Origin of the sequence: Paenibacillus sp. 79R4 (assembly GCF_013393165.1) — a bacterium.
Lineage (GTDB): Bacteria > Bacillota > Bacilli > Paenibacillales > Paenibacillaceae > Fontibacillus.
Genome location: NZ_QJOT01000026.1, coordinates 1 through 54839, shown reverse-complemented (window position 1 = coordinate 54839; position 54839 = coordinate 1). Strand labels below are relative to the sequence as shown.

Sequence of the window (54839 nt, the reverse complement as noted above, 5' to 3'; positions counted from 1 at the left end):
TCAATTGGACAGGATGTAGTATATTCCATTGCAAACCCGATGCTCACACTCGGCACTGAACCCAAGCCATTCCAACCGCGCGAAGACTCTATGCTTGCCATGCAGACAGAGTTACACGCTAACCCGGATACGGGGGCTGAGCCTGACGTATTGTTTGAGTGTGAGGGGCAGTATTTTAAGCTGGAGAAGTGGAAGAAGGTTGTGCTGGGTGGGTCGTTGGATTGGACTCTCCATTCCAATCTAACCGGATATAAGGTTGTTAAGGTGAATAATGGGCGGATTTCTGGATTTGTTAATAATGCACCAGGTAATAAGTATGTAACAAAATATAACGGAAACTCGATACCTTGGGTGACTACAAGTGATGCGGCGGAGGATGCGTTTTGGAACGATACAAACTATGAGGGCGGAACTTTTTTAATTAAGATTGCCAACACCGATAGTGGATGGGGAGACGCATACACACCGACATCAGACGAGATTAAGGCGTATTTTATGGGCTGGCGAATGATGAACGCAGATAACTGGACGGCTCCATACAATGGCACCGGAACAAAAGGGTGGTATAAATTCGATAAAAACGGGGCTTTGGTTTCTGGATCAGGCACTAGGACACTGCCGACGACAATAAACGAAGAAACAGGTCAGTATAATCTCCTATATCGTCTAGCCAAAGAAACAGTCGAACCCGTAGTATCCGAAGGCTGCCTGACGCTTTCCGAAGGCGATAACGTGGTAGAAGTAGGTACGGGGATTGTGTTACGGGAACGGGCAAATGTTGTTTACGATGCGACTTATCAAAACTACCTAATTAACGATCCGGGCGCTCATGGCTCGATGCTGAAATACAAAACAAATCAATTAATCGCGGTCAATAAAGAACGTAAAGACTTTAACTGGCGATTCATGGATAACGGCAGTGGTGGACAACGTGCAGTTTGCCCAATGCCTAATTTCGACCAGTCCGCATCCTACAGCGTCACCTATCTCAAGCTCGACAAATCGCCCGTTGTCCCGATACTTGGCGTTGTAGCCGCGAATGAAAAGGCGCAGCTATCCGACTTAACGTCAGGCGTGGCCGAAGCGTTACACGGTGTATCGGTGCTGACGCAGAAGAAAGCGGAGAAGGATGCGCCGGGGTGGATTACGCCGACGCTGTTGAATGGTTGGGTTGTTTATAGTGGGTATCCAACGTTAAGTATTCGTAAAGACTCTAATAATCTATATTTTGATGGGTTAATTAAGGGCGGAGTTTATTCACCGAATACACTCATTGCCCAGCTTCCGGCTGGATATCGTCCGAGATTGGCAAAAGTAGTCGATGTCCCTTGTTTAACTGGCGCAGGAGAGTACAGTATTGCGCATCTGCTTATACACGGTGACGGTAAGATATTAATTTTTTCATCCCCTGGCAATGAGTATTTGTCTTTTGCGGAACTATTGATACCGCTAAATTAAGGAGGGACCGCATTGAAATTAGTACCTAAAGTAAATACAGACGGCCTCTATATAGAGGATACATTAGTGGACGATGCCTTTTACGGTGTCGTCCCTTTTTATGCTGATCCGCCCGTGCTGGAACCGGAGTTGCCGCCTGAAACCGATTCCGAGGCGGAAGACGAGCAGCCAGAGGAAGAGACTGAACCGGAGATTGCCGGGTATATCGTTGGTGTTCCGATACAGCCGGGGCTTTATCTGCCGCGTTTTGATTTGGCGGCGTGGGAGGCGAGGGAAGAGGACGAGCTGTCCGATCCATCCGATTATTGGGTGGAAGGGCTGAGCGCGGAAGAGATCGAGGAGCTGACCAAGCCGCAGGAGTCTGAACTTGATCAACTGAAGCAAGACGTTACAGGGTTAAAACAAGACACTGCTGATTTAGCGTCCGGACTAGATCAGGTTGCACGAAAGGCTGATGATCGCCTTGAGGACGTCAGCACAATTGGCTCTGAACAGGTCAAGCAAGACTTGGCTACGCTTGACCTAAAACGACAGAGTACTGTTATCGGTGGCGAGTTGGTTAAAAAGGATATAGCTATCCTTGACTTATATCAACAAAATCAGGCACTTGGTCAGATGTTGGCAGCCCTGGAGTTAAAAATTTTAGCAGGAGGCGAATCAAATGTTTAATAGTGATTTCGAGAGACTTTCATATTATTACGAAAAGAAATGGGTATCTGATGTTCAACTTCGGCTTTATGTATCCTTTAACGTCATTACGGCAGCGGAGTTTAAGGTTATTACGGGTAAGGATTATAAAGCTTAATAGATTACGCCCCTGGAGCTGATCCGGGGGCTATTTACATGGAGAGGATGTGCACACATGGATGGAGTGCAAACCGAAGTCCTTCAGCGGCTGACGCGGGTGGAGACAAAGGTGGACAATATGGACGAGAAGCTGGATCGAGCGATTACAGCCAATGAAACGGCAGTGGAGGCTCTTACTTCGGCGAAGTCAGCTCACCATCGATTGGACAAGATCGAGGATGCCCAGAAGTGGCTATGGCGCACTATTGGAGCGTCGATAATTACGATTGTCGTAGGGGCTATTTTAACGGTAATTAAATTGCAGGGAGGGGCTTAAAAATGCGAAAAATATCTGAAGCAGGCATTAAGCTGATCAAAAACTTTGAAGGCTGCCGCTTATCGGCGTACAAGCCCGTTTCCACCGAAACATATTGGACGATTGGCTGGGGCCATTACGGTCCTGATGTTAAGCAAGGCGTGACGATCACACAAGCACAGGCCGATAAGATGCTGCTTGCTGACCTACCTAAGTACGAGGCATACGTTAATAACCCGGCTTATGTGCCGGTAACCGCACAGCTCAATCAACATCAGTTCGATGCATTGGTCAGCTTCTGTTATAACTGCGGAGCTGGGAACTTGCAGACTCTTTGCAGGGGCCGCAGCATTGCACAGATTGCGGACAGTCTGACCAAGTACAACAAGGCTGGTGGTAACGTGCTGGCGGGACTGGTCAGGCGGCGTAAAGCTGAACAGGAGTTATTTAAAACAGCAGTTAAGGAGGAACCGAAAATGGCAGAGCGGGACATTAACCAAGTAAGTTCATGGGCGGCAGCGGCTTGGGACGAAGCTACGGCAAACGGATATTTTGATGGGACAAGACCAGGAGCACCGATCACACGGGAAGAGGCGGCAATCGTAATCAATCGGGTAGTTAAAAATATCAAGGAGGCAATCGGCAATGAATAAAAAAAGATGGCGTAACTATGCGTTGTGGGTCAGCATCGTATCCCAGGTGCTGCTCTTGCTTCAACTTCTGGGACACCTGACAGGACTATTCGACTTAACCGAGGTAATGAAGAATGATATCTTGGCTGTAACGGATGTGCTGCTTGGATTGCTTGCTACATTGGGTATTATTAGTAATCCGACAAAGCCCGGCGGTCAGGGGTATAATTTGTAAAGCAACCACAGTTAATAAATAATAAGGGCTATTTCTAAATGAAATAGCCCTGAAATATTAACTTGTCTTTGTAAAAGTGATTGTGTACGGTTCATCGTAATTATTTTGACCATCGGACATCACTCTAAAGTAAACTCTTTCACCAGGTTTTACACCCATGCTGATTAATTCTGGGTATCCTTTACCGTTATAGTTATTATAATCGATATAGAGAATATCATCATTTGCATTCATTTTAATTACAGCAAGAACAATATCAAAATTAGACGGCGGTGTTGCAACAACAGAAAAACTAAAAGTATAAGAACCATACGTATTATCAACGACATAAAAATCACTATCACTTGGACCATCTAAACGAATTGTTGAACTAAAAGAAGAATTGTTAGATGTAGGGTTGTACATTACTTGTGCTGTTTCCATCGTGTCTGCCCATCCGTAAGCCGCGAATGCTGAAGAAGCACCTAATGATAATAAAAACACTGTGAGTAAGGTCATGATTGAGAGTTTAAATCTCTTTGTTTTCTTCATTCCTATTTCCTCCCAATATTTTACTGGGCTGGCCAACCTATAATAAACCATAGCATACATATTTACCCTTGTATATAGATTAATTGGAGTAATTTGGTAGTTTATGACGAATTTGTGGAATATATTGTTAGTGAATGACAAATGTGATATATTGAAAATACATATACGGATTTCCGTTATGCAATCCGAAAGCATCGGTGAAGAAGCCCTGTCAGCGTCAAAACTGATAGGGCTTCTTTCTTTAAGCTTATAAATGAACGACTCATTTTTAGGCGTTGTATACTACTAAAGTTGCTAATAATATAACTACACAAATGGTCCCGATTAATGAAAAAATATTAAGGAATTTATTTACTTTAAAATCTGCTTTGAATAGTCTACAAAGAATAAGATGAATTGCAATTCCAATAACTCCTCCAAGAGTATTTCCTATGAGGTCAGTTATATCAGATGCACCTATTGCAAATATAAACTGCGATACCTCAAAGAGTAAACTTACAGTTGCTATCGGAGCAACTTTTTTCCAGAAAGGCCAATTACTTTTCAACATACTAACGTAAAGCCCAAAAGGAACAAATATAATGATATTATTATATATTTCTGAAAAATTAACCCCATTATTTGTTATTGTCGATCCATGGAATGGAATTAAGTTAAGATTGCGATAATGGTCAAAGTCTCGAATTGAAAATTGCATTTTAAATAAAATAATCCAAGTTAGCACGATTAAATAGACTACAAGTAAGCAAGTTGTTAATAGTTTTTGTTTTGATTCTTTCTTTTCCATTTGTAACTCCTTATGCGTTTTTTGTGAGGTACTATGAAGCGCGACACTGTAGAATCCGCCATGAGCTACACACATCTTAGCATAATCGAGCACAGCAAGCTATTTCAGAAAAGGGAAGCTTGGAGACAAATCCAAGCAACCCTTTGCTTACAAACAGAGTAGCAGATATACCTGTTATTGAATATAATGTAGGGCAGTCAGCTCCTCCCGTCTGGCGATCACCGCAAACGGCTTCCTTTGACCTTAGGGAGGTTCAATCCCACTTTGCCTTAATCGGCAAGTGGGATTTTTTTTTTTTTTTGCAGGTTTAAATACCTGCAGTCATAATTTGGAGATTTGCTACAGTACTCGCTTATTGTATATAATTATATTGGACAAACTAATCCCTAGTTGTGTCCGTATAGCTTCCTAAAAGACTCCCTTGAACCCGGGGAGCCGCAAAAATCCCACTCTGCCTTAACCGGTAGGTGGGATTTTTTTTGAATCTAAACAGAAGATTTATGTCCTTTATCTGTCCTCTGAATGTCCTCTAAGTAATTAGATGCAATGATATATTTTATACATAAGAACACATGTTCGTATTATACTAATGTTATCGTTTACATTAAATTATTTTAATCCGCATTTATCGACAGTAATCGACATTAAAAAGTGTTAATGTTATCCATAAACGCTGTGCAGGAGGGGGATTTATGACATACATAAATATCCAAAACTTAAATGATTGTTAAGTCCTGCCGGGGGAGAGGGCTCGCCTCTGCCGCTCCTGACTCATGATTCGTGCAATTCTTCCATTGTACAATTTAAAACCCTGGACGCCCTCCAAGCCAGTACATACGACAGGTAGCTTCTTCCGCTTATAACCTGAGATATATGGGCTTCGGTACAGCCTATGCGATTGGATAGTTGTCTAGCGGTCATTTTGTTCAGTGCAAGCAGTTCAGGTAAACGGCTTCTCCCCGGTTCAGGAAGATCCATTTTTAACACCTTTCTAGATTATATAAGGTAAATTGTACCATGTACTAAGACTGTAAGTAAAACACACAAGATAGGGGCTGGACAGAAATGGCGAAAATTCACAAAATTGAAGTCCCATGGGACATTGAAGAGGAAAATGCAATAATCTATATTAGAGCGATTCTAACAGTAAAAAATATAGAACTGCCTGCTTGTGTTTATGCCGTTTCTCCGACTTGGGCACAAACCTTTCACTTTGATCCTTTAAATGATGGTGATTATTTAAAGGGGGGGGGGGAGACTGGGGACGGACTGGGGACAAAAGTCACTTGGATGTCCATAATTTGACTCGGATTCACTCGGTGTTAAAAAGGGAAAACCCTTGATATACAAGGGTTTTTTACGCGCCACGGCGGGATTCGAACCCGCGACGCACAGTTTAGGAAACTGTCGCTCTATCCTGCTGAGCTACGGGCGCCTATGAAATTGTACTTTCAAGATGTCATGAAAAATCGACATAAAGATATTATAAAATAATAATCGTAAAAAGGGAATCCGAAAATACAATTAAGCGGCAAAGGAGACGGTCTTATGAGTAAAATCGCAATTACCGGTGCTACAGGACAGCTCGGAGAAATGACGATCCTCCATTTGTTGGAGCGTAACGTGTCTGCTGGAGATATGATTGCTGTGGTTCGCAATCCCGAGAAAGCCAAACCGCTGGCTGATCTGGGCCTTCAGATTCGCTATGGAGATTATGAAGATGAAGCCTCCATGCTTGCGGCCTTTGAAAATGTGGATAAGCTGCTCTTCATCTCCAGCCCATCCTTGGATAACACCCATCGTATTGCCCAGCATGCCCGGGTCGTTGAAGCGGCGAGAGATGCAAAGGTAGGCTTTATCGCTTATACCAGCCTTGCATTTCCAGAAAAGTCCGCGTTGGGACTGGAAAATCTTCATCTCGCGACAGAATATGCGATTCGAACGACGGGGATTCCTTATACTTTTCTGCGCAACGGATTTTATATGGATATTCTCGTAAATCCTGGCCTGCATGGAGTGATCGAATCGGGTGAGCTCGTATCTGCCTCAGCAGGAGCCAAAGTGAACTATGTGACCCGTAATGACCTGGCACTGGCTGCGGCCAACGTATTAACCGGCTCAGGACATGAATGCCAAACCTATGAACTGGCGCATCCGCATCCTTTTACGTATGATGAGTTTGTGCAAATTTTGTCCGAGGTATCTGGTACACTGGTCAAGCATGCGGATTTAAGCTCTGAACAGGCCTATGAACGCCTCGTGGCAACCGGGACGCCGGGAGCAGCAGCGGCGTTTATGACCCAGGCTATTTATCCCGCTATTGCTGCGGGGCAATTCAGTTTCGCATCCGAGGATTTGGTCAAGCTGATCGGGAATCGGTTCACCACGGTGAAGGCAGCACTGGAGCAGTTTATGGGGAAATAGGGATATGCAGCAAATATAACTTGTATATAGTGAAAAGGCACAGAAGTGATCGGGATTGCCCGGTACCTCGGTGCCTTTTTAATCAATTCTTACAGATCATCAAATCCGTTGTCGTCGCCGACTTTGCCGTAGTTGCGGGATTTAGCTTCGAAGAAGTCCGTCTTTGTTGCATTGAGCGCTTCATCGGAGAATGGCTTGATCCAAGGCATGCAGTTGACGTCAACGCCTTCGTATGCTTTGTCCAGCCCCATCAATTTAAGGCGTTTATTGGCGATGTATTTGATGTAATCGGACAATTCGTTCAGGTCGATGCCTCGTACCTGCTTGAGCGTATAATGCGCCCAGTTGGTCTCGAGCTCAACCGCACGGTTAATTGTGCGATAGACATAATCCATATTTTCCGGAGTATGCAGTTCCGGATAATCGGTGAGCAGCTGCTTGAATACTTCGGCGAAGAAGTAGCAGTGCTGGTTCTCATCGCGTTGGATATAGGAGATCATCTGACTGGTCCCCATCATCTTCTGATCGCGAGCCAGGTTATAGAAGAAGGCAAAGGTACTGTAGAAGAAAATGCCTTCCAAAATCAAGTCGGCTACCAGCGCCTCAAAGAAGGTTTGAGGTGTCTGTTCGTTGCGGAAGTTCTGATAGATCTCGGAGATGAACGTATTGCGGTCCAGCAGTACCGGATCATGCTTCCAATATTCAAAAATCTCCTTCTGCTCCTGATCGGATACGAGAGAGGACAATACATAGGAATAGGATTGGTTATGCACAACCTCCTGCTGGGCGATGACTGCCGCGATCGCTTCCAGGGAAGAATCGGTTAAATAGCGCTTCACATCGCCGACGAACATCGTCTGCATCGAATCAAGCACGGCTAAGAGGCCGATGTTGATCTTGAAGGTGCGCTGTTCCTCAGGCTCAAGCAGCGGGAACTGCTGGGCATCTTTACTCATCGGGATTTCATCGGCAATCCAGTAATTGAGCAGCAGCACCTTGTACAGCTTATACATATGCGGCATACGGATGTCGTCCCAGTTCACAATACCGGAGCATTCGCCATTAATGATACGGGTTGATTTGTTGGGAGCCTTAGTGTTAAAGATCTCCTGTAATTGCAGTGTCATTTAGTCCATCTCCTAATATTAATAATCTTGCAAATCTATCAGTATCAAAAATAGGATTATGATGCGCAGGATTCGCACTCTTCAATAGTCAATGCACGGCTGCGGACATAATAAGTTGTCTTGATGCCAGCCTTCCAGGCATGCAGATGCAGCTCCAGGAATTCGGTTGCTTTGATGTCCGGGCGTACATAAAGGTTGAAACTTTGCGCTTGGTCGATATGGCGTTGACGGGCGCTGGCCATATTGATGGACCAGTGCTGATCGATCATGAACGCGGTCTTGTAATACCAGATCGTCTTCTCGGACAGGTCTGGAGCCGGGTTCGCGACTTTATAGGTTGTTTTCTCTTCATAGGAAAGAAGTTCATAAAGCGGATCGATGCTGGCGGTAGAGCCGGCAATGATTGAGGTCGATCCGTTAGGCGCGATAGCGAACATCCAGGCGTTGCGTACGCCGTTCTCATGGACTTGTCCCATCAGCTCTTTCCATTGCTCTGTTGTTACGAATTTGCCTTCACGCGAACCGTCAACATAACCACGGGAAGTAAAGTAATGTCCGTTATCCCAGTCCGAGCCTGTAAACTTCGGATAGCGGCCTTTTTCAATCGCCAGTTCCATACTTGATCTGATCAGCAGGTAGTTGATCTTCTCATATAGAGCATCGTTATATTGTACAGCCTCCTCGGATTCCCAGCGGATGCCCTCAAGTGCGAGCAGATGGTGCAAACCGAAGGTACCCAGCCCGATAGCACGGTATTGGCTGTTGGTATATTGTGCTTGAAGCACCTCAATATTATTAATGTCAATGACGTTATCCAGCATACGTGTCTGAATCGGTACGAGACGATCCAGGACTCCGGCAGGTACAGCACGTGCCAGGTGGATCGAGTTCAGGTTGCAGACAACGAAATCGCCAGGAATTTTAGAGATGACGATCCGGGTCTGGCCATCTTTGGTTACGAGTTCCTCTTGCTCAACGACTGTTGGCGATTGGTTCTGCATAATCTCCGTACATAGATTGGAGGAGTAGACCATACCGTGGTTCCGGTTCGGATTCGCACGGTTGACAGTATCGCGATAGAACATGTAAGGTGTTCCCGTCTCCAGCTGCGACTTCATAATTCGCTTCATAATGTCAATGGCCGGCATTGTGATCCGGGACAGGGTGGGGTGATCCACTGCTTCTTGATATTTCTCGCGGAATTCGCCCTTGCCGACTTCCTCATCATAGAAATCCTCCAAGCCCAGCGGACGTCCGTTTGCGTCCTTCCAGCCCATCGTCTTCTTCACTTCATGCGGGCAGAACAGATTCCACTCACCCCGGTTCTCTACAGCCTCCATGAACAAGTCAGGCAGACATACGCCATGGAAAATATCATGCGCGCGCATCCGCTCATCCCCGTTGTTAAGCTTCAGGTCGAGGAAGGAGAGAATATCTTTATGAAATACGTCAAGGTAGACGGCGATTGCGCCTTTGCGCGTGCCAAGCTGGTCTACGCTGACCGCGGTGTTGTTAAGCTGGCGAATCCAGGGGATGACGCCAGAGCTTGTGTTCTTGTGGCCGCGGATATCTGATCCACGGGCCCGGACTTTGCCGAGATAGACACCGATTCCGCCGCCCATCTTGCTGAGGCGAGCCACATCGGTATTGGAGTCGAAGATCCCTTCGAGGGAATCGTCAACGGTATCGATGAAGCAGCTGGAGAGCTGCCCGGCTACCTTCTTGCCGGCATTGGACATCGTTGGCGTTGCCGCGGTCATGTAAATATGGCTCATCGCCCAGTAGGCTTCTTTGACAAGCTCCATCCGTCTCTCTGCCGGTTCTTTATGCATCAAGTACATGGCAATGACCATGTAGCGTTCTTGCGGCAGCTCCATGGTGCGACCTTCAAAGTCAGCAGCCAGATAACGCTCGGATAGCGTAAGCAGCCCGATATAGTCGAACAGTAAATCACAGGATGGGTCAATTACCTCTCCAAGCTCGTCGATTTGTTCTTTAGTATAGTACTCTAGCAATTCTTCACGATAGATACCGCTCTTGCATAGGTCGGAGATCAGATGGTAGAACGAACCGTAAGGCTGATCCGGATAAGATTTATAGCGGCGGTTCACGGCGGCCTTCTTATACAGGGATGTCAGCAGGGCGCGGGCAGCGGCGAATTTCCACTCCGGCTCTTCCTTGGTCACGAGCTCAAGCGCAGACATCGTAAATGCACTGCTGATCTCCTCTCCGGTAACGACATCGCGTCTCAATTTGGATTGCACACCGCGCAGCAGGCGCTCCTTATCGATTTTGTTCAAGCCCTCCAGAATACGGTCGGCGTAGATGCCCAGACGCTCGCTGTCGAACGCCAGTTGGCGGTTATTAGGTTTGGTTACAAATGATGGCATGGAATATCCTCGCTTTCGTGATATAAGATCAGGCAGCAGCCAAAGCTGTGCGAAACTACAAAACTTGTTATTTAAAATTGCAAATAAACAGCGAAAAAAAGGGGCGCTGAGAGAGTATGTCGCGCCGGTTGGTATATATTTCACCATATTCACTGTGAGAAACATCACAGATTATCAATTATACAAGAAACGAGGTAGGCTAGAAAGAGTACAAGGGTTCCCAATCTATAACTTTTTGGGCTGCCAAGCTCTCTGGAATCCTTATAATACGCTGGTTAGAGCTGCCTCGATAGAGCAGAGAGGGGTCCCTTAAATTTTTTATAAATCTTCCATCGACAAGAACATCACAGCGTTCCAGCAGGCCAAATTCCGGGGTACCCGGCATCGCCAGCAGTTCTTCAAATGTATATCCTGTATATATCCAGATCGGAACCGGGCCAGCTTCCTGGCGCAATCGATCGATGAAATCATTGACCTCTTCAGCAGAGAAAAAGGGATCGCCGCCAAGAATAGAGACCCCGCTTAATAGAGGGTTATTTTTAATATCCGAGATAATCTCTGCCTGCCGTTCTTCTGTAAATGGTTCTCCATAATTGAAGTTCCACGTAGCCGGGCTGAAGCAGCCCGGACAACGGTGGCGGCATCCGCTGATGAAGATGGAGGCGCGCAGGCCTTCGCCTTCATTTATTGATTCCGGGTAATAACCGCAGATGTTCATATCCCGTGTTTCACCCGATCCCGAACCTCTGCCTGTTTAGCGGCGTTGAAGCGGGTCTGATAGTCTCCGGTCAAGTAGCCTGTTACCCGGCGCAGGCGACGGATATGCACATCATTCTCATGCTGACCGCAGGAAGGGCAGGTAGCTCCGATAATCCCCTCATAGCCGCAGGATGTGCAGCGGTCAATCGGATGGTTAATGCTGAAATAGCTGACTTGCTTGGATAACGCAAATTTTACAATGTTGATGAATGCAGCCGGATTATTGCGAGCATTCCCATCCAGCTCGATATAAGAGATAGCGCCGGCGTTGCAAAGATCATGGAACGGGGCTTCCAACTCAATTTTCTTCGCTGCACTTATGGTATAGTACACCGGGATGTGGAACGAATTGGTATAGTATTCACGGTCTACAATTTCAGCCACCTTGCCGTACACAGCCCGGTCACGCTTGGTAAACTTGCCGGACAGCCCTTCGGCAGGCGTTGCGAACAGCGTAATATTCAGATTGTGGCGCTCACTCTGCTCGTCGCAATATTTGCGCATATAAGAGATCAGGTCATAAGCTTTGCGATATACTTCCTCATCTTCGCCATGGTGCTTGCCGTACAATGCCTTCATGCATTCCGCGAGCCCGATGAATCCGATCGACAGGCTGCCGTGCTTGAGCAGGTCTCCAACCTGATCGTCAGGGGCGAGCTGCTCGCCACCTTCCCAGACGCCTTCGCGCATCATGAAATCGGAAGCTTTGGCCTTTTGGCGAGACTGAATCTCGAAGCGGTGCAGCAAGCCATCCGTTGCGATATCCATATAATGCTTCAGCTCGCGGTAGAAGCCGCGCTCATCGGCCTTTTTGCGCCGTCCCAGCGCGATACCGTGCTCCAGTCCAAGCTTGACGAGATTAATTGTATTAAAGGACAGATTGCCTTTGCCGGACAGATGGTTGCGTCCCAAGCGGTCGCTTAATACGCGAGTGCGGCATCCCATGGTTGCAAATTCCGTATCCGGATTGGTGGGGTCATAGTATTGCAGGTTGAGCGGCGCATCCAGGTTAGCGAAGTTGGGATACAGTCGTTTGGCCGAGCATTCTGCGGCCATCAGGAATAGATGATAGTTCGGATCTTCTTTATCCTGATTGATCCCTTGTTTGCATTTGAAAATTTGGATCGGGAAGACCGGTGTCTCACCGCTGCCCAGACCGCGCATCGTCGCCTTCAGCAGGGATTGGATGACCAATTGTCCCTCCGGAGAGGTGCAGGTCCCATAGTTGATGCTGGTGAACGGGATTTGTCCGCCCGCCCGGCTCGACATCGTATTCAAGTTATGAATCAGGCTCTCCGCAGCCTGTAAAGTTTCTGATTCGGTCTCCTTGGAGGCATATTTGAAAGTTCTCGGATATTGCTCCTGAAGGTCGCTGCGACTCATGGAGATTTCACCCAGGTCCGCCGCCTCGTCTCCTTCTTCAAAGTAGCCAAGCCCTTTGCGGAAATACTTCGCGAACGACTTCCTTACATAAGGGGCCAGATCGTGATCCAGTTTATTGGAGGAGACGCCGCCATACTGGGCATTTTGCTGGGATTGGAAAATGATCGCCACCAGCGCCATAGCTGTCATGATCGAATTAGGCGGACGAACGCTGCCATTTCCGGTGTTAAAGCCTTGAGCGAGCAGTTTATCAAATGGAATGAAGATGCAGTTCGTCGTGCCGATGGCATATTGATCCAGGTCATGCACATAGACGATATTGTCTTGAATAGCTTGTACCAGATGGTTAGGCATCACAAAGTGATTTGCATACCATTTGGCGTACTCACTGCCAAATTTGCTCATTTTGCCGGAGAAGCTCTCACCGTTCAGGTTTGCATTCTCGCGCAGTGCATCCAGGTTGGAGCTGGCAACAATTTCTTCCCCTAAATGAATCACCTCATCCAGCATTTGCTCCTGATCCGTATAAATTCGATTTAATAAAGCCATAACTAAGTGCTCCCCTCTAATTACTAGACATTCTAGACATATAAAAAGCATTTCCAACCTGCTTGAAGGTCGAAAATGCCCGATTGCGCTCCATCAAACACAGTACTCCTGTGCTCGGATAGTGTATAGCTGAAATAGTATGTAGCAGCTGCAAGCGGACACCTGCCTGATTCCTCGCAGGTCATTAGCGGTGTCATTGAAACAGGCAGGTCTCCTGGCTTCCGGGTTATTCAGTGGCGCCTTCCCACAGGCTTGCCTACCCGCAGTGGCATATTGCCGCCGAATCGCTTGTATCGCTTGTAGAGTGTGTTCAAAAAGTTCACTTTTTGATCAGCCATCGGTATCAAATCTTGAATTCAGCCGGGCTTTCCGGTGCTTGCGCAGGTATTGCCCGCGCCGCGCTCCTATTGCCTTTGGCTTCATCTAACCTTCTCGGTGTTGAAAACTGACCTTTTTGAACACTCACTTATAGAGGCTGTGAAGCCTCCCAAGCTTCCGGTCACAGTGGCGGGACCGCAGCGGATTTGCACCGCGCTTCCCTTTTAAGATCCGGTAGTATAAAATGCACCGAACCACCTGTTCATACTATATTTGGTTGTCTGGAATTGATCATAGCCCAATATGTTGTGTTTGTAAACAGGTCATAAGAAGGATTGACGAGTGAAAATTAACTGAAAAACAGGAGAAAGCAGATGTGATGCGGCGAGTCGGGGTCGAAAAAAATTGTGAACTTTTATGGACTGCACAGATGCTTGAATGAGTGATTATTGGAGAGAAGGGAGGGGATTCGACTGGCATCTACGAAACCGTCTCTAACGAAACTGGATAACGTTATTTGGACGAAAAAGCGGGACTGAAAAATGTAACGAAACTGGGTATCGCTATTTGGCCCAAAATAGTCGGTTTCAGCAGGTACAAGCCCAAATAACGATATGTAGTTTCGTTAAATTGAATTTGTGCTTTTTTTCGCGGCAATAGCGTTCAGTAGTTTCGTTAGAAGATCTGAGCAGAAATCCAGCGAATCGGAGTTTGAATTTCACCCGGGGTTGTGGTTAGAATAGAATTAATATGGAATAGAAAGGAAGTCTTGAAGATGGCGATAGCAGAAGTAACAGTTATTCCCGTTGGTACAGGAAGCACCAGTCTCAGTTCATATGTAGCCGAGCTGCAGCGCGTGTTGGAGAAGCAAACCGGCATTCAATATACACTGACCTCCATGAGCACGATTATTGAGGGGCAGCTTGAGGATATCTTTACCGCGATCCGGGCCCTTCATGAAGCACCATTCCAATCTGGGGCGATGCGCGTATCCACCTCGATCAAGATCGATGACCGCCGAGATAAAGTGAGCTCCTCTGAGCAGAAGCTGCGCTCCGTACGCGAGAAGCTTTAATCATTTTCCAGTCTTTGTGGTTGCATTTTTCCAAAAAAGCGGTATAATATTTTTTGTTTCTGAAATTCGAAGAGATTATGCTGATGTAGCTCAGCAGGTAGAGCAACGCACTCGTAATGCGTAGGTCGGTGGTTCGAATCCTCTCATCAGCATCCTTACTTTTTCAAGCGTGGCACGGTATCCGAAGTTCTCTGGGGCCGTGCCTTTTTGCGTAAAAAGCTTATGATCTACCGTTTTTCCACCCTTTACTCAAGTGAAGTGGTGTTTTACCATTGCGGGCTCTATCATAACTTGCACCAAAACGAGCGATAATTAAAAGTAAGAAGTAATTTTCCAGGAGGTTTGAAATGAAGAAGTTTATAGCCGGGGTCGTTGTGGGAGTACTGCTCTTCGGGATTGCATCCGTTCTCTCCAGCTCCATCAGGTCTCGAATGAATGTGCAAAAGGGGATTTATACCATTAAAAAAACAGACGGTACCTTGATATCGGAGGGCGCCGTGTTAGGTGGGATTGTTTATGCACCTGTTAGAGCGATGGCTGCAACATTCGGAGTTCCTTTAACCGTGGAGGGGAAGACGGTCTTAGTAGGCGAACCGACCGATTCACAAAGTCCAATGGAAGACAATGTATTAGTCGATGAGACTTTAGAATGGACTAATCGGATTAATCATTTACGTGGTGTAATTAGCAGCTGTGAAGTAAATATAGCGTTGAGAAAGGATAAGATAACAACCTTAGTTGCAGAAATTGAGAAGGAGAAATCAAAACAAAACTCAACGGGTCGACTGAAGCAGCTCGAAGAGGAGCTCAAGGAGAACAAGGATACCTTAAAGGAGCTCCGGGGAGGAATCACCGCCGCAGAGCGGGAAATATCGGAGCTGCAAAAGAAGATAGATGCCAAGAAATAGATTATCAATAATGATGAGAAAATATTTTCTATAATATAGCTTGTGTATGAGTACGGCTTAAAAGAGTGGTCGGTTAATCTCCCGGAAGGGAGGTGATGCCCGTGGGGTTAAAGACGCTTTGATACCTCCAGACAGGAGTAACTTTAACGGGCTGGCTGACGTTAGAGGTATAAGTATATCGCTTTGCCTGGGAGGTCTTATGATTAGATTTCTTAAACTGAACGGTATAAGCGCTTTATATGGACTTCATTTTGCCATACAAATTGAACTGATGGCGGAGCCGTATCGGCTTGCAAGAGTGGCTGGCGTTGATTTGGCGCAGATGAATAGGATCATCGGTTGGGCGATGATCGTGATCCTGCTTGCTGCTTCATTTCTGATGTACTATCTGACGAACCGCTTATTAGAAAGTGGGGGAGCAAGGTTCTGGACTGCCGTACTCTGGCTGCCGTATGCAGTGATGTTTATGTATGGGATTAGCCGTCTATTCCCTATCACGGATCGGGCTGATTCTCCACCGCCTGTATTGGGATTGTTAGTAATAGCGGCCGCGCTGCTCTATCCTCTATATATCCTATTTCTTAATTTTATGACCTACATACGCCGTGAAACGAATGCCAAGAGGCGGATAATAAATGCATGCGATAAAATAAAATCTGCTAACCCTAGGGCAGATAACAATAAGGATCAAGGTCGGTAATCCGATGCGCAGCCCCTTCAAATTTTTGAAGGGGCTAATGAATTGCTAATTTACCAACAGCTTCTACAGCAGTTCTTATGATGGTGATGATGGTTGTGGTGATGACGGCGACGGCGAGGACTAACGACTCCGTGATCCACAGTAACGTGGCAGTGTTTGCTTACTTTTGGTACAAACTTGATCGTAGTTACCTGAGTTTTAACAATTCTCTTGAAGCGAACTTTGGGTCTTGGTTCACGATGGCAGCAATGTTGTGAATACATGCTTGAATTCCTCCCTTCAGTGGTAATGCATTGTATGATGGAGTGATTTGCATGGAAACGTACAGATGACCTCAAGGCAATCGGTCTAGAGAGGGGCGATTAAATATAAAATTCCCGGCAGTGTAGAAGAACCGCCGGGATAGTGTATAATCAGATAGTGGCTTAAAGTAAGCCCATTTGTTTTAGTTGGCATAGGTGTAGCTATCATTTGTCTTGTTCAACAGCTTTTTAAATCCGGGTGAAGCATACAGCTTCTTGTCTTTGGTAATGAACAGAACCTCGGTGTTGGGAATGCTCTCGGCAAACTTCAGTCCTTTTTCTACACCCATAAGAACGAGGGCGGTATCCATCGTATCAGCATCGGTCGAACGGTCGGTAATGATCGTTACGCTACTGATGTTGTTATCGACGGGATAGCCTGTCTTGGGGTCAAGGATATGTGGGTACATTTTGCCGTCTTCCATGAAGTAACGCTCGTATATCCCCGCGGTAACAACCGTCTTATCATTCACGGGAACGAAGCCGATCGGTTTGCCGCGCTCTTGATCAGGATCCTGGATGCCGATGTTCCAATCCTTGCCTCCGGGCTTCTGTCCCATGGCAAAAACGTTGCCGCCAAGGTCGATAATCGCGCTATGGAAGCCTTGATCCGCTAAATAGTCATATACGCGGTCAGCGGCGTAGCCTTTGCCGTAGGAACCCAGGTCGATATCCATGCCCTTTTCCGTCAGGTACAGCTCGTGTTTGGCTTCATTCAGCTCCAGCTTATGATAGTCGCACAGCTTTTGCATGGCGGCGATATCCTCGGGAGCGGGGACATGGGCGCCTTCATGGCCGATATTCCACAGGGCGACAAGCCTGCCGATCGTTGGGTCCAGCAATCCTTCCGAACGCTTGGCATAATCGACAGCGTAGGCGACAAGATCGAAAGTCTCCTTGGACACTTGTACTGGAGCAATACCAGCATTCGCATTCACCTTGTATATTTCGCTGTTCTCGTTATTTCTGCTGATCTGGCCGTCGATCTCTTTGAGCAATTCTCCGATTTCATCGAGATTTTTCTTGGTAGCCCGATGATCATAAATCTTGATATTAACTACCGTATCAAAGATAAAGTAGGTTTCTTTCATAGGTTCAACGGTTTGATCCTGCGTCTCGCTGCTGGAACCGGGAGCTGAGCTATTTCCCGAATTGCCGCAGCCTGCTAACAGGGAACCGGCGAGAGACATCGTTACCAGTAAAATAGCGGCTTTCTTCATATTCATCGGATTAACCTCTTTTCTGCCTGTCTTTTATCGTCCTTGATTGTAGCAGAAATGGCACGGTACTAAAAGTACAAATTTTCACAATTAAAAATCTCTTCAATTTTAAATGATTTTTTTGTGAAAAGGCAAGGGATGAGACAATTATCACACTTCTGTGATGAAAGTTACATGTATAATGAGTTCATCTAAGATTTATATTATCAAAAAATAAGGAAATAAGGAGTTGCACATGAAACGCGGAGATCTTCTGCTGATCGGATTAGTTGTAGTTATTGCTTTGGCCTTTATTATTCCACGATGGTTCGATCGAGATGCAAGTGAAAAAAATCACAACGAACTTCGGACTGCTAAAATTACGGTGGATGGGAAATTATTTAAAGAGGTAACTCTTACTCAAGAAGAGCAAACCATTGAAGTGAAAAATGAACATGGGCTTAATATTTTGAAAGTTCATGATTACGGTATTGAAATGATCGATGCGGATTGCCCCGATAAAGTATGTCTTTCCTTCGGATTTGTGGATCGGACGGGAGGTACGATTATCTGTCTTCCGCATAAACTGATGGTCGAGATCGAAGGCCCGTCAGAGGAGGATGGTATCGATGCAACGGTTAAATGAACAATCTAATATCGCGCTTAAAAGAACAGTGATCGTAGCAATCTTTGCTGCGGTGGCTGTTGTTCTAAGCCTGGTTGAATCCTTGATTCCCCTCAATATGGGTGTACCCGGCGCTAAGCTGGGACTTGCAAATATTATGGTGTTAACCTGTCTCTATTTCTTGCGGGCTCGGGATGCCATGATGATGGTGCTGCTTAAGACTTTGCTGACCGCCTTTATTCTCGGCACCTTCTCAAGCTTCTTATTTAGCATCATGGGGGCTTTGTTCAGCTTTGTGGCGATGTGGTTCCTATTGCTAATCGGGCGCGATAAGCTGAGCTTCATCGGAATTAGCATCGTCGGCGGGATCGCTCATAACATCGGGCAGCTGACCGCTGCTTGTATTTACTTCAATACGACGAAAATATTCTACTATTTGCCGATGCTGCTGATTATGGGGGTACTTACAGGGATTGCAGTAGGTATTGCCGTTAGATATCTGGTTCCTTCCTTATCGAAATTGTCCTTGTTCGAAGGATTTCTAGCATAGCAGCTGTGGTCGGTCAGGTGCTTGGCGCTGATTGCTATGAGAAGGCTGAAAAGGAGAGAGAGAAATGAGAGACACAATACTGGCTTATGAATTACAGCAAGTGTCCTTTGCCTATCATCCGCAGCAGCAAATTCTGAGTGATATCGATCTGCGAATTGCAGCTGGGAGCTGGGTGACTCTGGTTGGAGCTAATGGCAGCGGGAAATCGACTCTGGCGAAATTGCTTGGAGGGCTGCTGGCCGCAAACACAGGCAAGATTTATGTAGAAGGAACTGAGCTGAACCAGGACACGATTGCCCAAATCAGGCCGAAAATCGGGATGGTATTTCAGAACCCGGATAATCAGTTTATCGGTGCGACGGTGGAAGAGGATATTGCCTTCGGCTTGGAGGGCCGTTGCTTGCTTCGAGAAGAAATGGTGGAACGAGTAAAACATTACGCCGAGAAGTTAGAAATCGGTCATCTGTTGTCCAAGCACCCGGCGGAATTGTCCGGAGGCCAGAAGCAACGGGTGGCCGTTGCTGCGATATTGGCCATGGAGCCGAATATCGTTATCTTTGACGAGGCCTCTTCGATGTTGGATGAAAAGGCGCGTGGAGAGCTGCAGTCTATCATGAGAGAAATGAGCACAAGCGGCGAATATACAATTATCTCAATAACACATGACGCAGAAGAGATACTGGCCTCTGATAGAGCGATCGTGCTGAAGGATGGGGGAGTCGCAGCGGATCTAAGCCCGATGGAACTGTTTGAAGCCGAGGAACTATTAGCTTCCTGTCGGCTGATTGCCCCGTTTCGAGTTCGACTGTTCCAGGAATTGAGCAGACGGGGCATTGCACTGGGGCCTGGCAATGACATCGAGGAGGTGAGCGAGCAGCTATGGCAATTCATTTCGAGCAAGTAAGCTTTGCTTATGATGATCGCAGTCTATGGAGACATGGCGCATTAGAGGATGTCAGCATCTCGATTGCTTCTGGCAGCTTTGTAGGCATTGCCGGCATGACGGGATCTGGCAAATCTACGCTGCTCCAGCACCTCAATGGAATCTTGAAGCCTACCGCTGGAAGAGTGCAAGTGCTAGATTTCACAATTGGGCCTGGAGATAAAGGACCATTAAGTAAGCTGCGGAGGCGCGTAGGACTTGTATTTCAATTCCCCGAGCAGCAGCTGTTTGAGGACACCGTCGAGAAGGACCTTTGCTTTGGACCGTTGAACTTCGGGGTTCCGCTGGAGGAAGCGAAGGTACGGGCCAGCCGGGCGTTAGCTCTATTAGGACTGGATGATTCGTTCCTGCCTCGTAATCCATTCCACCTAAGCGGCGGACAGATGCGCAAGGTGGCGATCGCCTCGATTCTCACGATGGAGCCCGATATCATCGCTCTGGATGAGCCGACGGCCACGCTTGACCCGCAGAGCCGGGCAGAGCTTGCGCAGCTTCTCGCTAAGCTGCAGCGTGAAGAGGGGAAGACGGTCATCGTCGTTACCCATCGCATTGAAGAAATGCTGCCCTACGCGGATACCTGGATCGTGATGAAGGACGGACGAACCATATTCCAGGGATCGCCGTCAGAGCTGGCTTGCGAGGAGCATCGCCTATCTGAGGCGGGACTCGCTCTTCCGGAGTGTATCCGCATCTGGAGCCAGCTTGCGGCAAGGTTTGGTCTGGAGCATGAAAAGCCGTGCTTTAGCGCTGAAGCGCTCGCCGAACGGCTAGCTGGATTATATAAGGCTCATCCGCCGGAAGGAGGAGGGGCTGACGATGCGGGATAAGCTATTATTCGGGCGCTGTATCGATACCGGATCTTCAATTCACCAGCTTGATCCACGGGCCAAGATTACAGGGATGATTCTCTATCTGATCGCAGTTATCGCTGTTCATTCATGGTGGATGCTGCTGCTGACAGCGGTGTTCTCGCTGGTGTATATGCTGGCGACGCAGATTCCATTGAAGTATTTTGTGAAAGCTGCCAAGCCGCTATGGGTACTTATGGTTTTTATCTTTATCGTCCAGAGCTTAACGATCGAGGGGGGAGAGGCCGTTCTGCGAATTGGCGGATGGGTGCTCTATACCGAAGGTCTGAAGAGCGGATTCATCGCTGCCGCCAGAATGGCGCTGCTGGTGTCCTTTACGGCGATTCTTACGTTTACGACGACGCCGGGCTTGCTTAATCAAGGATTGGACGGTGTATTGAAGCCGCTGCAGAAGCTTGGCATCAAGACGCAACGCCTAACGCTGATGATGAGCATCTCGCTGCGTTTCATCCCGACCATTCTTGATGAGACGCACAAAATACTTAAAGCACAAGCTGCACGCGGCGCAGATATTAAAGAACTGCCGTGGAAGGAAAAGGGGAAGCTGCTGTTATCCCTGCTCGTGCCGGTAACGGTGAGCGCCTTCCGCCGGGCGGAGGAATTAGTACTGTCGATGGAATCACGAGGTTATATCGTCGGGGCACCGCGATCGGAATATCATTTGCTTACTTGGCGGGCCCAGGATACCTGGTTTGTCCTGAGCTATGTACTTCTGGTTGTGGTTGTGCTGACATACCGATTCATATAAGAGGTTGCTCTCTATAAACATATTTAGGCTGGAGGGGAAACATCATGGCACGTTATTTTAATGGAAAAGAAGTTGAACTACTCGCGCCGGTGGGGACATTCGAGGTTTTCAAGGAAGTGATTCAAGCCAACTGCGATGCGGTATATTTCGGTGGACCCAGCTTGAACATGCGCCTGATGCGCAAAGGTTATAATTTCACGCGGGAAGAGATTGTAGAGGCTGCCCAAATCGCACATTCACTAGGTAAAAAAGTATATGTTACGGTGAACAACCTGCTGAATGAAAATGAGCTCGACGAGGCTCGCGATTACTTGAAATTCCTCGATAGTGCAGGTCCGGACGCCTTGATTGTTCAGGATTTTGCTATTCTGGAATTAATCAAGGAGATGAATCTGTCGCTGACAGTCCATTCCTCAGTGATGATGAATGTGCACAATATCGAGATGGTTAAGGCGCTGCAAGACATGGGAGTAACAAGAGTGGTTGCTTCAAGGGAAATGGACCTGCAGAACACTCGTTATTTGCAAGCTGCAACGGGGGTTGAGATCGAATATTTCGTTCATGGCGATATGTGTTCGGTGCATGGGGCTAACTGTTATTTCAGCTCCATGGTGTTCGGGATGAGCAGTAACCGGGGGAAATGCATGAAGCCATGCCGCTGGGATTATCGCATCAAAAAGGATGGATACGTCTATCCTGCCGAATACCCTCTGGCGGTTAAAGATATGTATATGTATGAGCACATACCTGAGCTGATTCATGGCGGAATCACCTCTTTCAAAATCGAAGGCCGCATGCGTGATACCGAATTTGTACTGATGCTGGTCAATGCTTACGGAGACGCGATTGATCGCTATATAGCCGATCCGATTGGGTTCGAACGGACACGGGACTCGAAGCTGCTCTTCGAGAATCGCAAGCGGGATTTCTCAACGGCTTATGCCTTTGGCAGACCCGGATTATCGAATATTAACAAGCGTTATGAAGGAACAGGCAAGTTCTACAGTACGGGCAAAGTATTCAGTACTCCAACTGCCGAGAGAGAACTCAGCGAGAAGCGAGTGGCCGATATCCGCGGTAAATTGGCAGAGGTGCGCAAACCCTCGAAGGCGGCAGCCGAAGTATCGGTTCATGTGAACAATATGGCTCAAGCTAAGGCGGCGCTTACAGCAGGTGCGGATCATATTTACTTGTCGGGAGATGTATTTGAACCGGATCATGCCTTTACTAAAGCGGAAATCCATGAATTGGCCGAGAGCAAAGGCAAGGCGAAGATCTATCTCTGCTTGCCGCGTATGATGGATGAACTGCAATTCGAAATGTATGCAGGATTAATTGCTGGCGACCGGTTGCCTATCGATGGCATTATGGTCACAAATCTCGGTGCTATCCATAAATTTGCGAACGCGGGTTACCCATTGATTGGGGACTTCAATCTGAATGTCTATAACCGTATTTCGGCCGAGTTCTACCATCGGCTTGGAGTAGAGCGGCTGACGGCATCGTTGGAGCTGCCGTTGAACGATCTGGCCGCATTGCTGGATCATACGGAACTTCCAATCGAGGCGATCGTGCATGGTTCTCCAGCGATGATGTATATGGAACATGATCTGTACGAGAACACTGAGATATTCCAGCCAATCGGCGAGGAAGAGAACCATTTTGTGAGCAACAATATTCTCGTGATGAAGACGGATAAGGGCGAGAATCCGGTATATCGTGATGTGTACGGCCGTTGCCATCTGATGATGGCTAAAGAGCTGAACCTGATGCCGGTTGTTCGTGAGCTGATTGAAGCAGGGCTTTCTGTATTCCGGATTGAAGGAGCCACCTACAGGCCAGAGCAATTGCAGCGGATTGTCAGCGCATATAAAGCTGCCATTGCCAATCCGGATACATCAGAAACGCGCTTCGCCGAAATGAGTCCGGTATATGCCGGTTACACATTGGGAGCTCTGCAATTTGATGGTGGGGATATTGGCAAGAGTCGCGGAATGGAAGATACGAACGCGACAGCGCAGCAGGAGCCAGCCTCGGTCTAGGAAATCCGACGGAATTTATGAGAAAATTTTCACAATTTATTCAAAGTTTTGAGAGGCGTGACCCAATGTGACTTTCTGAACGCCTCATATAGAAGTGAGAGATCAAATCGGAAGGGGTATGAAAGTATGCATCAATATATCGGACCAGAGGGTGTTCTGGACAAACGCAGACAATATTTCTATCCTTGCACGGGCTATTTCTATCGCAATCCGCCGCAGATTGTCAAAGGCGAGATGCAATATTTATACGGGCATGATGGCAAACGATATACCGATTTTTTTGCCGGTGTATCGGTCTGTGCCAGTGGACACTGCAACCCTGAGATTGCTGCACGTACTGCTGAACAAATGAAGACACTGCAGCATACATGTACGCTGTATTTGACCCAGCCGAACGTCGATCTTGCGGAGCGTCTGTCCGAAGTGCTTCCTGGCCAGCTGCGCAGAACCTTCTTCGTGAACAGCGGCTCGGAAGCGAATGAAGGCGCGATGCTGCTGGCCCGTCTCCATACCGGACGGAAGGGCTTCATCGCACTGGAGCAGAGCCTGCACGGTCGTACGTATTTGACGATGAGCGTAACCGGACTGAGCATGTGGCGGGCTGACCCGCAATTAGCGCAGCCGGGCGCAGAGGAGGTAACCTTCATTCCTCGTCCTTATGAATATGGAATTAGTCTTGATGAGGCGGCCCGTCGTTCAATCGACGCTTTGAAGACTGTTCTGGCCGAGAAAGGTGATACGATCGCGGCCATGCTCGTAGAACCGATTCAAGGCAATGGCGGGATCATCGTGCCCCCAGACTGGTATTTCCCTGAAGTGAAGACGCTGCTGGAGCAATATGGCGTGTTGATGATTGATGATGAAATTCAGACCGGGTTTGGCCGAACGGGTGAAATGTTCGCGATGAGCCGCTGGGGCGTTGTTCCGGACATTATCACCATGGCCAAAGCGCTGGGCAGCGGCATCCCGATCGCAGCGTTTGCTTCTACAGATGAGATTGCTGCAAGCTTTACACGTCCGTCGGCTTCTACATTTGGCGGCAACCCGGTATCGTCTGTAACCGGTCTGGCTGTGCTCGACTATATTGAAGCCAATCATATGGCAGAGCATTCGCTGAAGCTTGGAGAACAGCTTCTGACAGGACTGAAGCAGCTTGCTGAGCAGTATGCAGACCTATCGGATGTGCGCGGAGCCGGCCTCATGATCGGGGCTGAGTTATGTGCTGACGAGCCGGCACGAGGTGCTGTTCTCGTTGATGAGGTGCTTGAGGAAATGAAGGACCGCGGCTTCATTATCGGCAAGAATGGGGTGCACCGCAACGTTTTGGCCTTCCAGCCACCGCTTGTGATTACAGCGCAGGATGTTGAAGAAATGCTTAACGCATTGCGTTCTTCACTGCGGGTTGCATTGAGCTAGAGTCAGGAAATATTCCATTTCGTATCATGGCGCTCTTGTTGGCGCACGTTATGGAATATGAGGGGGAGTGAACATTATGGAGTACGCCAGAAAAATCGGCTCAAAGATTAAACTGTATGGGGAACTGGTGATGTTCTCGCATACCCTGTTCTCGCTGCCGTTTGCCATCATCTCCATGATATGGGCCGCTGAGGGGCTTCCTTCCAGCCGTATCATACTTTGGGGACTGATTGCATTAATAGCTGCCAGAAACGGGGCAAATGCCTTCAATCGCGTCGTAGACCGTGTCTTTGATGAGCAGAATCCGAGAACAGCGCATCGCCATTTGCCAAGAAGGCTGCTTGATGCCAAGGAAGTTCTGGTGTTTGTCGTCGTCAATTACGCTATTTTTATATTTGCTGCCGCAATGCTGAATACGCTCTGCTTTATTTTATCGCCGGTAGCTATCTTTCTGATCTCATCGTATTCATATACGAAGCGATTTACATTTCTCAGCCATCTGTACCTTGGCTTCTCTATCGCTTCAGCGCCAATCGGAGCCTGGTTTGCCGTGACCGGGAAGTTCGCCTTTACCCCGTTCATTCTCGGGACAGTCGTGATGTTATGGATCGCCGGGTTCGATATTATTTACGGCTCGCAGGATATCGACTTTGACCGCAGCCATGGGCTATGGTCGATTCCGAGCTTCTTCGGTCTGAAAAATGGGTTGCGAATTGCCGCCGGTCTCCATGCCATTATGGTGCTGCTGCTCATTGCCTTGATCCCGATCCGCCATTTAAGCTGGCTATATATACTCGGGATCGTCATCGCGATCGCGCTGCTCATGGTAGAGCATAAGATCATTAAGCCGTCGAACCGGAAGCGGATGAACATCGCGTCTTATAACCTGAATCAGGTCATCAGCATGGTTATTTTGTTCTGTACGATGGGGGACTTTTTCTTGCTGTAGATACGATGCAGTGAAAACCAAAAAGCGGATTTCCTTATGTATTACATGAAGGAAATCCGCTTTTTAATTTTAGAAACTTGATGAATGGGACACTTACCTAGTATTAGTGATCTCGACCGCCGAAGTAGCGAAGAAGGACTTGCAGATCCTTGTGAGCCGGATATTCGCTTAATTGATCGATTATGTCAGCGGCCTCGTCGAGGTAGCGATTGCTCAGCTGCTCCGTCTTAGCCAGCGCATCGGACTGCTGAATGGCAGTGATGACGGGATCGATCAAGTGAGGCGAAGTATCGGCAGACACGGCTCTTATCATCGGGGCGAGAACCTCATTCTGAAGAGCGAACAACACCGGCAGTGTAACCTGACCATGCCGCAGATCGCTTCCGGCAGGCTTGCCAAGCTTTTCGGAAGATTGAGTAAAGTCAAGAATATCATCGCGAATCTGGAATGAGATGCCGAGCTTCTCTCCGAAGCTGTAAAGCAAATCAGCCGTAACATCATCCGCACCGGCGGCGAGAGCACCGATCCGAAGGCAGGCAGCCATAAGCTGCGCTGTCTTATTCTTTGATTTCTCGATGTATTCTTCGATGGTAACCCCATAATCGTATAAATGAGTCAATTGCTGATATTCACCTATGCATAGCTGAGTCGTAACTAAGGAGGACAGATCGTAAGCATATCGCTCACGTTCTGCGGAATATGTAGAGATTAACTCTACGACTCGCGCCGACATATAATTGCCAACATGCAGCGCCTCATTGACGCCAAGTGTAACGTGAAGTGCTGGTTGGCCGCGCCTTAGCGGTGAATTATCGATGATATCATCGTGGATTAATGAAGCGGCATGAATAAATTCGGCTGCTGCTGCCAGCTGCCAGATCTTACGCTTATCCTGAGGTTTGCCGAATCGGCTACCGACAATGACCATTAAAGGGCGAACTCGCTTGCCACCGGAGCGCAGTTGGCCGATAATGCTCTGCGCCAGCATCGAGGAGCGTGGAACGTCACTGTCGTATTTGACGATGTTCTGGATCTCACGGTCTACCGCCCGCAGCGAGATACCTAATGCCTCATCAAGCTTCATGATGATCCTCTCCTCTGAGTGAAAATACATCTTGCCGCAGCAAGGAGGGCAACCAAGATTAGATCGCTTGGATCGCTCTGGCACAATTCCCTTCGAGCTGCAGGAACCATTCCCAGCCTTCGATCAGCAGCATATCTTTGGGAGTCCCTTCTACATGTTTGATTTGGATCCGCTTAACAATGGGGGCCAAATGGGTGAGAAGGTCGAACTCCTCCCACTTCAGGCATAATTGGACATACAGACTATATAGATAGTCGCCGTTCAGTACTTTGCGCGTTAGCATCTCGCCGGTACAGCCGTCAGAGGCTGCATGGCTCTGAAGAGCGAACTTGATTGCGATGTAAATAGACAAGTGACGCTGCTTGCGGACAGGAGTGAGTTCGTACTGATCCAGAACTCTGACCATAGGCAGAATGTCTTCTTGTCGTAATTCGAGGCGAATGCCAGATTCGGGCGAAATTTCACCCTGCAACAAAAGACAAGCATCTTGAACGAGCTTCGTTTCCATAGGGCACACTCCTTAAAGAGGTTGTTCAAAAAGTCCACTTTTAATAAGAAAACCAGATCGAAGTCAGTTCAAGAAAAAGCGACCGCGATATATAAGATAGGCTTTCTTGCGATATAGAATTCCATCAGCACAGCTGGATGACTTATAAAGTCTATATCTAATACGAAGCAAAGCGGGAAGCGTTACCGGCATCGAATCTTGAATTTCGCTGGGCCTAAGCATATGCTTACGAAGTTGTTATGTTTCCTCTGGAAACATTTCAGGTGCTTACGTACAAACTACGCAGGCTCTGCTCCTCAGTCCCTAGCATCATCCAACCTTCTCGGTGCTGATAATGGGCCTCTTTGAACACTCGCTTAAATAGCAGGTAAGATTGCAGGGAGCTTGACACCGACTTGGCATACTCCAGCTTGGAGTATATATAACAGCAACATCGTTATCATGTAAGTAAGCTAGACACTTAGATAGGAAATTATGCAGGGAAATGCCATGATCAGTTAGGTGAATCCATTGGATAAAGCGATGTTAAAAATTAGAGTAATGTACGGCAGGCGCACATTACTCTAATACGAACTATTGCTTGCTATTGCTGATTAAGGAAGATCAGTCCGTATATAGATACCATCTACGAACGAGCGGGATCTTCTTCCATTGTTTCTTAAGCCATGGGAGAACATAGTAGTCGAGACCGAACATGCTGCCGGAACCACCAATCAGAGCAACGCCTGCAGTCATGTACCACAGCATTTCTGTCGAAGCCATGCTGGAGGACCAGATCATAACGCCCAGGCCAACCGTGACTGCCGACGATACAGCGGTGAACAGGCCGAGGATGAGGCAAATGCCGATCCCAATTTCTGCAAACACCATGAAGAATTGGAATACGGTAGCTAATGCAGTATAACCGCCATCCGAAGTGTAGAAGAAAATATCCATGAACCAGTTCACAATAGATTTGATGAAATCCGGTACCGGCAGAGCCGTGACTGCAGTCGAAGCACTTTCTACAGCGGATGCTGCGGATTGGGCATCTACGGTTTGGGTTACTGCGCCTGCGGCTTCACTTGCGGCAGATACTGCGTCGCCAGCCTTGGTGGAAGCAGGGATCAGGAAGATGTTGTTCGGATCCTTGAGGATCTTAGGCAGCTTATCAATACCTTCTTCCAGCCATTTGTAGCCTACGAAGATGCGCAGCGGCAAGAGCCAGAAGTTCGGCGACCGCTTGGAGAAGTGTCCGCCCACAAAGCTTCTGCGATTATTCACATGGAAGAACTCGTGCATCATATAAGTCCATACTTTGTTAAAACCGCATACGGTGAACAAATAGTACATATTGATCATGTGCTTGAAAAACATAGCCAGGAATCCGCTAACCATGAACATCTTGTTCGGCATGCCGACATTCGCTACGCCGTAACGGCTGCCGATACATACCATCGTACCGTGGAAGCCAGGTTTGTAGGATTTCTTCGGTTTGTTATGCACATCAGCATGAATGTTGTGAGCAATTACCGGTGCTGCTTGCTCGGCGTTCTCAACCATCTGTGGTACAGGGCGAGTCTCGCCTTCCGGAATATAGAAGATATTGTCCCCTACGATGTAGACATTTTCATGATCTACGCTTTGAAGCTTGTCGTTCGTAACGATCCGTTTACGGCCTTCTTGCTTCACATCAAGCTTGCCAACGAGCTCAGAACCTTCAACACCAGCGGTCCATACGATGGTGTCCGCTTCAAGTTCTTTATCGCCCAGAACAACACTGGATGGTTTAACGCCTGTGATCTTAGCGCTTGTAACGATATCAACGTTCATCTTCTGCAGACGTTTAGCTGCTTTTTCGATCAGCTTATCCGGAAGGATAGGCAGGATCTTTGGAGCCATATCGGCAACAGTAAGCTTAACCTCGCTAGGATCAATGAAGAATTCCTTGCAGAGCTCATCGCGGAACTCCGCCAATTCACCGATCAGTTCCACACCGGTAAACCCGGCACCCACAACGATGAAGGAGAGCATTTTTTTCCGTTTGGCAGCATTCGTCTCTTTAGCAGCTTCGCTGAACATGCGGCGAACTTGATCTTTCAGACGAACGGCATCCTCATAGGACCACAATGTGAGGGAATGCTCTTCAGCGCCTGGAATGCCGAAGAAGGTAGGCTTACAACCAGTACCGATGACGAGATAATCGTATTTGTAGGTGTTGTTAGCCGAGTGAAGCTGTTTGGCATTGAAATCGATTCTGTCGATGGAATCGAGCACGACATCTACTTTTTGGCCTTGGAAGATTTTCTTCAGCTCAATTTTTACCGAATCTTCTGGAGCCCGGTTTGCTGCAACTTCATGCAATTCAGTTAGCAGAGTGTGGTAAGGATTGCGATCGATCAGTTGGATCTCAACATCTTTATCTTTCTTGAACAGTTTCGCAAGATGTTTGGATGTCGTAACGCCGCCGTAACCGCCGCCAAGAACGACAATTTTCTTCAAAAGGGTCACCTTCTTATATAGTAATTAATCGCACAAGGCGAATTGTTGCATTGCCTTATTTTGCTTGTTCAAGCGCTTTGTTAGCCAAGTCGTAGTACGATTGTACAGAGATCGATACACCGGAGATTGCATCGGTCTTGCCTTCTTCGTTGAATGCCAGAGCAGAAGAGTCTTGATTTTCAACGAGGTATTGCTCAGCTTTTGCTGCTTCTTCATGCCAGTCAGCTTGACCGCCAGCAGATTTGATGTCGTATTTGCCATCCATGGAAGCTTGTTTCTTGTCTTCGCCAGCTTCGTTTACACCGCTGAAGTTAGCTTTTACAATTTTACCCGCAGCTACAACGATATCCACTGTATCTTTCCAGCCAGTCTTTCCAAAAGCGTCGCCTTCAGCATGGTAAGTTCCGTCTTTGTAAGGACCTACTTCAACCGGACCCGCATCAAGAGCAGCTTTTGCCAGGTTAACGAAATCTCCCACATGGATAGATACGCCGGATACAGCATCCGTTTTGCCTTCATCAGTCAAAGTGATCGCTGCCGGGTCTTGTTTTTCAATCAGGAATTTATCGAGTGCTTCAGCTTGTTCGTGCCATTCGGAAGAAGCACCGCCAGCCTTCATGCCATATTTGCCGTCTTTAGAATAAGTGATCTTGTCTACAGGAGCCTTCTCGCTGATTCCATTCCATTTCACATCGGTAATTTTACCGCCGGATACAGTCAGGGTCATGATGGATTGCCAACCAGAGCTTTCGTCAACCTCACCTTTGGCGAAGTATACACCATCTTTATAAGTGCCTGCTTCTGCATTAGTACCTGCATTGTTACTGCTGTTGTTCGTAGTTGTGTTACCTGCTGCTGCATTGCCGCCATCGTTCTTGTTGCTAGAGCCGCAGCCTGCAAGGAGACCGAGCAACAATACGCTGCTAAGCAAGATAATAGAAGCTTTTTTCATGATAATGACCTCCAGTTTGTATTTAAGATTTATATTAAAATGTTTTGGACATTTTAATAATGAAGCATTGGGATGTAGTATCCCAGGCTTAGTGAATGTAATCACAAAAGCTTTGTTCGATGGAATTTTAGCATATAAACATACGTTGCAATGTGAAAAATGTCACTGAGTATGTGACATAAAACAACCCCCCATATGCGGACAAAATCAGACATACCGCACTATTCAGGGGTTGGAAACGATTACTTTGATTTTAAATAATTTTTTAATTTATTTTTTAAATATTTTTAGGACGAAGATTTTTTCTCCATTTAATAGAAGCTTTCCGAATTATAGGCTAATTCTTCATGTTAAGCGATGATCGTTTTTATATAAAAATCTTTTTGATCTTCTCTCGAAGCGCCTTCGGTCCAAGTACATAAAGTGTATCACCGGCACAAATCGTTGTATTGCCGCGTGGGGTCACAATCTGTTCACCGCGAATGACTGCCGTGACAAGCGCCTCCTCCGGCAGATCGAGTTCTTGCAATTCTTTGCCGACGACACTCATTTCCGGAAGAACATATAAATGGTTGATCTCGGCTTTTGTCTTGCCCAGTGCGACAAGTTCAAGCAGGGAGTAATTCGGGCGCTTCGTTGCGTCGGTTAGACCAAGTCTCTCGGCCAAGGGAGAGATCGTTGCCCCTTGAATGACCGCGGAGGTAAGTACGACGAAAAAGACGACATTGAAGTATAACGCACCATGAGGCAGTCCGCTCATCAGCGGATATGTAGCCAATACAATCGGAACAGCCCCGCGCAGTCCCGACCAGGATAGCAGTATTTTCTCTTTGAAAGGGAGTTTGGAGAAGAGCGTGCTGAGAAATACCCCGATCGGACGGGCGACGAACATGAGCAGCATAGAGAGGGCAAGGCCCGGAAGCATTATTGTCGGCAGCTGGCTTGGGAAGACGAGCAGTCCGAGCAGGGTGAACATCGTAATTTGCATGATCCAGCCAAAGCCTTCGTTAAATTGCAGAATCGACTGCTGATGGGTCAGATCGCTATTCCCCAGCACGAGGGCCATGACATATACAGCGAGCAGTCCGCTGCCATGAAGTAAGGCGGTAACGCCGTAGGTCAGAATCGAGAAGGCAATAGCCATCACCGGATAGAGGCCGGCAGAATTGAAGTTCATATTGTTGATGGTCTTTACAGCGATCCAGCCGAGGAGAAGACCTAATACTAGCCCCAGTCCCATATCGCGGATAAAGTTGAAGATTAGCGGCAGGATCGCGTGATCGGGCCGATCGATCCATTCAATGAGCGTAACGGTAAGAAAGACAGCCATAGGGTCGTTGCTGCCGGACTCCGCTTCCAGCGTCGAAGAGATGCGTTCTTTAATATTTTTGCCGCTAAGTACAGAGAATACCGCAGCCGCATCCGTTGATCCAACAATAGCGCCGAACAGCAGCGCCTCCGCCAGGGAAAGATCAAGAATATACATCGCGCAGATGCCGATAACAACCGTGGTGATAATGACTCCGAACGTGGCCAGTGACAACGCGGTAGGGATAACGGGTTTGATCGTTTGGAATTTCGTCTGCATCCCGCCCCCCAGCAAGATGACAATCAAGGCGAAGGTTCCGACCAGTTGAGCCAAGAATGCGTTATCGAAATAGATGAATCGATTGAGAACCATTCCTGCAGCAATAAAGAATACGAGTGCGGGCAAGCCAAAGCGGGATGAAAATTTGGTTGCGAAGACACCGATAAGCAACAGGCTGGCCAGTAGGATTACGATGGAATTTGTCATAGTTGTGAGATCCATAGCCTGCCTCCATGATTTTATTAGTCCTTACCGTATTATTATACAAACGATTTTTTTTATTTGCATACAGTTATGAAAAGTTGGCCCTCATTTGCCGATAAATAAAGGAAGAAGATGGCAAGTAAACATGGAAGGAATGAACATTCCCTTGACGATATATAAGACATTCGTCTCTCGTCTTCTGTTTATGTATGCAATAGGTACTGTGTTAGCCATCGCAACCGCTGGTGGGTTAATGATATTTATGCCATTCAGTCTGGAACGTCAGGAAAGTCAGATTATTATAGGCATCCTGGTGGTATCCACATGCAGCATGCTGGTCCTGGAATGGCTTGTCTTCAGGCTTCAGCTAAGACCCATCAAAATGGCCTTTCATGAAGAAATAGAGAGCTATCAAACCTATCAGAACGTCTATTATCGTACACATCGCTTCCCGGAGCTTTCCGTCAAACGGATCATTGGCCCTCATTTATTCGGCTTGATGCTGCCTATGGTCGGTTTAACCGTACTATTCATCCGCTTGGGGAAACTGTCGATTCCTTATTATTACATCGTGCTGGTCTTTGTTACTGGGGTATTGATTGTCGGTATGCACACGTTAATCGAATTTTACTCGACCTATTATTTTATTCGTCCGGTTCTGCTGGAACTGTCCGCACGGTCTTATGCACAGTTCGGCAAGGAACTATCGCTCGGTGGGCGAGTATTCTTTCCGTTGAAGCGCAAGTTAAGATGGAGCTTCTTCCTGATGGGGGCATTCCCGCTGCTGCTCTATAGCCTGTCCGTTCAATTCGGGATAGAGGGCTGGGAGTTAGGCAAAGTGACCTCCTGGTCCTGGGCGATCGGGGTGCTGACCCTAGGACTGGGCTTCTCATTCATCGGTTCCCGATTGCTGACTCGCGAGATTGTCATGCCGATCCAGCATTTATATGAACGGATGTCCGATGTGCAAATCGGCTATACGCATACGAGTGCCAGCGACCTCTTCTCCGATGAGTTCTCTCGTCTCATATGGGGATTTAATCATATGTTGCGCGGAATCAATGTACAGCATGCCCGGAACAACCAGCTGGTGGAGAGTTATTTCGCCACCTTAGCTGCTGCGCTGGATGCAAGGGACCTGTATACCGCAGGACACTCCTTGCGTGTAGCGGATTATGCAGTGCTGATCGGCAGGCTGGCCAAACTGAGTGAAGAAGAAATCAATGAACTGCGCAAATCAGCCCTGCTGCATGATATCGGAAAGATCGGAATCCGTGATTCTGTACTGTTAAAAGAAGGCAAGCTGACCGACGAGGAATGGGAGCAGGTCAAGGATCATCCGGTGCTTGGAGAGACGATATTGAGACAGGTTGAGCCTGCAAGCTTTATGGCTCTGATTTTGCCAGGGGTAAGATCGCACCATGAACGATACGACGGCAGGGGCTATCCCGATGCCCTTAAGGGAGAGGATATCCCTCTGTTCGGAAGGATCATCGCAGTTGCAGACGCTTTTGACGCCATGACCTCGGATCGTCCGTATCGCGCTGGATTGGATAGAGAGATGGCCTTAAATATCCTGGAGGAAGGCCGGGGGACGCAGTGGGACCCTTATTTTGTCACACTGTTCGTCGAGAAAATGCGAAAAGACGGTTTCGATGAACATTCGCCTGATATAAGAAAAACAAGTCCTTAGCACATAAGGACTTGTTTTTCTTATATCTACGCTTCATAAATTAATGTCTCGCTCAGGGCGGGGCGGCTTGTTAAGCGAAGCCTGCAGGAGCGATTGTCGTGAACGAGAATAAGAGTTCCATACTTTCGTAACGAGGATAAATGCAATCTCTCCAAGCAGCATGGAGCCCAATGCATCGTAGATGACATGCTGTTTGACCAAAAGCGTTGATGCGATGATTGTCATCGCCCCGATGACGAAGGCGGCTTTAACGGATTTGCGCATCGTTTTCGCAGCCAAGGCTCCCCTCATTATAACGTAGGAGTGCAGGGCATGAATGCTTGGGAAGCAGTTGTACGGGTTGTCCACGCCATAGACAAAGTCGACCAGCAGCTTCCGGTCCCAGCGGTCCGGAATTACCTCGGGACGTATGACCGTCGTCTGGTAAAAGAAATAGATCAGATAGCAGACGATCAGCCCGATATTCATAACAATCAGGGTACGGTAGTAGGCCGATCTGTCCTTAAGACAGAGATATAAGAGGCCGATGATGATATAGGGATACCAGCCTATATAGGGAATAGCCATAGCCGGTATAAGCGGCAGGCGATCATCAATGGGTGAGGAGAGGACATGAACAGGGTGTCCTCCATGATTAAGCAAGCCGTAGAATAAACCCATCACGCCAACAGAAGCCGAGAATAATAAAGCTCGCAAATAGGATTTGGATAGAAACTGCCGCAAGAATACACCACCTTATAGAGATTGTTCAAAAGTTTTTTGGATAAGAAAACCTGATCTGAGTTGTTTTCTTGGAAAACATATAGCTTCGCCAACTCAGGCCAAGGCTTCATTCAATAGTTAAAACGCACATCATGGAAGCCTAAGTCCCGGTGCTGAAACCGACCTTTTTGAACTTTGAATTATACTGATAAAATAAAGTCGATAGCACTATAATAACAAGTTTGCAGCCGAGAAGGAAATGTAGGGTTGCCATAGACACCAGTTAGTGGATACAATAATTGAAAATTAATGAAAAGGCGGGGTTGAAATGGCAAAACAGACGATAGCAACAGCATCGGCGCCCGGGGCGATCGGCCCTTATTCTCAAGCTGTACAAGTTGGTGACTACCTATTTACCTCAGGGCAGCTTGGATTGATTCCGGAGACAGGACAGCTGGCGGAGGGCATTGAGGCACAGACAACCCAGTCGCTTCGGAATGTGAGCGCGATTTTGGAAGCGGCAGGCTCCGGTCTGGACCAGGTTGTGAAGACCACCGTATTCCTTAAGGACATGAATGATTTTGGCAAGGTTAATGAAATTTATGGTTCATTTTTCGCCGAGCCTTATCCGGCAAGAAGCGCTGTTGAAGTAGCCCGGTTACCAAAGGACGGACTGGTTGAGATCGAAGTCATCGCTATGAAATAACAGATTTGAAATGAGAGCCGGGATGTAAAGGGGGCCGAAGCTGGGCCGCCTTCTCATCCCGGATTTTTTTATTATTTTATTTTTAGCACGAAGCAATACTGCCAGCCAACTTCATCCATCCAAAGCATTTTGTAAATAACGCGCATTGGAAGCCTAAGCTTCGAGGGCTGAGAGTCAGAATTTTAACACGCACAAAATGGATTTATAAGTTTGAATCAAGTTTATATTAGCCTGTTTTTCGTATAAGATAGTAAGGATGGGGAATGTTTGGTACTAAGAAATGGCGGGAGATCAGCATGAATCAACGTCTTTTTGGAATATGGCTTGGTGAGGTTATGTTCTGTTTCTCCGGGGAGATCTCGGAGGCCAGAGTAGATGCCTGGACAGCCGCTATACGACGGCTCACGCTGGAGCCGGGGATCCGGCCGTTTCAGCAAGCCGCCCTGCGGCTGGCGGAGGTAAGATATCCGGTAGCCTCAGCCGTGCAGGCTAGACCTGGTGCTACAGAACGCAAAGGATTGATCGGGAGGACCCTGGAAGGCCTGGCCCTCTCGGTTCAAGATACATGGGAAATGCTGTTGAATTGGGATGGGGCAGCATTAGCCGGTCAGCAGGTTCAAGCCGGCGGTGAAATGGATTATTGGAGTAAATCGGCCCTGTTCGCGCTTGATTTGATGCTGCGCGGCAGAATAGCTCCCGGAATCAGGCTGGGAACGGCGAGCGGTCGAAGGCGTACGGGCCAGGTGTCTGCTCAGTCGGTTTGGGTACCGTCTCTTACCGCACAGGAGGATGAAGCTCGCTTTCGTCAACTGGCCGAAGCGATGCCGCCGATTTGTCTGGCTGCGGTGCAGCTCGGGTCAGCGCAGGAGGAAGGTTCTATTCTGAATCGGCGAATGACCCTGCTGTACTCTTTTTTGACAGCGATGATTGATTATGAAGTACGTAGAAGCAATGAACAGCTCGGACGGAGCTTGCATCCGGCGCGGGCTCGATATAGGAGAGGTTATTCTCCTATGACGGAGTTATGGTGGAATGAACTGCTGGGCAGCGGCACCCCCTCCAATCTGCAAGGCCCAGTGGCGGAAATAGGACAAATGATTAAGGAGATTACGGATACAGGGGGAGTGCCTCCGCGTGATCAGGATCAGAATCCGGGGGGCAAAGGTTCGGGTTCATTCCGCTTGTGTCTGCGCATTGAACCTGAGGAATCCAGTGAGGAAAAGCTCGCCTTAGACGGGGGCAAGAGCCCGATGTGGAAGCTGTCATTTTGGGCCGAAGGCGTGGAGGACCCAAGGGTGCTTCTGCCCGCGGGATTAATATGGAGTTACCCCGAACGGGATATGGAGATTCTGGAACGGGAATATCGGAATGTCCAGCAAAACTTGCTGCTGCGGTTAAGCAAAGCGGCCCATATTGATGCTGTGATCAGGGAAGCGATGGGCGGTCCTCATCCCGAATCCGTAATTTTGCATCCGCAGCAGCTGTATACTTTTTTGAGCAAATCAGTATCCTTGCTGCGCAAGCAAGGGGTCACCGTGCAAATGCCTACACGCTGGACGAAGGAAGGCAGACGTCGTGTTGGTGTCCGGCTGAAAGTTGAAGGATGGTCGGAAGGCAGTGGGGGTGCTCAGCCTGAAGCGTCAAAGCTTGGCATCGATAAGTTAGTCCAATTCGAAGCGGAGGCCTCTTTGAACGAGAGTCCTTTAACCTATTCGGAATTGGCAGAGCTGGCCTCCTCGAAGTCATCGCTCGTTCTGTTCCGCGGGGAATGGATCGAGATCGACGTGAAGGAGATCAAACAGGTGCTTAAGTTTATGAAACGTCGGGAAACAGGGGAGATGACTTTTCGCGAACTGATGCATCTTTCGGCGGATGACGGTTATGAACTTGACGGTATTCCCGTTGATGCGATAGAAGCGGAAGGGATGCTGTCCTTGCTGTTGAATGGCGATGGCGCACTTCTGTCGAAGCCAGCGGATGTGCCTGTTCCGTCCTCTTTGAACGGGACGCTTCGCCCTTATCAGGAGAGGGGCTTTCGCTGGCTTGCCTCGATGCGCCAACTAGGATTCGGGGCACTGCTAGCCGATGATATGGGACTCGGCAAGACAATCCAGGTTATCTCCGTGCTGCTGGAGGGGCTTGATCCATCGGCAGGACCAAGCCTGATTGTCTGCCCTACGTCATTACTGGGCAACTGGCAGCGTGAATTTGCCAGATTCGCTCCGCAAATGCGTGTATATGTGCATCATGGAAGCCATCGGCTGCATGGGGAGAAGTTCCTGGCGGCGTGCCGGGGCCATGATATTGTGCTCACGACATATCAATTGACCGGCAGGGATGCTAAAGAGATGAGGGAGGTATCCTGGAGCTCGATCGTGCTGGATGAAGCCCAATATATTAAAAATTTCGGTACGAAGCAGGCTCAGAGCGTCATGAAGCTCGATTCAGGGCATAAGATCGCCATGACGGGGACTCCGGTGGAGAATCGGCTGAGTGAGCTGTGGTCGATCTTCCAGTTCCTAAACCCGGGATATCTCGGTTCAAATGCCTCGTTCCGTTCTCGCTTCACAAGCAATGGAGAGCGGCAAAATGCCGAACTGGGCAAACTTCGGAAGCTGATAGCCCCTTTCCTGCTGCGTCGCCTCAAGAGCGACCCGGACATCCGCAAGGATCTGCCAGAGAAGATCGAGCTGAAATCGTATTGCAGTCTGACTGTGGAACAGGCCAGATTATATCAAGCGGTCACCGATGGCTTGCTGGAGCGAATCTCCGGCAGCGAGGGGATCGCCCGGAAGGGGATTGTACTCTCATCTTTGACACAGCTGAAGCAGATTTGCGATCACCCGCATCTGGCCGGGGCCCGCATCAAGGGAGCAATGACCCGCGCGGAACGGTCCGGGAAGCTGGATCGACTGTTCGAACTGCTTGATCTTATTCTGGACAATAAAGAATCGGCCCTGATTTTCACGCAATATGTACAAATGGGAGATTTGCTGCAGGAGCAGCTGCTGGCGAGATACGGAGAAAAGCCGTTTTTTCTGCACGGTAGCGTTGCCAAGCAGGATCGCGATCAGATGGTGCATGATTTTCAGGAAGGGCAGGGCTCCTCGTTGTTTGTGCTCTCGCTGAAGGCGGGCGGAGTTGGCCTCAATCTAACGCGGGCGAATCATGTTATCCACTATGATCGCTGGTGGAATCCTGCTGTCGAGAATCAGGCGACGGATCGTGTATTCCGCATTGGCCAGCAGAAGAATGTAGAGGTTCATAAGCTGATATGCCAAGGGACGCTGGAGGAGCGGATCGATGAGCTGATCGAGCGAAAGAAAGCCCTCTCGGAGCAGGTTGTAGGTTCCGGCGAGCATTGGTTGACGGAAATGTCGAATGAGGAGCTGCAAAATCTGATCGCCCTGCAGGGCTGGTCTTAATGGGGGAACCCGTGATGAAGAAAAGTGTAGCGAGCATTAGAGATGAAAATATAGAATTTCAGTGGACGGCTGCAGGCTTTCGAATGACATTTCTATTCCAAGAGCCCGAACCGCACCACTGGGTCGTCCAGCTGCCTCGGGAGCCGATTGAAGAGGCCAGCGGCCGGCTGATTGATCATTTGAAGCGGGATTCCCTTCAGCTTGCTGCTCTTGGCGAGCATGGGGGCGAGGCCATCTCCGATCTGCTGCGTATGCCTTATGCGGAGGAGAGGGAACCTCAACGTCCACTGAGCGCAATGGTGAGCCAGTCTGATTGCCCTTGCGGGCAAATCGGCTGCAATCATATTCAAGAGGCCTTGAAGACTGCAGAAGGCTCCTGGAGGGCTGCCTCGGCGATAGATAGGTTAGCTTGGCTCGGCTGGACGGCAGAGTCCTTATTGGATGCTGTACTGGACTGCTGGTCGAGCAGTTTGGGCGGAAAGGATGCGGAGGCCGAGCTGAAGCGCTTTGCTGCCCGTCTGGATACACCTGCGTATCGAAGCAAGGAAGGCGAAGCGAATCTTGCAGAATGGCTGGCAGAGATGGCTCATAACGGCCATCTGCATCAGCCCGGACCTGAGCTTCATGATGTAGAGGTCAGCTTGACCCCGCTGCGGTTGGCCTCGCAGGCTCCCGTGGTACAGCCCTGGATACAGCTTCTTCCCGGCGTTCCAGGTGTCGCGGAGGGCTTATCGCTTGTGATAGAGCAAGCGAGCAGGAATGCGGAGCGGCTTGCCAAGCCGCTCCAGGCCAGCAAGTCTTAAAGATTGGCCTAGTCACAGGAATCTCGGAACGCCAAACAGCTGCAGGGAGCGCGTATGCCCCTTGCAGCTGTTTTTATTGATGTCAAGCTAACGAAACGGATTTTGCAGCTAAGTCAGCAGTTTAGGGGGATTCGAATGCTCCGGATCGGAGCTGGAGCTGCCCATGATTTCCTTGCGCAGCCCGCACATTTTCTTGTCCAGGGCATCGGCGGCTTTGGCCGCCTCGGTAAGCTCTTCTACAACATGATAAGGAACCTGCTTCTCATACTTGTAGTAGAGAATATGCTCCATGCTGGCCCAGAAATCCATAGCGAGCGTTCGCATCTGAATCTCGACCTTCATCCAGCGCTGTCCCTCCAGGAGAGTAAGCGGCACAGCCACGATCAGATGCAAGCTCTGATAGCCATTGGGTTTAGGGTGCTCAATATAGTCCTTAATCTCCAGAATCGAGAGGTCTTCCCTTTGCTTGAGATGCTCCAGCAGACTGTAAATATCCTGAACGAAGGAGAAGACGATACGCATTCCGGCGATATCGTGAATTTTGTTCACCATGTTGTCGACTGTAATATCGTATCCTTTGCGCTGCAGCTTGCCCATAATGCTCTTCGGTTCTTTAATTCGCGTTTTTATATGCTCGATCGGGCTGTATCCGTTCTCGATTTTCCATTCGGTCTGAATAAGCTTGATCTTATTCTTCAATTCATCCAGTGCAAGCTGATAAAGTATAGGGAGCTTCTTCCATTCCTCGAATTTGCGCAGATCATCTTCATCGATTTCCCAATACAATTCCTTCAGGTTAAACTTCTGCAGGACACTTTGATTATCTTTACTGTTAGGCTTGTTCAGGGTAATCTACTCCTATATTTTTAAATTCTCTTGCCTCTTCCGTTCTTTCTTAAGTACATATTCAAAATGGCCGATTTTCAACACCATGGCTTATGTTTCCAGCATGCGTTCTTAGTAAACGGTTCAGTTGAATAAAGCCAGGGCATGAGAAGCGGGCTTTTTGAATAACCTCCATAAGTCAGGCTTATCTATAATATATCGATCGTATTGTCTTGGTGCCGGATCATAACACAGGTAATATAGACTTACTTTTATTGTAACTTGAATAACTTGTCAAAATCAAAACAAGACTTAGGTACAGTTTTCACCGCGGAGAAAAATCTGTTATGATGTTTTCATAATTAATGGGCAGCTTAGTGCTTCAGAAAGTAGTGTAGGGAGGTAATGGAATTATGAATTTCTTCAGAAAAATAAAGGATAGTGCTGGGAAGATGTCCGATCGGGCACAAAATGTTGTAGAGATCGGACGTTTGAATACACAAATTTCAAATATTGAACGTGAAATGGGACTGTATTATCAAAAAATGGGTGAGGTTTTCTACGAAGGATATCGTATCAAGGATATGTCAGAGGCTGAGAAAGAGATGCTGGAACTGGCTAAAACCTGCGATCTGTTGGTAGAAGAGCGGGACGAAATTCGTCTGAAGATCGCCGAGCTGAAGAATGAGCGGCTATGCGGAGCCTGCAGCAAGAGCATCGCTCAGGATGCGCTGTTCTGTCCTTATTGCGGGAGCAAGCTGGAGAAGAGCAGCGGTCAGATTGCGGATCGCAATCCAGGCGGGCTGAAGGATCTTCAAGCGGAGGAGAGCGCGGTTTCCGATGAGACGATGGTCTATAAGCCGCAGATACTTGAGGATTTGCCTTTGAAATCGGTTCTTGAGCAGGATGAAGACAGCGATGAGCTCGATGAGCGCCGCAAGCAGCAGCTAGAGCGCGAACGGGAGCGCCAGGAAGAACTGGATCGCCGGATTCGTACCTGGAAGGAGAACGTTGGTAAGCCGGATGATAGTAACTCGTATGCCGATAAGAGCTATAGAGACCTGCCCAATCCGGACAGATCAGCTTCCGTAGAAATTGATGCGAGAAAATCCGAATCCGATCCGGAGGGGCAAACGGTAAAGTGCCAAATATGCTCCTCGGTGCTGGTCAAAGGAACGAAGTGGTGTCCGCATTGCGGTTCGGAGCAACTATAGCAAGGGAACGAAGAATGTCACTAAGTTGTAATAAATAATGCCTTACTAGTAGGTGAATCTCACGTAGTAAGTAGTAAGGCAACGGTTTTTCCTTAGGGCACGGAATGGTCGGGAAACCCTGGCCATGCCTCGTGCCTTTTTCTATGAGTGAATGGCGCCCGATGGACAGGGGAATGCTGAAAAACAAGAGTACATTAGGGAGATGAGTTTCATGGAATGTATTGTTCATTTTGACGTACATCACAAGGATGGTATTAAGCCTCTGAGAGGATTGATTTTCCTTCAGGAAGACAGAAAGATTCCGACGGAGAGAGATCTGCTGCAGATGTTTGAAGATATGGGATATAAGCTTAAAATGGATGACCGCGATAAAATGATATTTGTTTCCACCGAGTCAGGCAGCGATTATGACTGGATTCGGGTGCGTGAGCTGGATACAGGAGAGAAGACCTATAAAGAGGACGGCGAGCTTAGAAGTGTGCTCAGTAATCTGATGCCGCAAGATTTCAGACCTATTTAAGGCTTTAAGTTCAAAAAGTCCATTTATGATCAGAAAAACAGGATTGAGGCCGGATTCAAGGCTGAGCGAGCGTGATGCATAAGGCTGGTTTCGCCCCGGGTATTGTTGCAGGATCAGAATTGAAAATCGAAGTGAAAATTGCAGCAATTTGAAAAAAATTCATTAAAGGCACGAAATACCTCTTTATTTCCTCGCATAGTTTGCGTTATACTTCAAACATTGTGTATAATGTCGTTTTTTCATAGATTTTCTCGTATAAGTGCAGGGATCGGCCTGCATGTCTCTACCTGATCACCGGAAATGATCGGACTACGGGAGAAGGCTCTATACCGGATTTTGTCTGAGGGCGAGGCTCAGACAAGGTTCTCTTCGGTGTCAGGGCGTTTTCTTCGTGGGTTCATTTTCCTGTTGGGGAGTGAGCTCTCTTTTTGTTTTTTGATATAGAATTTATTGGCAAATGGCAATCCGGCTTGGCTAACAAATTCTACATCGCAAGTTATCTAACACTTATAAGGGGGATAAGTTCTATGAATTTGCTAAAAGAGAAAGTGATGACCGAGGGAATCGTATTAAGTGATCAGGTGCTGAAGGTAGACTCCTTCTTGAACCACCAGATGGACCCGGTGCTGATGAGAGAGGTGGGCGCTGAATTTGCCCGCTTATATGCGGGGGAGAAGATTACAAAGGTGCTTACGATCGAATCCTCAGGTATTGCTCCGGCCATTATGACGGCGCTGGAACTGGATGTTCCGATGATCTTCGCCCGCAAGCATAAATCGTTGACCCTTAGAGACGATATTTTGGTGGAGAAAGTATATTCCTTCACGAAGCGTGAGACGAATGAGATCACGGTATCTAAGAAATTTCTGAACAAGGATGACCGCGTGCTTATTATCGACGATTTCCTGGCTAACGGCGAGGCTGCTTTCGGCTTGGCGCGTGTGGTTGAACAGGCGGGAGCCAGCGTGGTTGGCATCGGTATTGTTATTGAGAAGTCATTCCAGCCAGGGGCTAGATTGCTTGAGGAAGCGGGATATCGCGTGGATTCGTTAGTGCGTATCGCTTCGCTTGAGAACGGGACGGTAACCTTCGTCTAAGGATAAGTCTGGCTGTCTGATAAGAAGCAGCCATCATATAAACCTATAAATATAAATGAGGCGTTCAATGGATTTGGTTTTCAGCACCAAATGAACTGCCTCTATAAGTTGAGCCTGGGGAGGAACTAGTAAAAATCATGGAACATCACGAACGCATTTTTCAAAGAAACAGACATCCTTTCAAGACGTTTTCTTTGGGGATTCAGCATGTATTAGCTATGTATGCCGGAGCGGTTCTCGTACCGTTGATTGTAGGCGGAGCGCTGGAATTTAGTCATGAGCAATTAACTTACCTGATTTGTATTGATCTGTTGGCTTGCGGTGTAGCGACATTGCTGCAGGTATGGGGTAATCGCTTTTTTGGCATCGGATTGCCGGTCATGCTCGGCTGTGCTTTCCAGGCGGTGTCGCCGATGATCGCAATCGGGCAGAGCGATGGCTTGGGCGTATCAGCAATCTATGGGGCGATTATTGCCTCCGGCCTATTCATTTTTCTGTTTTCCGGCTTATTCGGCAAGCTGATTGCGTTCTTCCCTCCGGTCGTGACCGGTTCGGTGGTGACCATTATCGGGGTCACCTTGATACCGGTTGCACTTACCGACCTGGGTGGAGGAGATGCGGCAAGTCCTGATTTCGGCAGTCCGCTTAACCTGGCCCTCGGGTTCGGAGTATTTATTTTTATTATTCTGCTGAATCGATTTACAACAGGGTTCCTGCGTTCCATCTCTGTATTGGTCGGCTTGATTGCCGGTACTATTATCGCCGGATGGTTTGGTGCGGTCGATTATGCACCGCTTAAAGAGGCGAGCTGGTTCCATATGGTACAGCCTTTCTATTTTGGGCGTCCAACCTTCCACGTCTCAGCCATTTTAACCATGATCCTGGTATCGATCGTCAGTGTTGCTGAATCGACAGGCGTGTTCATGGCATTGGGCAAAATCGTGGATAAGGACATCAAGTCCGAGGATCTGACCAAGGGCTACCGCGCAGAAGGCTTGGCGATCATGCTGGGGGGTATATTTAATTCCTTCCCATATACCACCTATTCGCAGAACGTTGGCCTGATCCAGATGAGCCGGGTTAAGACGCGTGATGTCATCGTGGTAGCCGGAGGCCTGCTGATTCTGCTCGGCTTCGTGCCGAAGATCGCAGCCCTAACTCAGCTTGTACCGAGTTCGGTACTGGGTGGAGCGATGATCGCCTTGTTTGGCATGGTGCTCTCCTCGGGCATCCGCATGCTGGGGGATCAGGTCGATCTGAACCGGCATGAGAACTTGCTGATCATCGCGTGTTCCGTAGGCATGGGCCTTGGTGTCAGCGTGGTGCCAGGTCTTTTCGAGAGTCTTCCCGCTTGGCTGCGTATTCTGGTTGACAACGGTATTGTCGCTGGTAGTGTGACAGCCATAATTATGAACCTGCTCTTTAATGGCCTGAACGGGCATAAACATAAGGCAGCGTCTAGCCAGACGGAAGCAGAGACGAACTAGCTACAGGCTTAACTGCCTCATCCATATGGTTATGAAAGAACAGGCGGTTTCTACATCCGGTTCAGCTGGCGCTCTGCGAGCTCACCGATCCAAGGGAGCTTAAGCCATTTTCCTTGCAGGGCAGTGAACATCAGGATGATCCACAGAAAGACGCCGAGCAATGTCAGAAGCAAGTTAACGACAAGCCCGATAAATGGGATAAATCCGGTTACGGCATGGGCAATCATGATTCCTGCGAAGAGCATAACCGATTGCAGCGCGTGGAAGAGAACAAATCTGCTTCTGCGCTCGATAACGAGAAATACAACGCCGCCGACAAAAGCGAATAAATAGCAGAGAAACCCGGCTATGTTCTCGTACAGTCCGGTAGATGATTTGAACGGGGACATAGAAAAGCACCTTCCTTCCCAAGAGCTAGCAGGGAAGTTAGGCGCTGATCGTAAAATGCTTCGCTGTCATTTCCCGACCTGACTGTCCCTGTCTCAATAAAATGTATGACGAGCCTGGGGTGGACAGAACCTTGATTCGGACGGGCGATTACAAAATGACAGAGTATTCCTCCTGGCGGATGGTGATATCGTGCCAGAAATTTAATATATCGTCTACGATGAGCTCCGCGGCCTTTGGCTTGCGGAGCTCATCTATTTTGCGGCGGACAAGGGACAGCTGATTCTCATCATGCAGCAGAGAGAGAATCTCTGCGGTGAGTTGTCTGTGGCTGTTCGTGATGCGCGCTATCCCTTTCTCCTGGAGATACTTGGCGTTGTTAAGCTCCTGACCGGGCACCGGGCGATACAGAAACATCGGCAGGCGGCATTCCATGGCTTCGGCTAGCGTCAGCCCCCCGGGCTTGGTTACGATGCAATCGCTGGCTCTCATCAATGTGGCGACATGAGTGACATAGCCGTATAAGTATAAATCCGGATGACTGCCCATAGCCGCTCTAAGCCCATTATACAAGCCCGTATTGCGGCCGCATACCACGATGACCTGAATGTTCTCTTCTCGAAGGAGCCGTTCGCAGATGTTAAGAATATCCTGCATTACCCCGTAAGCGCCGGCCATAAGCAGAACGGTCCTTTTGCCGGAATAGAGGTAGCCTGTATCTTTCATGGCGTGGCCGGTGTCGAATATATCCTGAAGCGCGGAATGCTGCATGCCCTCAGAGAAGCTGGAACGGATCGGGATGCCCGTTACCTGGATATGCTCAGCGGGAATGCCGCGCGATTCGATTTGCCGCTTCAGATCGTCCGTAGCTACGTAGTAACGATCGACATCGGGATGAATCCAGCGGCCGTGCAGATCAAAATCGGTAATAATATTAATTAGTGGAATAGATTTCCCGGTCTTCTTGAGCAGTCTGGGCATAGTAAGCTGAGGGAAGGTATGGATAACGATGTCAGGCTCAAATTGCTCGATAATCTGGTGAAGCTTGCGGATTCCCAAGGAATGGAGCAAGGAATGGAGCGGGTCTCCGGGCTGTAATTCTTTGGTAGAGTTATACAGCCAGCCATATACAGAGGACAATGACTTATAGCTGTGCATATAGACGAATTTGGTGACCTCATTTAACAAGGGGTGGGACTTGGCCATCAGATCCAGCAGGATGACTTCACTGATCCCCTTGGCCCGCAAGCAGGCCTCAATGGCTTGAGAGGCGCGATAATGCCCGTCGCCATAGCTGGCAAAGAGAATGATGATTTTAGGCATTCTTGAGCTCATGGGTTATTTTCCTCCGATCCAAGATTGGCATGTTAATAGAGGTAGTTGTGGTGAAAATGGCCTTTTTTTTGGAACACGTATTAATAATATGCCGGGCCTGAATATATTTTAACAAGGGACTTACATTATATTAACCTACAATTGTAAAATAAATAAATGATCCACAAAAAAGAGGTTCCTCTAGCTTTATTTAGTGGGGCGGTTGAAAATGTGAGCCTTGGCTGCGCTGGATTTCGAGCTATAACCGAAATTTTTGAACTTACGCTAAAAATAGGTATTAGGAAGAAAGCTGAAACATGAAGCTGAATATGTTACAATAGAATAGATAGGAGGTTTTTTCCAAATCATTGCACCGCGTTGATGCTGACGTATACTGCAAGACGCTTTTTCCACTGTTCTTGATCTGACGAGAATCTCATTGGGGCACACTAATTACAGTGTCTTACGCAAAGGTGGGAGCAAAGAATCTTTATAACTTCATGATTTTACAACCGTGCTTTTAGAGTTCTCATGATCGGGGCATTTATTTCAAGCGTTCTGGGAGGGAATTAGTATGGCTACAAAAGGTCATAATGAAGTGAAGGAAAGCTTGCGGGAGATGACCCGGATATTCAAGCCGAAGGATCCGAAGAAGTTCGTGAAGGAATATGTCAGGAAGTATCGGATAATGGGGGGCTATGAGGAAGAACTAACTCTTATTGTTGAGAATGAGTTGGATAAATTGGATTCGTCGGTTTCCTGATACTACATATCAGGAAGGCTATCACGTGTTTAATCAGGAACTCCTGAATATAATCGTCCTGGCGGATAATAGCCGGGACGTTTTTTTCTTCTGTTCCGAAACATATAAATACAATAACAAGTATAGAGCCTTGAGCTTCTATACAAATACTCCATTATTTTATTGGGCAGAAAGGAAGTGCCTTGACGTGAAGGTAGGCTTGAAATCGAAGGAGGACATTGCAAGGATCAAGGAAGCGGGAGAGATTCTGGCTGATTGTCATAAAAGAATTTCTGAAATCATTGCTCCCGGAATTACAACATTGGAGATCGATGCTTTTGTGGAGGAATATTTGGCCGATAGGGGGGCTACTCCGGAGCAGAAGGGCTATCGGGGATTCCCGTTTGCCACCTGTGCGTCGGTCAATGAAGTGGTATGCCACGGCTTTCCTACCAACAAGGAGCTGCGCGAAGGCGATATCGTGACGATCGACCTGGTCGTGAACAAGAAGGGGTGGCTGGCTGATTCAGCCTGGACCTACCCGGTTGGCAAAATTAGCGGCGAGGCCAAGCGGCTAATGGAAGTGACTGAGCAGGCTCTCTATGCCGGCATTGCCCAGGCCGTGCCGGGGAACCGTATCGGAGATATCGGCCATGCGGTGGGACGCTGTGCGGAAGAAGCAAATATGGGGATAGTGAAGGCGCTGATCGGCCATGGGATTGGACGGAAAATGCATGAAGCGCCGGACGTGCCGAACTTTGGACGTGCGCATAGCGGCATGATCATTAAGCCGGGGATGGTATTCACAATTGAACCGATCTTTACGCTTGGAGATACAGGAGCGGTGCTGTGGGACAATGACGGCTGGACGATCCGATCAGCGGATGGAACCCTGGGTGCGCATTTCGAGCATACTTTGGCAGTTCTGGAAGATGGACCGGTCATTTTAACAAAATAAATTTGGCGAAAAGAGAGCTCAGCTCTCTTTTTTAATACAATGTTCAAATAATGTTAAACGAAATGTCAAAAATGACAGAATTGCGTCAAACGCTGGGATGGAGCGCGAATAAGGATAAAACGAACGGGCCTTTAGGGCCTGTTTTTTGGTTTGCAAACGTTGACAAACATTGATACAATGCACTTTTTCGGATATTTGAACATTTTGTGAACTGTCTGCGATTCATTGACAAAAGATGGGTTCGATCATATATTTAATAGGTGATTGTTATAATTGACAAGAGTGCATCTATTGTGCTAAAAGTCGTGTCTTGTTACTGGAAATGCAACATCTTTGTACTCGTACATATCGGGAGAAAACGTAAAGTGGGGTAGATCAAAATGATGAAACCTGGAAAGGCTTTTAAACGGCTTGTCCCCCTGTTCCTCGGCATTTCGCTCCTGCTCTCCGCATGCGGACGCGAGGATTTATCTGCGCTTAGACCGCAGGGGCCTGTGGCAGAAGGACAATTCGGACTGATCAAGCTGGCGATTTCCATCATGATCGGGGTGATGATCGTCGTATTCGGAATAGCTGCCTATGTTCTGATCCGATTCCGTCGCAAGCCAGGACAGAATGAAGTACCTAAACAGGTAGAAGGGAGCTTTAAGCTGGAGGTTCTGTGGACCGCCATCCCTTTGCTGCTTGTATTGATTCTGGCGGTACCTACGGTTCAAAAGGTATTTGCCTTTGGTGAAGATTATTCCAAGGATAAAAATGCGGTTAAGGTTAATGTGACATCGCATCTCTTTTGGTGGGAATTCTCTTATCCGGATTATGGCGTAACGACGGCACAGGATCTGATCATTCCGACAGGCAAGAAGATTGCCTTGCAGCTGCGCACGGCGGATGTGCTGCATTCCTTCTGGGTCCCATCTCTGGCGGGCAAGACGGATACCAATACGGACGGAACGGTTAACAAGGCCTGGTTGGAAGCTTCTAAAGAAGGCGTATATCTCGGAAAATGCGCCGAACTATGCGGTCCGTCCCACGCTTTTATGGAGTTCAAGGTGAAGGCGGTTAGCGAGGATTCGTTCAAAAATTGGATCGAAGCGATGAAAGCTCCTGCTGTGCTGCCGGAGGACCCGGCAATTGCAGAAGTGTTCAAGAGTCAATGCTTGACCTGTCATGCGGTTGGCGATCAAGGAGGGCCGGCGGCACCGAACTTGACGGGTATCGGCAGCAGGGAGAGCGTGGCTAGCATATTGCTGAATGAAGGGGCCTCAGGCAAACCGGGGGATCGCAAACCGGTCAAGGATAATTTGGTCGAATGGCTGGAGGATCCGCAAGCTGTGAAGCCAGGCAATAAAATGCCGGCGCCTAAAGATTTAGGGCTGACGGATGATCAGATCGAAGCGATCGCCCAGTACCTAGCTGACTATAAATTATCTTACTGATCCGATGCCACTTCTGGCATGAACGGCAATTCTAAGGCAAAGGAACTTAAAGGGGGTACAAACCTTGGCTCACGCTCATACTGTTAAGCGGCACAAGGGATTGATGGACTGGCTGACTACAGTCGATCACAAGAAGATCGCTATTCTGTATTTGGTCGCTGGTGCTCTGTTCTTTGGTATCGGCGGGATTGAAGCGCTGTTGATTCGCGTTCAGCTCGCGAAACCGATGAATGATTTCGTAACGGCGCAGCAGTTCAATGAATTGATTACAATGCACGGTACTACGATGATTTTCCTCGGGGTTATGCCCGTCATTTTTGCACTGATGAACGCGGTGATTCCGCTGCAGATCGGTGCGCGTGACGTAGCGTTCCCGTTCTTGAATGCCCTTGGCTTCTGGACGTTCCTGTTCGGCGGCCTGCTGCTTAATCTCAGCTGGTTTATAGGCGGGGCTCCCGATGCGGGATGGACGGCTTATACCCCGCTGTCATCGACGGAATACAGCTTGACGCATGGCGTCGATTTCTATACGATCGGCCTGCAGATTGCCGGTTTGGGTACTTTGATCGGGGGGATCAACTTCCTGGCGACGATCATTACCATGCGTGCCCCGGGCATGTCATATATGCGGATGCCGATGTTCACCTGGACGTCGTTCGTCACATCAGCAATGATCCTGTTTGCCTTCCCGGCAGTGACGGTGGGTCTTGTACTGTTGACGTTTGACCGAATTCTGGGAGCGAACTTCTTCAATGTCAGCGCCGGGGGCAACCCGGTACTCTGGCAGCATATCTTCTGGATCTTCGGACACCCTGAAGTGTATATTCTGATTCTTCCGGCCTTCGGCATGATATCCGAGGTGGTAAGTACATTCTCGCGCAAACGTCTGTTCGGATACAGCTCGATGGTGTTCGCTACGATTCTGATCGCCTTCCTCGGCTTCATGGTCTGGGCTCACCATATGTTCACGACCGGACTCGGACCGGTGGCTAACGCCTTGTTCTCCATCGCGACGATGTTGATCGCGGTTCCGACAGGAATCAAGATCTTCAACTGGCTGTTCACAATGTGGGGCGGTCAAATCCGCTTTACGACACCAAATCTGTTCGCTGTTGGCTTCATCCCGACCTTCGTTATGGGGGGAGTTACCGGTGTGATGTTGGCATCAGCTCCGGCGGATTATCAATATCATGATACTTACTTTGTTGTTGCACACTTCCACTACGTAATCGTAGGCGGTCTCGTACTTGGTTTATTCGCGGGTCTTCACTATTGGTGGCCTAAGATGTTCGGCCGGATGCTTAGCGAGAAGCTGGGCAAGCTGGAGTTCTGGACCTTCATTATCGGCTTCCATATGACTTTCTTCGTACAGCATTTCCTTGGGTTGATCGGTATGCAGCGTCGGGTATTTACCTATTTGCCGAACCAAGGCTTTGATCTGATGAACCTGATCAGTACAATTGGCGCATTTTTGATGGGGGTTGGAGTCATCGTATTCCTGATCAATATCGGAATCACGGCTGCCAAGCCAAGAAATGCCTCGAATGATCCTTGGGAAGATGGACGTACACTGGAATGGACAATACCTTCACCGCCTCCAGAGTACAATTTCAAGCAAACCCCGCTTGTTCGCGGACTTGATGCATTTTGGAAAGAGAAGATGGCAGGCAATAAGGAGATGACTCCGGCTGAACCGGTTGGTTCCATCCATATGCCTTCGCCGACGATTCTTCCGTTTATTATGTCAGTGGGGCTGTTCATCGCCGGCCTTGGATTTATGTTCACCAGCGATGATTTCGGCAGCAGCTTTATGAACTTCATCTTCAGCAACTATGTCGTTACAGGTATCGGCCTGGCGATTACATTTGGAAGTATGCTCGTCCGCTCGTTGTATGACGATCATGGCTGGCATATCGAACCGTCTGAATTGAATGAGAAGGGGGTAAAAGCATGACGACACCTCACGCAGAGCAAGCGACGAACGTCCTTCCCCATGAACCGGAGAAAGCTACGCTGGAGGGGCGCAATAAAGTGCTTGGCTTCTGGCTCTTCCTGGGTGGGGAGGCTGTATTGTTCGGCACGCTGTTCGCAACCTTCTTAACACTTAGAAATCAAGTGGCCGACGGTCCGTCTGCCAGCGAATTGTTCAGCCTGCCGATCACAGCAGCAGCGACCTTCATCCTGTTAATCAGCAGCTTGACCAGCGTGTTTGCAGTTCAGGCGCTGCACCGTGGCAATCGCAGTTCATTGGCGAAATGGCTGGGTATTACTGTATTGCTTGGCCTGGCGTTTCTGGTGCTGGAAATCTATGAATTTTCGGAATACATGCATGAAGGGTATAGCATGACGACAAGCGCATTTAGTTCCGCTTTTTATACTCTAGTCGGATTCCACGGGGCGCACGTCCTGTTCGGGATTTTATGGATTTCGGTTATTATCGGTCAGTTATACAAGAAGGGATTGACCGTGGTAACCGCACCGAAAGTTTATGTGTCCGCGATGTATTGGCACTTTATCGACGTCGTGTGGGTATTTATCTTTACCGTAGTATACCTGCTTGGAAAGGTGGTAGGTTAGCATGACGAATCACGATTCGAATGGCGGCACAACGATCAAACATCGACATCGCCAGGAAGGACCGCAGAAGCATGTCATTGCGTTTATCTTCTCCATCGTTCTAACCTTGATCGCTTTCGCTTCCGTTGCAGCGGGTGGAGTTAATACGGCTTTTACCGTTCTGCTCTTGCTCGTGATGGCTGTGCTTCAGGTGCTCGTACAGCTGGGCTACTGGATGCATCTAAAGGACAAAGGGCATATGATACCCATTCTGTTCATGGCCGGTGGATTCTTCGTTGCCGGCTTGGCGATTATCGCCGCGTTATACTGGATGTGGTGGTAACAAATATGAGGAGGGCTTGATTCCAAGCCCTCTTTTTATGTATAAATATAGAGGGAGTATGATTTATGTCATACATAGTGAATGGAAACGGATATCGCCCATCTGGCAGGGGGAGAACCGTTTTTACTTGTATTAGTGGAAAGTTTACAGACAGGTACAAGGGTGAAAATGTTCATCATATCGACAGAATCGAAGTCTCCAGGAAGGAGGGGTTCGTGTGCTCGGATTAGAATATTTTACATTTACACAGGTGTGGAGTCCCATTGTATTAGCGCTTGTCCTGCTGATCACGGCGGGATACTTCATATTGATCGGACCGCTTAGCGAGAAATACGGCCAAGGGGAGAAGGTATCTCTGAACAGGAGGCTGCTGTTCTTGCTTGGACTGGCCTTGCTATATATGGCTCAGGGTGGCCCGGTAGAATTGCTCGGGCATATCATGTTTAGCTTCCATATGATTAGCATGGCGCTTTCGTATTTGCTCGCTCCGCCGCTTCTGATGCTTGGCATCCCTGTCTGGGTATGGCGTGGAATTGTATCTTGGCTCAGAAGGAGCCCGCTGCGTATGCTCAAATTCTTCACCCATCCTGTCGTTGCAGCGCTGGTATTCAATGGGCTGTTTTCTTTTTATCACATCCCTGCGATTCACGATTACGTCATGCTTCATTTTGGGGTGCACCGACTCTATTATGTCGTGTTGTTTATTGCGTCAGTGCTAATGTGGTGGACCCTAGTGGATCCGCTGCCGGATCTGGCTGCGGGGAAGGGAGTCAAGAAGGTCGGCTTTATTTTTCTCAATATGGTGCTTCTGACACCGGCGTGTGGACTCATTATTTTCGCGACGGCTCCCCTGTATGCGACGTACAGTGACCCGGTCGTCTGGTCCAAGGCGATGGGCTATTGCATTCCTGGGGATACAACGATGCTGCTGAGCCAGTTCGGCGGCCCACAATTCTTCGGTTATCTGGAACCCGTTGTTGATCAGCAGGTCGGCGGGATTTTGATGAAGTTCATTCAGGAGATTATCTTCGCCTCGATGCTTGCCTATGTGTTCTTTCATTGGTACAGGCAGGAGAACCGCAATGAAGATGAAGAGATTGTACCTGTGCCTGTGCCAGAAGAATACGCTCCCTCAAGCGAGCTGAAACAAATATAACAAGCAGGAGGATAAATCATGGACGTTTACACATTATTTCCGACGATCAGTACGGCGTTCATCGTAATTAGCGCTGTGCTGGTAGCGATCGGCTGGACGCTGATTATTAAGGGGAGACGAGAAGCGCATAAGAAGACGATGATCGCGGCTGCGGTTGCGGCATTGCTATTTTTCATCATTTATATGTCCAGAACGATATTTATCGGCAATACAGCATGGGGAGGACCGGATAATCTGAAGGTGTATTATCATATTTTCTTGATCTTCCATATTGTTCTCGCAACTGTAGCGGCGGTATTTGGGATTACAACGTTAGTACTCGGATTCAAGGAAAAATATGCCAAGCATCGTAAATGGGGACGCACAACGTCGGTGATCTGGTTTTTTACGGCGATTACCGGCGTTGCTGTATATGTACTGCTGTATATGATGTATCCTGGCGGACACACGAAGCCGGTATGGGAAGTCATACTGGGCGCCTGATTCTGGTTAAAGGCTGCTGCCTATAGCTAATATGCGGCAAAGCCTGCTAGACAAAAAGAGGGTGTCCCAAAAGTAAACCTTAGAACACCCTCTTCAAAGAAATAGGAAGATATTCGTAAAAAAACAAGGAGTTAAGCGGTCTATTTTCGCTTAG

The 54839-nt window shown here is 48.2% G+C and carries 51 protein-coding genes, 2 tRNA genes, 1 pseudogene and 2 riboswitches; of the genes and pseudogenes, 36 read left to right on the top strand and 18 right to left on the bottom strand.

Annotation, left to right across the window (positions count from 1 at the left end):
* The 6 genes and pseudogenes from DMN77_RS22920 to DMN77_RS22895 form a co-directional block, all read left to right on the top strand.
* A pseudogene (locus tag DMN77_RS22920) lies at positions 1-1458 on the top strand (hypothetical protein); the annotation flags it as partial.
* 12 nt (positions 1459-1470) lie between these two features.
* Positions 1471-2127, top strand: coding sequence for a hypothetical protein (locus DMN77_RS22915; protein ID WP_179016391.1), 657 nt, complete (start codon positions 1471-1473; stop codon positions 2125-2127).
* Entirely contained in the window at positions 2120-2263 is a 144-nt protein-coding gene (locus DMN77_RS22910; protein ID WP_082790001.1) for an XkdX family protein, read from the top strand. Before DMN77_RS22915 ends, DMN77_RS22910 begins: the two co-directional genes overlap by 8 nt.
* A 57-nt stretch (positions 2264-2320) precedes the next feature.
* Entirely contained in the window at positions 2321-2581 is a 261-nt protein-coding gene (locus DMN77_RS22905; protein WP_179016390.1) for a hemolysin XhlA family protein, read from the top strand.
* 2 nt (positions 2582-2583) lie between these two features.
* Positions 2584-3213 (top strand): lysozyme, encoded by a 630-nt coding sequence (locus DMN77_RS22900; protein ID WP_179016389.1) that lies wholly within the window; start codon positions 2584-2586, stop codon positions 3211-3213.
* The gene (locus DMN77_RS22895) at positions 3206-3427 is read left to right on the top strand and encodes a phage holin (RefSeq protein WP_068779675.1); all 222 of its coding nucleotides are present in this window, start codon (positions 3206-3208) and stop codon (positions 3425-3427) included. Before DMN77_RS22900 ends, DMN77_RS22895 begins: the two co-directional genes overlap by 8 nt.
* A 57-nt stretch (positions 3428-3484) precedes the next feature.
* Here DMN77_RS22895 and DMN77_RS22890 read toward each other — a convergent pair whose 3' ends face one another.
* The 3 genes from DMN77_RS22890 to DMN77_RS24325 form a co-directional block, all read right to left on the bottom strand.
* Positions 3485-3958 (bottom strand): hypothetical protein, encoded by a 474-nt coding sequence (locus tag DMN77_RS22890; RefSeq protein ID WP_179016388.1) that lies wholly within the window; start codon positions 3956-3958, stop codon positions 3485-3487.
* A gap of 268 nt (positions 3959-4226) precedes the next feature.
* A complete protein-coding gene (locus DMN77_RS22885) occupies positions 4227-4745 on the bottom strand; it encodes a VanZ family protein (RefSeq protein WP_179016387.1) in 519 nt (172 codons plus the stop codon).
* 771 nt (positions 4746-5516) lie between these two features.
* Entirely contained in the window at positions 5517-5723 is a 207-nt protein-coding gene (locus DMN77_RS24325; protein ID WP_179016386.1) for a helix-turn-helix transcriptional regulator, read from the bottom strand.
* A gap of 87 nt (positions 5724-5810) precedes the next feature.
* On the opposite strand from DMN77_RS24325, the gene DMN77_RS22875 reads away from it, so the two are divergent.
* Positions 5811-6050, top strand: a complete 240-nt coding sequence (locus DMN77_RS22875; protein WP_179016385.1) for a hypothetical protein — start codon at positions 5811-5813, stop codon at positions 6048-6050.
* Positions 6051-6105: 55 nt separating this feature from the next.
* Here the strand turns inward: DMN77_RS22875 and DMN77_RS22870 are convergent.
* A tRNA-Arg gene (locus tag DMN77_RS22870) sits at positions 6106-6180 on the bottom strand.
* 113 nt (positions 6181-6293) lie between these two features.
* Between DMN77_RS22870 and DMN77_RS22865 the strand changes: the two genes are divergently transcribed.
* Positions 6294-7169 carry an SDR family oxidoreductase gene (locus DMN77_RS22865; RefSeq protein ID WP_179016384.1) on the top strand — a complete coding sequence of 292 codons (876 nt, stop codon included), beginning with the start codon at positions 6294-6296 and terminating at the stop codon, positions 7167-7169.
* Between the two features lie 89 nt (positions 7170-7258).
* Here the strand turns inward: DMN77_RS22865 and DMN77_RS22860 are convergent, their stop codons facing one another.
* The 4 genes from DMN77_RS22860 to DMN77_RS22845 all read right to left on the bottom strand — a co-directional run bounded on the left by DMN77_RS22860 (position 7259) and on the right by DMN77_RS22845 (position 13377).
* Complete coding sequence (locus tag DMN77_RS22860; RefSeq protein WP_179016395.1) at positions 7259-8290, bottom strand: ribonucleotide-diphosphate reductase subunit beta; 1032 nt, start codon at positions 8288-8290, stop codon at positions 7259-7261.
* Positions 8291-8352: 62 nt separating this feature from the next.
* Positions 8353-10686 (bottom strand): ribonucleoside-diphosphate reductase subunit alpha, encoded by a 2334-nt coding sequence (locus DMN77_RS22855; protein ID WP_068779562.1) that lies wholly within the window; start codon positions 10684-10686, stop codon positions 8353-8355.
* 199 nt (positions 10687-10885) lie between these two features.
* On the bottom strand, positions 10886-11404 hold the full coding sequence (nrdG, locus tag DMN77_RS22850) for an anaerobic ribonucleoside-triphosphate reductase activating protein (protein ID WP_179016383.1): 519 nt from the start codon (positions 11402-11404) through the stop codon (positions 10886-10888).
* The gene (locus DMN77_RS22845; RefSeq protein WP_068779564.1) at positions 11401-13377 is read right to left on the bottom strand and encodes an anaerobic ribonucleoside triphosphate reductase; all 1977 of its coding nucleotides are present in this window, start codon (positions 13375-13377) and stop codon (positions 11401-11403) included. Before DMN77_RS22845 ends, nrdG begins: the two co-directional genes overlap by 4 nt.
* 362 nt (positions 13378-13739) lie before the next feature.
* Positions 13740-13964, bottom strand: a riboswitch (cobalamin riboswitch).
* A 506-nt stretch (positions 13965-14470) separates the two neighbouring features.
* Here DMN77_RS22845 and DMN77_RS22840 point away from each other — a divergent pair.
* The 4 genes from DMN77_RS22840 (at position 14471) to DMN77_RS22825 (ending at position 16378) form a co-directional block, all read left to right on the top strand.
* Positions 14471-14770 carry an MTH1187 family thiamine-binding protein gene (locus tag DMN77_RS22840; protein ID WP_068779565.1) on the top strand — a complete coding sequence of 100 codons (300 nt, stop codon included), beginning with the start codon at positions 14471-14473 and terminating at the stop codon, positions 14768-14770.
* Positions 14771-14849: 79 nt separating this feature from the next.
* Positions 14850-14922: transfer RNA gene (locus tag DMN77_RS22835), tRNA-Thr, on the top strand.
* Positions 14923-15117: 195 nt separating this feature from the next.
* A complete protein-coding gene (locus tag DMN77_RS22830; RefSeq protein WP_068779566.1) occupies positions 15118-15678 on the top strand; it encodes a hypothetical protein in 561 nt (186 codons plus the stop codon).
* A 199-nt stretch (positions 15679-15877) separates the two neighbouring features.
* Positions 15878-16378 (top strand): hypothetical protein, encoded by a 501-nt coding sequence (locus DMN77_RS22825; RefSeq protein ID WP_068779567.1) that lies wholly within the window; start codon positions 15878-15880, stop codon positions 16376-16378.
* Positions 16379-16823: 445 nt separating this feature from the next.
* Here the strand turns inward: DMN77_RS22825 and DMN77_RS22820 are convergent, their stop codons facing one another.
* Entirely contained in the window at positions 16824-17906 is a 1083-nt protein-coding gene (locus tag DMN77_RS22820) for an FAD:protein FMN transferase (RefSeq protein ID WP_179016382.1), read from the bottom strand.
* Between the two features lie 229 nt (positions 17907-18135).
* Here DMN77_RS22820 and DMN77_RS22815 point away from each other — a divergent pair, with 229 nt between their 5' ends.
* The 8 genes from DMN77_RS22815 to DMN77_RS22780 all read left to right on the top strand — a co-directional run bounded on the left by DMN77_RS22815 (position 18136) and on the right by DMN77_RS22780 (position 26021).
* Positions 18136-18525, top strand: coding sequence for a NusG domain II-containing protein (locus tag DMN77_RS22815; protein ID WP_068779569.1), 390 nt, complete (start codon positions 18136-18138; stop codon positions 18523-18525).
* Positions 18509-19054, top strand: coding sequence for a Gx transporter family protein (locus tag DMN77_RS22810; RefSeq protein ID WP_068779570.1), 546 nt, complete (start codon positions 18509-18511; stop codon positions 19052-19054). Before DMN77_RS22815 ends, DMN77_RS22810 begins: the two co-directional genes overlap by 17 nt.
* A gap of 64 nt (positions 19055-19118) precedes the next feature.
* Positions 19119-19958 carry an ATP-binding cassette domain-containing protein gene (locus DMN77_RS22805; RefSeq protein ID WP_179016381.1) on the top strand — a complete coding sequence of 280 codons (840 nt, stop codon included), beginning with the start codon at positions 19119-19121 and terminating at the stop codon, positions 19956-19958.
* The gene (locus DMN77_RS22800) at positions 19934-20824 is read left to right on the top strand and encodes an energy-coupling factor transporter ATPase (RefSeq protein ID WP_179016380.1); all 891 of its coding nucleotides are present in this window, start codon (positions 19934-19936) and stop codon (positions 20822-20824) included. The genes DMN77_RS22805 and DMN77_RS22800 overlap by 25 nt, the downstream gene beginning before the upstream one ends.
* Positions 20814-21614 carry an energy-coupling factor transporter transmembrane component T family protein gene (locus DMN77_RS22795; protein ID WP_068779573.1) on the top strand — a complete coding sequence of 267 codons (801 nt, stop codon included), beginning with the start codon at positions 20814-20816 and terminating at the stop codon, positions 21612-21614. Before DMN77_RS22800 ends, DMN77_RS22795 begins: the two co-directional genes overlap by 11 nt.
* Positions 21615-21658: 44 nt before the next feature.
* Complete coding sequence (locus DMN77_RS22790) at positions 21659-23656, top strand: peptidase U32 family protein (protein WP_179016379.1); 1998 nt, start codon at positions 21659-21661, stop codon at positions 23654-23656.
* Between the two features lie 126 nt (positions 23657-23782).
* The gene (locus DMN77_RS22785) at positions 23783-25072 is read left to right on the top strand and encodes an aspartate aminotransferase family protein (protein ID WP_179016378.1); all 1290 of its coding nucleotides are present in this window, start codon (positions 23783-23785) and stop codon (positions 25070-25072) included.
* Positions 25073-25148: 76 nt separating this feature from the next.
* Positions 25149-26021: a UbiA-like polyprenyltransferase gene (locus tag DMN77_RS22780; protein WP_068779576.1), complete on the top strand. Its 873-nt coding sequence runs from the start codon at positions 25149-25151 to the stop codon at positions 26019-26021.
* A 103-nt stretch (positions 26022-26124) separates the two neighbouring features.
* On the opposite strand, the gene DMN77_RS22775 is transcribed toward DMN77_RS22780, so the two are convergent.
* The 5 genes from DMN77_RS22775 to DMN77_RS22755 form a co-directional block, all read right to left on the bottom strand.
* Positions 26125-27105, bottom strand: a complete 981-nt coding sequence (locus DMN77_RS22775; protein ID WP_179016377.1) for a polyprenyl synthetase family protein — start codon at positions 27103-27105, stop codon at positions 26125-26127.
* Between the two features lie 58 nt (positions 27106-27163).
* Positions 27164-27613, bottom strand: a complete 450-nt coding sequence (locus DMN77_RS22770; protein WP_179016376.1) for a hypothetical protein — start codon at positions 27611-27613, stop codon at positions 27164-27166.
* 603 nt (positions 27614-28216) lie between these two features.
* The gene (locus DMN77_RS22765; protein WP_179016375.1) at positions 28217-30094 is read right to left on the bottom strand and encodes an FAD-dependent oxidoreductase; all 1878 of its coding nucleotides are present in this window, start codon (positions 30092-30094) and stop codon (positions 28217-28219) included.
* A 55-nt stretch (positions 30095-30149) separates the two neighbouring features.
* Positions 30150-31046, bottom strand: coding sequence for an FMN-binding protein (locus tag DMN77_RS22760; RefSeq protein WP_068779580.1), 897 nt, complete (start codon positions 31044-31046; stop codon positions 30150-30152).
* A gap of 367 nt (positions 31047-31413) precedes the next feature.
* Entirely contained in the window at positions 31414-32856 is a 1443-nt protein-coding gene (locus DMN77_RS22755; protein WP_068779581.1) for a potassium/proton antiporter, read from the bottom strand.
* 127 nt (positions 32857-32983) lie between these two features.
* Here DMN77_RS22755 and DMN77_RS22750 point away from each other — a divergent pair, with 127 nt between their 5' ends.
* Positions 32984-34531, top strand: a complete 1548-nt coding sequence (locus DMN77_RS22750) for an HD-GYP domain-containing protein (RefSeq protein WP_256872555.1) — start codon at positions 32984-32986, stop codon at positions 34529-34531.
* A gap of 33 nt (positions 34532-34564) precedes the next feature.
* On the opposite strand, the gene DMN77_RS22745 is transcribed toward DMN77_RS22750, so the two are convergent.
* Entirely contained in the window at positions 34565-35254 is a 690-nt protein-coding gene (locus DMN77_RS22745; protein ID WP_068779582.1) for a phosphatase PAP2 family protein, read from the bottom strand.
* A 307-nt stretch (positions 35255-35561) separates the two neighbouring features.
* Between DMN77_RS22745 and DMN77_RS22740 the strand changes: the two genes are divergently transcribed.
* From DMN77_RS22740 to DMN77_RS22730, 3 genes are all read left to right on the top strand, one after another.
* Positions 35562-35939 (top strand): RidA family protein, encoded by a 378-nt coding sequence (locus DMN77_RS22740; RefSeq protein ID WP_179016374.1) that lies wholly within the window; start codon positions 35562-35564, stop codon positions 35937-35939.
* 296 nt (positions 35940-36235) lie between these two features.
* Positions 36236-39364 (top strand): DEAD/DEAH box helicase, encoded by a 3129-nt coding sequence (locus tag DMN77_RS22735; protein ID WP_068779683.1) that lies wholly within the window; start codon positions 36236-36238, stop codon positions 39362-39364.
* A 14-nt stretch (positions 39365-39378) separates the two neighbouring features.
* Complete coding sequence (locus DMN77_RS22730; protein WP_179016373.1) at positions 39379-40167, top strand: hypothetical protein; 789 nt, start codon at positions 39379-39381, stop codon at positions 40165-40167.
* A gap of 108 nt (positions 40168-40275) precedes the next feature.
* Here the strand turns inward: DMN77_RS22730 and DMN77_RS22725 are convergent, their stop codons facing one another.
* On the bottom strand, positions 40276-41013 hold the full coding sequence (locus DMN77_RS22725) for a GTP pyrophosphokinase (protein ID WP_179016393.1): 738 nt from the start codon (positions 41011-41013) through the stop codon (positions 40276-40278).
* 392 nt (positions 41014-41405) lie between these two features.
* Between DMN77_RS22725 and DMN77_RS22720 the strand changes: the two genes are divergently transcribed.
* From DMN77_RS22720 to DMN77_RS22705, 4 genes are all read left to right on the top strand, one after another.
* On the top strand, positions 41406-42206 hold the full coding sequence (locus tag DMN77_RS22720; RefSeq protein WP_179016372.1) for a zinc ribbon domain-containing protein: 801 nt from the start codon (positions 41406-41408) through the stop codon (positions 42204-42206).
* A 211-nt stretch (positions 42207-42417) separates the two neighbouring features.
* Positions 42418-42726 carry a hypothetical protein gene (locus DMN77_RS22715; protein ID WP_068779586.1) on the top strand — a complete coding sequence of 103 codons (309 nt, stop codon included), beginning with the start codon at positions 42418-42420 and terminating at the stop codon, positions 42724-42726.
* Positions 42727-42957: 231 nt separating this feature from the next.
* Positions 42958-43058, top strand: a riboswitch (purine riboswitch).
* 195 nt (positions 43059-43253) lie between these two features.
* Positions 43254-43823, top strand: a complete 570-nt coding sequence (locus DMN77_RS22710) for a xanthine phosphoribosyltransferase (protein ID WP_179016371.1) — start codon at positions 43254-43256, stop codon at positions 43821-43823.
* Between the two features lie 137 nt (positions 43824-43960).
* Positions 43961-45310: a nucleobase:cation symporter-2 family protein gene (locus tag DMN77_RS22705; protein ID WP_068779588.1), complete on the top strand. Its 1350-nt coding sequence runs from the start codon at positions 43961-43963 to the stop codon at positions 45308-45310.
* Positions 45311-45360: 50 nt separating this feature from the next.
* On the opposite strand, the gene DMN77_RS22700 is transcribed toward DMN77_RS22705, so the two are convergent.
* On the bottom strand, positions 45361-45699 hold the full coding sequence (locus DMN77_RS22700) for a DUF4870 domain-containing protein (protein ID WP_068779589.1): 339 nt from the start codon (positions 45697-45699) through the stop codon (positions 45361-45363).
* A gap of 148 nt (positions 45700-45847) precedes the next feature.
* Positions 45848-47032 carry an MGDG synthase family glycosyltransferase gene (locus tag DMN77_RS22695; protein WP_179016370.1) on the bottom strand — a complete coding sequence of 395 codons (1185 nt, stop codon included), beginning with the start codon at positions 47030-47032 and terminating at the stop codon, positions 45848-45850.
* 553 nt (positions 47033-47585) lie between these two features.
* On the opposite strand from DMN77_RS22695, the gene DMN77_RS22690 reads away from it, so the two are divergent.
* The 8 genes from DMN77_RS22690 to DMN77_RS22655 all read left to right on the top strand — a co-directional run bounded on the left by DMN77_RS22690 (position 47586) and on the right by DMN77_RS22655 (position 54685).
* Positions 47586-47774 (top strand): hypothetical protein, encoded by a 189-nt coding sequence (locus DMN77_RS22690; RefSeq protein ID WP_068779591.1) that lies wholly within the window; start codon positions 47586-47588, stop codon positions 47772-47774.
* Positions 47775-47961: 187 nt separating this feature from the next.
* Entirely contained in the window at positions 47962-48711 is a 750-nt protein-coding gene (gene map, locus DMN77_RS22685; RefSeq protein WP_068779592.1) for a type I methionyl aminopeptidase, read from the top strand.
* 380 nt (positions 48712-49091) lie between these two features.
* A complete protein-coding gene (gene coxB / locus DMN77_RS22680; RefSeq protein ID WP_068779593.1) occupies positions 49092-50147 on the top strand; it encodes a cytochrome c oxidase subunit II in 1056 nt (351 codons plus the stop codon).
* A 103-nt stretch (positions 50148-50250) separates the two neighbouring features.
* A complete protein-coding gene (gene ctaD / locus DMN77_RS22675) occupies positions 50251-52101 on the top strand; it encodes a cytochrome c oxidase subunit I (RefSeq protein ID WP_068779684.1) in 1851 nt (616 codons plus the stop codon).
* Positions 52098-52724, top strand: coding sequence for a cytochrome (ubi)quinol oxidase subunit III (locus DMN77_RS22670; RefSeq protein WP_179016369.1), 627 nt, complete (start codon positions 52098-52100; stop codon positions 52722-52724). The genes ctaD and DMN77_RS22670 overlap by 4 nt, the downstream gene beginning before the upstream one ends.
* Position 52725: 1 nt before the next feature.
* Entirely contained in the window at positions 52726-53046 is a 321-nt protein-coding gene (locus DMN77_RS22665) for a cytochrome C oxidase subunit IV family protein (RefSeq protein ID WP_068779595.1), read from the top strand.
* Between the two features lie 217 nt (positions 53047-53263).
* Positions 53264-54202, top strand: a complete 939-nt coding sequence (ctaG, locus tag DMN77_RS22660) for a cytochrome c oxidase assembly factor CtaG (RefSeq protein WP_068779596.1) — start codon at positions 53264-53266, stop codon at positions 54200-54202.
* A gap of 18 nt (positions 54203-54220) precedes the next feature.
* Positions 54221-54685, top strand: coding sequence for a DUF420 domain-containing protein (locus DMN77_RS22655; protein WP_179016368.1), 465 nt, complete (start codon positions 54221-54223; stop codon positions 54683-54685).
* The last annotated feature ends 154 nt before the right edge of the window (positions 54686-54839 follow it).

What these genes read in the sequence shown, in the direction of transcription:
- DMN77_RS22910 (WP_082790001.1), top strand. Translation starts at nt 2,120, where the DNA reads ATGTTTAATAGTGATTTCGAGAGACTTTCATATTATTACGAAAAGAAA.
- DMN77_RS22905 (WP_179016390.1), top strand. Translation starts at nt 2,321, where the DNA reads ATGGATGGAGTGCAAACCGAAGTCCTTCAGCGGCTGACGCGGGTGGAG.
- DMN77_RS22900 (WP_179016389.1), top strand. Translation starts at nt 2,584, where the DNA reads ATGCGAAAAATATCTGAAGCAGGCATTAAGCTGATCAAAAACTTTGAA.
- DMN77_RS22895 (WP_068779675.1), top strand. Translation starts at nt 3,206, where the DNA reads ATGAATAAAAAAAGATGGCGTAACTATGCGTTGTGGGTCAGCATCGTA.
- DMN77_RS22890 (WP_179016388.1), bottom strand. Translation starts at nt 3,958, where the DNA reads ATGAAGAAAACAAAGAGATTTAAACTCTCAATCATGACCTTACTCACA.
- DMN77_RS22885 (WP_179016387.1), bottom strand. Translation starts at nt 4,745, where the DNA reads ATGGAAAAGAAAGAATCAAAACAAAAACTATTAACAACTTGCTTACTT.
- DMN77_RS24325 (WP_179016386.1), bottom strand. Translation starts at nt 5,723, where the DNA reads ATGGATCTTCCTGAACCGGGGAGAAGCCGTTTACCTGAACTGCTTGCA.
- DMN77_RS22875 (WP_179016385.1), top strand. Translation starts at nt 5,811, where the DNA reads ATGGCGAAAATTCACAAAATTGAAGTCCCATGGGACATTGAAGAGGAA.
- DMN77_RS22865 (WP_179016384.1), top strand. Translation starts at nt 6,294, where the DNA reads ATGAGTAAAATCGCAATTACCGGTGCTACAGGACAGCTCGGAGAAATG.
- DMN77_RS22855 (WP_068779562.1), bottom strand. Translation starts at nt 10,686, where the DNA reads ATGCCATCATTTGTAACCAAACCTAATAACCGCCAACTGGCGTTCGAC.
- nrdG (WP_179016383.1), bottom strand. Translation starts at nt 11,404, where the DNA reads ATGAACATCTGCGGTTATTACCCGGAATCAATAAATGAAGGCGAAGGC.
- DMN77_RS22845 (WP_068779564.1), bottom strand. Translation starts at nt 13,377, where the DNA reads ATGGCTTTATTAAATCGAATTTATACGGATCAGGAGCAAATGCTGGAT.
- DMN77_RS22840 (WP_068779565.1), top strand. Translation starts at nt 14,471, where the DNA reads ATGGCGATAGCAGAAGTAACAGTTATTCCCGTTGGTACAGGAAGCACC.
- DMN77_RS22830 (WP_068779566.1), top strand. Translation starts at nt 15,118, where the DNA reads ATGAAGAAGTTTATAGCCGGGGTCGTTGTGGGAGTACTGCTCTTCGGG.
- DMN77_RS22825 (WP_068779567.1), top strand. Translation starts at nt 15,878, where the DNA reads ATGATTAGATTTCTTAAACTGAACGGTATAAGCGCTTTATATGGACTT.
- DMN77_RS22820 (WP_179016382.1), bottom strand. Translation starts at nt 17,906, where the DNA reads ATGAATATGAAGAAAGCCGCTATTTTACTGGTAACGATGTCTCTCGCC.
- DMN77_RS22815 (WP_068779569.1), top strand. Translation starts at nt 18,136, where the DNA reads ATGAAACGCGGAGATCTTCTGCTGATCGGATTAGTTGTAGTTATTGCT.
- DMN77_RS22810 (WP_068779570.1), top strand. Translation starts at nt 18,509, where the DNA reads ATGCAACGGTTAAATGAACAATCTAATATCGCGCTTAAAAGAACAGTG.
- DMN77_RS22805 (WP_179016381.1), top strand. Translation starts at nt 19,119, where the DNA reads ATGAGAGACACAATACTGGCTTATGAATTACAGCAAGTGTCCTTTGCC.
- DMN77_RS22800 (WP_179016380.1), top strand. Translation starts at nt 19,934, where the DNA reads ATGGCAATTCATTTCGAGCAAGTAAGCTTTGCTTATGATGATCGCAGT.
- DMN77_RS22795 (WP_068779573.1), top strand. Translation starts at nt 20,814, where the DNA reads ATGCGGGATAAGCTATTATTCGGGCGCTGTATCGATACCGGATCTTCA.
- DMN77_RS22790 (WP_179016379.1), top strand. Translation starts at nt 21,659, where the DNA reads ATGGCACGTTATTTTAATGGAAAAGAAGTTGAACTACTCGCGCCGGTG.
- DMN77_RS22785 (WP_179016378.1), top strand. Translation starts at nt 23,783, where the DNA reads ATGCATCAATATATCGGACCAGAGGGTGTTCTGGACAAACGCAGACAA.
- DMN77_RS22780 (WP_068779576.1), top strand. Translation starts at nt 25,149, where the DNA reads ATGGAGTACGCCAGAAAAATCGGCTCAAAGATTAAACTGTATGGGGAA.
- DMN77_RS22775 (WP_179016377.1), bottom strand. Translation starts at nt 27,105, where the DNA reads ATGAAGCTTGATGAGGCATTAGGTATCTCGCTGCGGGCGGTAGACCGT.
- DMN77_RS22770 (WP_179016376.1), bottom strand. Translation starts at nt 27,613, where the DNA reads ATGGAAACGAAGCTCGTTCAAGATGCTTGTCTTTTGTTGCAGGGTGAA.
- DMN77_RS22760 (WP_068779580.1), bottom strand. Translation starts at nt 31,046, where the DNA reads ATGAAAAAAGCTTCTATTATCTTGCTTAGCAGCGTATTGTTGCTCGGT.
- DMN77_RS22755 (WP_068779581.1), bottom strand. Translation starts at nt 32,856, where the DNA reads ATGGATCTCACAACTATGACAAATTCCATCGTAATCCTACTGGCCAGC.
- DMN77_RS22750 (WP_256872555.1), top strand. Translation starts at nt 32,984, where the DNA reads ATGGAAGGAATGAACATTCCCTTGACGATATATAAGACATTCGTCTCT.
- DMN77_RS22740 (WP_179016374.1), top strand. Translation starts at nt 35,562, where the DNA reads ATGGCAAAACAGACGATAGCAACAGCATCGGCGCCCGGGGCGATCGGC.
- DMN77_RS22735 (WP_068779683.1), top strand. Translation starts at nt 36,236, where the DNA reads ATGAATCAACGTCTTTTTGGAATATGGCTTGGTGAGGTTATGTTCTGT.
- DMN77_RS22730 (WP_179016373.1), top strand. Translation starts at nt 39,379, where the DNA reads ATGAAGAAAAGTGTAGCGAGCATTAGAGATGAAAATATAGAATTTCAG.
- DMN77_RS22720 (WP_179016372.1), top strand. Translation starts at nt 41,406, where the DNA reads ATGAATTTCTTCAGAAAAATAAAGGATAGTGCTGGGAAGATGTCCGAT.
- DMN77_RS22715 (WP_068779586.1), top strand. Translation starts at nt 42,418, where the DNA reads ATGGAATGTATTGTTCATTTTGACGTACATCACAAGGATGGTATTAAG.
- DMN77_RS22710 (WP_179016371.1), top strand. Translation starts at nt 43,254, where the DNA reads ATGAATTTGCTAAAAGAGAAAGTGATGACCGAGGGAATCGTATTAAGT.
- DMN77_RS22705 (WP_068779588.1), top strand. Translation starts at nt 43,961, where the DNA reads ATGGAACATCACGAACGCATTTTTCAAAGAAACAGACATCCTTTCAAG.
- DMN77_RS22700 (WP_068779589.1), bottom strand. Translation starts at nt 45,699, where the DNA reads ATGTCCCCGTTCAAATCATCTACCGGACTGTACGAGAACATAGCCGGG.
- DMN77_RS22695 (WP_179016370.1), bottom strand. Translation starts at nt 47,032, where the DNA reads ATGAGCTCAAGAATGCCTAAAATCATCATTCTCTTTGCCAGCTATGGC.
- DMN77_RS22690 (WP_068779591.1), top strand. Translation starts at nt 47,586, where the DNA reads ATGGCTACAAAAGGTCATAATGAAGTGAAGGAAAGCTTGCGGGAGATG.
- coxB (WP_068779593.1), top strand. Translation starts at nt 49,092, where the DNA reads ATGATGAAACCTGGAAAGGCTTTTAAACGGCTTGTCCCCCTGTTCCTC.
- ctaD (WP_068779684.1), top strand. Translation starts at nt 50,251, where the DNA reads ATGGACTGGCTGACTACAGTCGATCACAAGAAGATCGCTATTCTGTAT.
- DMN77_RS22670 (WP_179016369.1), top strand. Translation starts at nt 52,098, where the DNA reads ATGACGACACCTCACGCAGAGCAAGCGACGAACGTCCTTCCCCATGAA.
- DMN77_RS22665 (WP_068779595.1), top strand. Translation starts at nt 52,726, where the DNA reads ATGACGAATCACGATTCGAATGGCGGCACAACGATCAAACATCGACAT.
- DMN77_RS22655 (WP_179016368.1), top strand. Translation starts at nt 54,221, where the DNA reads ATGGACGTTTACACATTATTTCCGACGATCAGTACGGCGTTCATCGTA.